This is a genomic window from Streptomyces sp. NPDC002888 (genome assembly GCF_042888465.1).
Lineage (GTDB): Bacteria > Actinomycetota > Actinomycetes > Streptomycetales > Streptomycetaceae > Streptomyces.
This window is the reverse complement of sequence record NZ_JBIAPU010000006.1, coordinates 335,360-376,723: the sequence shown is the minus strand read 5'-3', so window position 1 is coordinate 376,723 and position 41,364 is coordinate 335,360. Positions and strand designations below refer to the sequence as shown.

At 70.2% G+C, this 41,364-nt stretch carries 41 protein-coding genes and 2 pseudogenes (1 of these 43 running past the window's edge); 18 read left to right on the top strand and 25 right to left on the bottom strand.

The features are described 5' to 3' along the window. On the top strand, positions 1 to 417 hold a 417-nt coding region (locus tag ACFYWX_RS13260), incomplete at its 5' end, for an IS5 family transposase (RefSeq protein ID WP_389424072.1). A 143-nt stretch (positions 418 to 560) separates the two neighbouring features. Here the strand turns inward: ACFYWX_RS13260 and ACFYWX_RS13255 are convergent. From ACFYWX_RS13255 to ACFYWX_RS13225, 7 genes are all read right to left on the bottom strand, one after another. Continuing rightward, positions 561 to 1,739 (bottom strand): alpha/beta hydrolase family protein, encoded by a 1,179-nt coding sequence (locus ACFYWX_RS13255; RefSeq protein WP_389424071.1) that lies wholly within the window; start codon positions 1,737 to 1,739, stop codon positions 561 to 563. Positions 1,740 to 1,749: 10 nt separating this feature from the next. Further along, positions 1,750 to 2,085 (bottom strand): hypothetical protein, encoded by a 336-nt coding sequence (locus ACFYWX_RS13250; RefSeq protein WP_389424070.1) that lies wholly within the window; start codon positions 2,083 to 2,085, stop codon positions 1,750 to 1,752. A 2-nt stretch (positions 2,086 to 2,087) separates the two neighbouring features. Continuing rightward, entirely contained in the window at positions 2,088 to 2,558 is a 471-nt protein-coding gene (locus tag ACFYWX_RS13245; protein ID WP_389424069.1) for a DUF6192 family protein, read from the bottom strand. Then, positions 2,509 to 2,976, bottom strand: coding sequence for a DUF6192 family protein (locus ACFYWX_RS13240; RefSeq protein WP_389424068.1), 468 nt, complete (start codon positions 2,974 to 2,976; stop codon positions 2,509 to 2,511). Before ACFYWX_RS13240 ends, ACFYWX_RS13245 begins: the two co-directional genes overlap by 50 nt. A 281-nt stretch (positions 2,977 to 3,257) precedes the next feature. Beyond that, positions 3,258 to 4,712 carry an NF041680 family putative transposase gene (locus ACFYWX_RS13235; RefSeq protein WP_389424067.1) on the bottom strand — a complete coding sequence of 485 codons (1,455 nt, stop codon included), beginning with the start codon at positions 4,710 to 4,712 and terminating at the stop codon, positions 3,258 to 3,260. A gap of 135 nt (positions 4,713 to 4,847) precedes the next feature. After that, positions 4,848 to 5,336, bottom strand: a complete 489-nt coding sequence (locus ACFYWX_RS13230; protein WP_389424066.1) for a DUF4265 domain-containing protein — start codon at positions 5,334 to 5,336, stop codon at positions 4,848 to 4,850. Between the two features lie 89 nt (positions 5,337 to 5,425). Continuing rightward, positions 5,426 to 6,613: an MFS transporter gene (locus tag ACFYWX_RS13225; protein WP_389424065.1), complete on the bottom strand. Its 1,188-nt coding sequence runs from the start codon at positions 6,611 to 6,613 to the stop codon at positions 5,426 to 5,428. A 93-nt stretch (positions 6,614 to 6,706) separates the two neighbouring features. On the opposite strand from ACFYWX_RS13225, the gene ACFYWX_RS13220 reads away from it, so the two are divergent. The 3 genes from ACFYWX_RS13220 to ACFYWX_RS13210 are packed head-to-tail and all read left to right on the top strand — an operon-like array spanning position 6,707 to position 9,166. Continuing rightward, a complete protein-coding gene (locus ACFYWX_RS13220) occupies positions 6,707 to 7,711 on the top strand; it encodes an ArsR family transcriptional regulator (protein WP_389424064.1) in 1,005 nt (334 codons plus the stop codon). Then, positions 7,708 to 8,241, top strand: a complete 534-nt coding sequence (locus ACFYWX_RS13215; RefSeq protein WP_389424063.1) for a glutathione peroxidase — start codon at positions 7,708 to 7,710, stop codon at positions 8,239 to 8,241. The genes ACFYWX_RS13220 and ACFYWX_RS13215 overlap by 4 nt, the downstream gene beginning before the upstream one ends. Positions 8,242 to 8,296: 55 nt before the next feature. After that, on the top strand, positions 8,297 to 9,166 hold the full coding sequence (locus tag ACFYWX_RS13210) for a MerR family transcriptional regulator (protein WP_389424062.1): 870 nt from the start codon (positions 8,297 to 8,299) through the stop codon (positions 9,164 to 9,166). Between the two features lie 74 nt (positions 9,167 to 9,240). Here the strand turns inward: ACFYWX_RS13210 and ACFYWX_RS13205 are convergent, their stop codons facing one another. The 3 genes from ACFYWX_RS13205 to ACFYWX_RS13195 all read right to left on the bottom strand — a co-directional run bounded on the left by ACFYWX_RS13205 (position 9,241) and on the right by ACFYWX_RS13195 (position 11,581). Continuing rightward, positions 9,241 to 9,432 (bottom strand): DUF397 domain-containing protein, encoded by a 192-nt coding sequence (locus tag ACFYWX_RS13205; protein ID WP_389424061.1) that lies wholly within the window; start codon positions 9,430 to 9,432, stop codon positions 9,241 to 9,243. A 230-nt stretch (positions 9,433 to 9,662) separates the two neighbouring features. Beyond that, positions 9,663 to 10,520, bottom strand: coding sequence for a helix-turn-helix domain-containing protein (locus ACFYWX_RS13200; protein WP_389424060.1), 858 nt, complete (start codon positions 10,518 to 10,520; stop codon positions 9,663 to 9,665). 308 nt (positions 10,521 to 10,828) lie between these two features. Then, positions 10,829 to 11,581 (bottom strand): GPP34 family phosphoprotein, encoded by a 753-nt coding sequence (locus ACFYWX_RS13195; RefSeq protein ID WP_389424059.1) that lies wholly within the window; start codon positions 11,579 to 11,581, stop codon positions 10,829 to 10,831. A 222-nt stretch (positions 11,582 to 11,803) separates the two neighbouring features. Here ACFYWX_RS13195 and ACFYWX_RS13190 point away from each other — a divergent pair, with 222 nt between their 5' ends. Beyond that, entirely contained in the window at positions 11,804 to 14,824 is a 3,021-nt protein-coding gene (locus tag ACFYWX_RS13190) for a D-alanyl-D-alanine carboxypeptidase (RefSeq protein ID WP_389424058.1), read from the top strand. 195 nt (positions 14,825 to 15,019) lie between these two features. Further along, a complete protein-coding gene (locus ACFYWX_RS13185) occupies positions 15,020 to 16,855 on the top strand; it encodes an MFS transporter (protein WP_389424057.1) in 1,836 nt (611 codons plus the stop codon). Here ACFYWX_RS13185 and ACFYWX_RS13180 read toward each other — a convergent pair. Then, positions 16,810 to 17,703 carry a hypothetical protein gene (locus ACFYWX_RS13180; RefSeq protein ID WP_389424056.1) on the bottom strand — a complete coding sequence of 298 codons (894 nt, stop codon included), beginning with the start codon at positions 17,701 to 17,703 and terminating at the stop codon, positions 16,810 to 16,812. The two genes, ACFYWX_RS13185 and ACFYWX_RS13180, sit on opposite strands and share 46 nt — an antisense overlap. Positions 17,704 to 17,780: 77 nt before the next feature. On the opposite strand from ACFYWX_RS13180, the gene ACFYWX_RS13175 reads away from it, so the two are divergent. Together ACFYWX_RS13175 and ACFYWX_RS13170 are read left to right on the top strand one after the other, a co-directional pair. After that, positions 17,781 to 18,569: an SDR family oxidoreductase gene (locus ACFYWX_RS13175; RefSeq protein WP_389424055.1), complete on the top strand. Its 789-nt coding sequence runs from the start codon at positions 17,781 to 17,783 to the stop codon at positions 18,567 to 18,569. Positions 18,570 to 18,800: 231 nt separating this feature from the next. Further along, complete coding sequence (locus ACFYWX_RS13170; protein WP_389424054.1) at positions 18,801 to 20,393, top strand: sodium:solute symporter family protein; 1,593 nt, start codon at positions 18,801 to 18,803, stop codon at positions 20,391 to 20,393. A 6-nt stretch (positions 20,394 to 20,399) separates the two neighbouring features. On the opposite strand, the gene ACFYWX_RS13165 is transcribed toward ACFYWX_RS13170, so the two are convergent. Together ACFYWX_RS13165 and ACFYWX_RS13160 are read right to left on the bottom strand one after the other, a co-directional pair. After that, on the bottom strand, positions 20,400 to 21,515 hold the full coding sequence (locus tag ACFYWX_RS13165; RefSeq protein ID WP_389424053.1) for an ADP-ribosylglycohydrolase family protein: 1,116 nt from the start codon (positions 21,513 to 21,515) through the stop codon (positions 20,400 to 20,402). Between the two features lie 294 nt (positions 21,516 to 21,809). Beyond that, positions 21,810 to 22,007, bottom strand: coding sequence for a hypothetical protein (locus ACFYWX_RS13160; RefSeq protein ID WP_389424052.1), 198 nt, complete (start codon positions 22,005 to 22,007; stop codon positions 21,810 to 21,812). Between ACFYWX_RS13160 and ACFYWX_RS13155 the strand changes: the two genes are divergently transcribed. Next, positions 22,006 to 22,176: a DUF397 domain-containing protein gene (locus tag ACFYWX_RS13155; RefSeq protein WP_389424051.1), complete on the top strand. Its 171-nt coding sequence runs from the start codon at positions 22,006 to 22,008 to the stop codon at positions 22,174 to 22,176. The genes ACFYWX_RS13160 and ACFYWX_RS13155 overlap by 2 nt on opposite strands. Here ACFYWX_RS13155 and ACFYWX_RS13150 read toward each other — a convergent pair. Further along, entirely contained in the window at positions 22,157 to 23,170 is a 1,014-nt protein-coding gene (locus ACFYWX_RS13150) for a helix-turn-helix transcriptional regulator (RefSeq protein ID WP_389424050.1), read from the bottom strand. The genes ACFYWX_RS13155 and ACFYWX_RS13150 overlap by 20 nt on opposite strands. Before the next feature lie 91 nt (positions 23,171 to 23,261). Here ACFYWX_RS13150 and ACFYWX_RS13145 point away from each other — a divergent pair, with 91 nt between their 5' ends. The 3 genes from ACFYWX_RS13145 to ACFYWX_RS13135 all read left to right on the top strand — a co-directional run bounded on the left by ACFYWX_RS13145 (position 23,262) and on the right by ACFYWX_RS13135 (position 25,237). Then, a complete protein-coding gene (locus ACFYWX_RS13145; protein ID WP_389424049.1) occupies positions 23,262 to 23,660 on the top strand; it encodes a VOC family protein in 399 nt (132 codons plus the stop codon). 483 nt (positions 23,661 to 24,143) lie between these two features. Then, positions 24,144 to 24,686 (top strand): serine hydrolase domain-containing protein, encoded by a 543-nt coding sequence (locus ACFYWX_RS13140; RefSeq protein ID WP_389424092.1) that lies wholly within the window; start codon positions 24,144 to 24,146, stop codon positions 24,684 to 24,686. Positions 24,687 to 24,721: 35 nt separating this feature from the next. Next, positions 24,722 to 25,237, top strand: a complete 516-nt coding sequence (locus ACFYWX_RS13135; protein ID WP_389424048.1) for a DUF2165 domain-containing protein — start codon at positions 24,722 to 24,724, stop codon at positions 25,235 to 25,237. Here ACFYWX_RS13135 and ACFYWX_RS13130 read toward each other — a convergent pair. From ACFYWX_RS13130 to ACFYWX_RS13120, 3 genes are all read right to left on the bottom strand, one after another. Further along, a complete protein-coding gene (locus tag ACFYWX_RS13130; RefSeq protein ID WP_389424047.1) occupies positions 25,221 to 25,790 on the bottom strand; it encodes a hypothetical protein in 570 nt (189 codons plus the stop codon). The two genes, ACFYWX_RS13135 and ACFYWX_RS13130, sit on opposite strands and share 17 nt — an antisense overlap. 139 nt (positions 25,791 to 25,929) lie before the next feature. Continuing rightward, entirely contained in the window at positions 25,930 to 28,515 is a 2,586-nt protein-coding gene (locus ACFYWX_RS13125; RefSeq protein ID WP_389424046.1) for a bifunctional FO biosynthesis protein CofGH, read from the bottom strand. Positions 28,516 to 28,584: 69 nt separating this feature from the next. Beyond that, a complete protein-coding gene (locus tag ACFYWX_RS13120; protein WP_389424045.1) occupies positions 28,585 to 29,451 on the bottom strand; it encodes an LLM class F420-dependent oxidoreductase in 867 nt (288 codons plus the stop codon). Between the two features lie 257 nt (positions 29,452 to 29,708). On the opposite strand from ACFYWX_RS13120, the pseudogene ACFYWX_RS13115 reads away from it, so the two are divergent. Then, positions 29,709 to 30,760 (top strand): annotated as a pseudogene (locus ACFYWX_RS13115) (RNA-guided endonuclease InsQ/TnpB family protein). 18 nt (positions 30,761 to 30,778) lie between these two features. Beyond that, positions 30,779 to 32,239 (top strand): annotated as a pseudogene (locus ACFYWX_RS13110) (CehA/McbA family metallohydrolase); the annotation flags it as partial. Here ACFYWX_RS13110 and ACFYWX_RS13105 read toward each other — a convergent pair. Next, complete coding sequence (locus ACFYWX_RS13105) at positions 32,233 to 33,777, bottom strand: helix-turn-helix domain-containing protein (protein ID WP_389424044.1); 1,545 nt, start codon at positions 33,775 to 33,777, stop codon at positions 32,233 to 32,235. The pseudogene ACFYWX_RS13110 and the gene ACFYWX_RS13105 sit on opposite strands and share 7 nt — an antisense overlap. 130 nt (positions 33,778 to 33,907) lie before the next feature. On the opposite strand from ACFYWX_RS13105, the gene ACFYWX_RS13100 reads away from it, so the two are divergent. Continuing rightward, positions 33,908 to 34,108 carry a hypothetical protein gene (locus ACFYWX_RS13100; RefSeq protein WP_389424043.1) on the top strand — a complete coding sequence of 67 codons (201 nt, stop codon included), beginning with the start codon at positions 33,908 to 33,910 and terminating at the stop codon, positions 34,106 to 34,108. Between the two features lie 27 nt (positions 34,109 to 34,135). Here ACFYWX_RS13100 and ACFYWX_RS13095 read toward each other — a convergent pair whose 3' ends face one another. The 3 genes from ACFYWX_RS13095 to ACFYWX_RS13085 all read right to left on the bottom strand — a co-directional run bounded on the left by ACFYWX_RS13095 (position 34,136) and on the right by ACFYWX_RS13085 (position 34,994). Beyond that, the gene (locus ACFYWX_RS13095) at positions 34,136 to 34,417 is read right to left on the bottom strand and encodes a hypothetical protein (protein WP_389424042.1); all 282 of its coding nucleotides are present in this window, start codon (positions 34,415 to 34,417) and stop codon (positions 34,136 to 34,138) included. Then, positions 34,414 to 34,713 carry a hypothetical protein gene (locus ACFYWX_RS13090; RefSeq protein WP_389424041.1) on the bottom strand — a complete coding sequence of 100 codons (300 nt, stop codon included), beginning with the start codon at positions 34,711 to 34,713 and terminating at the stop codon, positions 34,414 to 34,416. Before ACFYWX_RS13090 ends, ACFYWX_RS13095 begins: the two co-directional genes overlap by 4 nt. Before the next feature lie 77 nt (positions 34,714 to 34,790). Further along, a complete protein-coding gene (locus tag ACFYWX_RS13085; protein ID WP_389424040.1) occupies positions 34,791 to 34,994 on the bottom strand; it encodes an ATP-binding protein in 204 nt (67 codons plus the stop codon). 428 nt (positions 34,995 to 35,422) lie between these two features. On the opposite strand from ACFYWX_RS13085, the gene ACFYWX_RS13080 reads away from it, so the two are divergent. Both ACFYWX_RS13080 and ACFYWX_RS13075 read left to right on the top strand, forming a co-directional pair. Beyond that, on the top strand, positions 35,423 to 36,274 hold the full coding sequence (locus ACFYWX_RS13080) for a helix-turn-helix domain-containing protein (protein ID WP_389424039.1): 852 nt from the start codon (positions 35,423 to 35,425) through the stop codon (positions 36,272 to 36,274). A gap of 10 nt (positions 36,275 to 36,284) precedes the next feature. After that, positions 36,285 to 36,536, top strand: coding sequence for a DUF397 domain-containing protein (locus ACFYWX_RS13075; protein WP_389424038.1), 252 nt, complete (start codon positions 36,285 to 36,287; stop codon positions 36,534 to 36,536). Here ACFYWX_RS13075 and ACFYWX_RS13070 read toward each other — a convergent pair. Together ACFYWX_RS13070 and ACFYWX_RS13065 are read right to left on the bottom strand one after the other, a co-directional pair. Continuing rightward, positions 36,515 to 37,063: a protease inhibitor I42 family protein gene (locus ACFYWX_RS13070; RefSeq protein ID WP_389424037.1), complete on the bottom strand. Its 549-nt coding sequence runs from the start codon at positions 37,061 to 37,063 to the stop codon at positions 36,515 to 36,517. The genes ACFYWX_RS13075 and ACFYWX_RS13070 overlap by 22 nt on opposite strands. Positions 37,064 to 37,090: 27 nt before the next feature. Beyond that, positions 37,091 to 37,912 carry an endonuclease/exonuclease/phosphatase family protein gene (locus ACFYWX_RS13065; RefSeq protein ID WP_389424036.1) on the bottom strand — a complete coding sequence of 274 codons (822 nt, stop codon included), beginning with the start codon at positions 37,910 to 37,912 and terminating at the stop codon, positions 37,091 to 37,093. Positions 37,913 to 37,997: 85 nt separating this feature from the next. On the opposite strand from ACFYWX_RS13065, the gene ACFYWX_RS13060 reads away from it, so the two are divergent. Further along, a complete protein-coding gene (locus ACFYWX_RS13060) occupies positions 37,998 to 38,390 on the top strand; it encodes a nitroreductase/quinone reductase family protein (RefSeq protein WP_389424035.1) in 393 nt (130 codons plus the stop codon). Between the two features lie 10 nt (positions 38,391 to 38,400). On the opposite strand, the gene ACFYWX_RS13055 is transcribed toward ACFYWX_RS13060, so the two are convergent. Further along, a complete protein-coding gene (locus tag ACFYWX_RS13055; RefSeq protein ID WP_389424034.1) occupies positions 38,401 to 39,852 on the bottom strand; it encodes an aldehyde dehydrogenase family protein in 1,452 nt (483 codons plus the stop codon). Then, positions 39,849 to 41,364, bottom strand: partial view of an amidohydrolase family protein gene (locus ACFYWX_RS13050; RefSeq protein WP_389424033.1) — the 3' portion only. 215 nt of this gene lie beyond the right edge of the window; 1,516 of the gene's 1,731 nt are visible here — the last part of the coding sequence; its start codon lies beyond the right edge, outside the window; the stop codon is at positions 39,849 to 39,851. Before ACFYWX_RS13050 ends, ACFYWX_RS13055 begins: the two co-directional genes overlap by 4 nt.

Below are 41,364 nucleotides of genomic sequence, written 5' to 3'. Positions count from 1 at the left end.
GGGTCGAAGATCCACTTGATCACCGAGCGGACCGGTCTGCCCCTCTCCATCGGCATCTCCGGTGCGAACCTGCACGACAGCCAGGCCCTCGAGCCTCTCGTCCGCGGCATCCCGCCGATCCGTTCCCGCCGTGGGTCACGCCGACGCCGACCCGCCAACCTGCACGCCGACAAGGGCTACGACTACGACCACCTTCGGCGATGGCTCCGCCTGCGCGGGATCACCCACCGGATCGCCCGCAAAGGCATCGAGTCGTCCCAGCGACTCGGCCGACACCGTTGGACGATCGAACGCACCATGGCCTGGCTTGCCGGCTGCCGCCGCCTGCACCGCCGCTACGAACGCAAGGCCGAGCACTTTCTGGCCTTCACGAGCATCGCCTGCACCCTCATCTGCTACCGCAGGCTCACCAAATGAGATGTCCTCTAAGAGCCTGTTTTTCAAATTCCGGGCTGCACTCTCGCGACGTTGACGGCCGCTCGTGGTGTGACGAGAGTGCAGCGTTCACACTTGGCGTCCTGATGAGGGGCTGTTCCAGGTGTTCGTTCTGGGTTGCCAGACTATGGCTGTCGGAATGCGATCTCGGGATGAGAGGTTGTGGGGCCATCAAGGATCGGCTGGGGGATGCCCCGAAGGTGAAGGTCGAAGAAGGCTGCCACGTAGTCGCGGGTTATGTGCCACCCCCGCTCTCCTGAGAGCGGGACTGCTGGATCCGACAGCCCCAACTGGCCTGCCAGATAAGGAAGGTCGGTGAAAGAGAAGTGCTCGGCTCCCGTTGCGGTGAGCCAGCGTTTCCAGCCGTTCAGGTGGCTCCAAGCATCGGGCCAGTCGGTGTCAACGCTTTTGGGGCTGTGCGTGGACTCGGCACCGAGCATCATGAACGGACGCTGGCCGAGCCCTGCCCCAGCAGGGCAAGCGTAGAAGTCACCGTCGAGATCGGCTCCTGCCCGCACGCGATCGTCGATGGCCATGGTGGTCGCGGCGGTCGCCCCTCCGATCGAGTGCCCAGCGATCCCGATGCGGCGCGGATCGATCACGCGAGACAGCTCAGTTCCCTGGCGGTTCGTCAGTTCGTCGATCACGAAAGACATGTCCTTCGCACGGCCGCGGACGACGGCCGCCTTTTCCGGACGAGTTCCGACCTGCTCACATGCCGCACAGGTCAACAACCGACCTCCCGGAAATTCCGTGCCGACGGATTCGTAGGCGTGGTCAACAGAGGCCACGACATAGCCGCGACTGGCGAGATCATCGGCGAGGGAGGTGAGGGTGCTGCGCGGCATCGAGAACCCGGGAGAGAGCAGCACCAAGGGGAAGCGGCCCGGCGCCGGGGGCGCGGAAATCTGCCCATACGTGCGCGTTCCGGCGACTGTTGAGGCTGGCACGATCCCGCTGAGTCCTCTGGCCTCCACAAGGTGTCGTGCCTCGTCGGCAGTCATGTATGCCGCTGGTGACCCGTTGGCTGAGCGGGCCGGATAGGACACGGACACCATCAGTTCCCGGTTCCCTGCGGTTGGCACCCACGGGTCTGTGCGGTGGCGGTCGACCAGGTGCAGGGTGCGGCGGCCCACTGGGTGGGAGCCGGTGGGTCGGGGTAACTCCAATACGCTGGTGTTCGGAACCCGAGCCGGATTCTGCACATCGTGAGAAGGGGAGGCTGGTGCGGCACCCAGGAGCGGAGCAGACAAGGCGAGGGTGAGCAAAGCGGCCGCAGCGGCTCTGCGTGATCTGGTGGGCATGGAGCCGAAACTAGACCTCGGTTCTTCCCAAAGCGTCGGCCCTCAGGGGTACTTGAACATACGTCCGGAGAGTGATCTTGGCGGGCGGGATATCACCGAGGTATGAGAGTGGACGGCCCGCCGCATCGTAGACGACCTGGTCACGCCGGCGTCTGAAGATGACCGGTGGCCAGCTGCGTTCGGCGCACAGGTCACGCAGCGTGGACAGTCCCCGTCTGGTCTGCCGGCGGCTGAGCTCGCACGAGGCCATCAGACGGGTCATTGTCATGCCGGCCGGCGCGACTTCGAACAGGGCGGTGCGGATCAGGTCGGCGTGGCGCTCCGCGGTCGGGGAGCGCTTGGCCACGGCTACTCCCCCCGCAGGAGACGGGCGAGCTCTTCGTCCATGTCGACCTTGCCGGTCTCGGCGGCGGTCTCGATCCAGTCCAGGGTGGCCCGGCAGCGTGCGACATTCTGCGCCAGGACCGCTTGTTCGTCATCCGACAGGTGCCGGTCGCGGAGTCTGGGCACCGCCTTGCCGCAGGCCGCCACGAAGCGGTGGCACGCGCCGACCAGGTCCAGGAACTCCTGTGTCCGCTCGATCTTCCTCACTGCTCGGCCGGCGGGGGTTTCCCTGCGGAAGGCGTCCGCCTGCTGCCGGGAACGGTCGGTCTGGGCCCGGTTGACCGCATGCCGGGCGGTGTCGTCGGCGACCACCCTGGCCGCGACCTCCGGACGGCGCAGCACATCGGAGGCAACCTTGGCCGCCACCGTGTCGTCCTCGATGAGGTCATGGACGACCTCGGTCCTGTGCTGCGTGGTCTGAGCCTTGTTGACCATGTGCCGGGGCGGTGTCGTCCGCGACCACTTTGGCCGCGACCTCCGGACGGCGCAGCACATCCGTGGCGACCCGCGCCGCGACCTCGTCGTCGTCGGCCAGGCGGTGAATAGCCGCCACCTTCTGCGCAGGCGTTTCGGGACGATCCGGGCGTTGCCCGACCCGCTTCTTGGCCAGGCCCGTCGTCCAGCGCCGCACCCTGGCACGCTCGTCCAGCGGAGGGGCGTCGATCGTCTTGAAGCGTTCGGCGTCCTCCGGGATGGACGCGAGGATGTAGTGAACCTTGTGAGACACGCCCTGACGACGCTGGCCGGCGGGCCAGCGGTGGGCGGCGAACCGGTAGCTGCGGACCCTGCGGCGGCTCCAGGCCCTCTTCCGGCAACGCGGCGAGCAGTACACCGCGTTCCTGCGATGATCCACCCCGGCCACCCAGACAGCCCCGCACTCCGGGCAGACCCGGCGGCCCTCGCCCCGCTCAAGCGCCGCCACCCGCAACCGCAGCCGCCGTATCCGCCGCCACTGCCTGCAACGACACACCCCCGAGCAGTACACCGCCCGGGGCGCGGCCCCCGGCCCCAGTCATGAACCGCACCCGGGACAACGCCGATCGAGACCAGGTCCGTTGGCCACAGACACGTCGCCAGCCTAGACCCGCCCGAAGATCCAAAGGGATGTTCAGACACAGGTTCTAAGCTTGTTTTTTATGGTTTGTGGGCTTTAGGTCGATTGCGTTCAGTGATGCTCTCGGGGCGTCTGGTCGTTTTGCCCACGTCGTAACGGGTGGCGGGCCGCCGGTTCTTCGAGCCAAGCGGCCTCCCGGGGCCGGGAGTTGAGGGTTTGGGTGCACGGGCCGGGCAGTGCAGGTGCGGACGGATGTTCCTGAACCCGCGGCGGACACGGGCCGGGGTGAGCCGGGCGGGCTCGGCGGGCTTCTCCCAGGGGCGGCGGAAATCGGCGGCAGCTGCGCGGGTGAGGCGGAGCTGGGTGTGGGCGGCGATCACGAGCCATGTCCATCGGTCTGCGGCTTCGAGGCTGCGGAGCTTGGGGCGGGTCCAGCCGAGCGTCTGCTTTCCGAACCGGAAGGTGTGCTCAAGATCGAAGCGCCTCAAAAACGCTTGCCAGCGCAGATCGACGTCCTCGCTGGTCATGCCGGTCTTGGAGGACCACAGCCAGACGGGCAGCGGGTCCTGGCCGCCGGGCAGGTGGTCGACCTGGAGGCGGATGAGGGTGCCCTCGATGATGGGGAGTTCGCCCTCGTGGTCGATCCAGGCCGAGCGAGTGGTCAGCCGGGGATGGATGCGGTCCCAGGCCATCGCTTGAGCGGTCCCGTAGCGGTCGGTGACCTGTACCGTCTCGGCGTCCGGCTCGCCCCAGGTGTCGGGCTTGGCGAAGCGGAACTCCTTGCCGTGTTTCGGGGGCCGGCCGCCCTCGGGCGGCGAGATCCACGGGCGCGGGACGGGCTTGCGCATCACTCGGTCCGAACGCATGCGCCCGAGCACCTCCACCGGCAGGCCGCCGAGGAGATAAGCCATCCGCGGAGCGTCGTAGCCGGCGTCGAAGACGACCAGGATGTCGGCGTCACCCTCTTCCCACTGTCCCTGGCCGATCAGGTCGGTGACAACGCGGCGAACCTGGGCGGCGGTGAGTTCGGCGACATCGTCGTCGGGGCCGAGCCGGACGGCGTCGAGCAACTGGCACCACGACGTGCGGCCCGTTTCCAGTGCGGCGACGAACGAGTACGGCCAGCCGGGAATGAACTGGTCACTGGGCCGTCCCGAGCGTCCATAGACGTGGCAGAACAGCCGGTCCGGGCTGGTCGGCGCATCCGGACGCAGCCATGGGGAGACGTCGACCGCCAGGACCAGGCGCCCGTCGGCAGCCTTCGGCTGCGGCAACATGGCCAGCGCCTTCCGTAGCCTGTCCACGTCGATACGGCCGCAGTTCAACGCGTCGTACAACGCGCCGTGCCCACGCCGGTGTTCAGCCAGCAGCGTCAGATCGACCGGCGAGGTCACCGGACCGTCCTCGCAGAGCATCGCGTCCGTGAGCTCGAACAAGGTGTCACCGCGCCGGGTCAGGCACGCGTAGAAGTCCTCCCGAAAGTGGGACGTGAAGTCGAAAGCGTCCTGCCGGGCATCGTGATGCAGCACACTCACCTCTGCGGCCTTCGTATGAACATGATTCCGTGGCGGAACGCATGCTCGTGCGGGGGTCGTCCGCCTGTCCGGCGAATGCCCAGGTGAGTGAACCTGTGCGACTCGATGTTCGAGATCAGAGGTCGAGAGACGAGCTCAGGCGTTCCACCACTCGTCGGTGCAACACCCGACTTCGTAGTGCCACCACCCCTCCTCCTGGCCTTGCGTCAGTAGGGCTTTGATCCCGGCGAAGTCCGCGCCGGCCGGCGCGGTGAAGGCCACCATGGGGAAGTCCTCACTGAAGACCTCGCCTCCGAGGTTGAATGCCGAAAGGCGCTGATGCACCGCCTGCGGACTGCGTCCCAGGGGGCCGGTGGGCACGGGCACCACACGGATCGTGCAGTTACCGGAGGAACTGACCCGCCCGGAGGCCCAGTGGAGCCCGTCGGAGTCGGTCCGGTACCGCACCACATCGCCTTCGGCCACTCCGTCCTGAAGGAAGGGGACGTTCTGCACACTGGCCGTGTCATCACTGAGCCTCGTCGCCCACAGGCCCTCGGTGTCCTGCGGGAACCACCCCTCACGAGGGACAAACCGGAACCAGACCTTGATCTTCTCGACCGCGCTCTCCATGCCGGTCATCATGCGCCGACCGGCAACACTGCCCCGGCACCGGGTCTGAGTCAGGCGATCAACCGTAGCTGTCACGCGAATGGCCGAGGTTAAAAGACAAGCTAAGGCCTGGGCGACATCACTGGCGCCGCCACGCCCTCCTTCCGTTGCGCCGCCAGCATCAGCGTCACCGCCACCGATGTCAGAGCCATCACCGTCATCGCGGTCGCCGGCGAGGTGAGTTGGGCGACCGAGCCCGCGAGTGCCGCGCTCACGCCCTGCATCGTCAGCCTCCCGGCGGAGTCCAGCCCGAGGGAGTGGCCCCTCAGCTCCGAGGGCGTGAGGGCCACCAGGCGCTCCTGCTGGACCAGGCTCGCCCCGAAGCCCACCGAGGCCAGCGCGGCGCACGCCGCGGCCACCGGCGTATCCGGGCGCAGCGCGAAGAAGGCGTACGGGGTGGCCAGCAGGAGGAGCAGCGGCGTGGCGAGGCGGGCGCGCACCGCGGGCGGGACCAGGCGGCCGACGATCACGTCACCCACCAGCATGCCCAGCGCCGCGCAGGCGAAGAGCGTGCCCGCGGCACCGGGGTCGTACGACACGAAGAGAGATTCGCAGCCGACGACCAGGCCGTTGGGGAGCCACAGGCCGAGGTAGACCAGGCGGCGCGGGCGGGAGGACCACAGGAGGGCGTTGGCGTGCCGGGTCGCGGCGACGGAGGGGCGGCCGGTGGCCCGGGGCGGGCGGGTGGTCAGGCCGAGGCGCAGGCCCGCGGCGGCCGTCGCGTACAGCAGGGCGGCCAGTAGCAGTACCGTGCGCGGGGAGAGGACGGCGACCAGGGCACCACCGACCGCGTAACCGGTGATCTGCAGCAGTCCGTTCATCATGTTGAACAGCGAACGCCCCGTCAGATAACCGTCCGGGGGCAGGATCTCGGTCAGCAGGCCCCAACGGACCCCGCCGCCCAGCGCCGCGACCAGGCCCTGGGCGAGGATGACCGCGAACATCGCCCAGAGCGGCAGCCCGGGCAGCGCCAGGACGGCCGTACCTGCCGCGAAGGACCACGCGACGCCCGCCAGCGTCGCCCGTGGGGGCAGTCGGTCGGCCCCCGACAGCAGGAACGTCGCGCCCAGCACCTGGGCGAGCGACGGGCCGAACATGCTCACCGCCGACAGCAGCGGCGAGTCCGTCGCCCGGTACACCAGCGTGCCGAGCGCCAGACCGCTCATCGTCTGGGCCGCGGTGTGGGCGGCGGAGGTGAGGAAGAGGGGTGTGAACTCCGGGGTGCGGAAGAGGCCGCGGTAGCTGGGCATGCGGGGAGTCTCGGGCGGGCCCGTGAGCGGTCGTTATTGTTTCGCGGAGACGCGAAACATCGTCTGCGTGGACACTTCGTACGAGGAGGGGCTGTGGGCTGGTGGCAGGTCAACGCCGACACGCTCGCCCGGAGTCGGTTCGTGCTCTCCCCGCTCGCCGAGACCTTCGCGAGCCTGAAGCTGTTGCACGCGGGCGTGGCCGCCCACCCGGGTGAGCGGGAGTGGCTGCGGGCGCATCTGCCCGGGTATCGCGCGCATCTGGCGGGCGATCCGGTCACCGCGCTGCTCGTCCGCGCCGGGCTCGGCAGGGACTGGATCGCCGACTTCCTCACGCCGGCGCCCCGGGACGGGGAGGGCTTCGCGGAGGGTGTCGCCCGGGTGCGGGCGGCCCGCCCCGACGCGGCGCGGGCGCACCTGCGGGTCTCCCTCGCCGGTCCGCTGCCCGCCGCGCTGGACCGCGACGACCTGCCCGAGCGGGCGGCGGCGCTCCTGGAGTACGTGTGGGGCGAGACCGTACGGCCGTACTGGGAGCGGCGGCGGGGCGTCCTGGAGGCCGATGTCGTCGCGCGGACCGCGCAGGTGAGCCGGGGCGGCTGGGCGGCCGCGCTGGACTCGCTGCGGCCGGGGACGCGCTGGCTGGGCGAGAACCGCTTTCAGGTCAATCTGCACGAGTATCCGCCGCGCGAGATCTCCGGCGCCGAGCTGGTGTTCGTGCCGGTCACCCCGAAGGCCGGCTGGGTGTCCTGGGAGGAGGGGGACCGGTACGCCGTCGTCTACCCCTGCGCGGGCGCCCTCGCCGAGGACCCCGCCCACCGCCCCGTCCCGGCGAGTCTGGGCGCCCTCCTGGGCCCGGCCCGGGCCGGGGTGCTCGTCCTGCTCGGCACCCCGATGAGCACGACCCAGCTGGTCGCCGTCACCGGCCAGGGCCTCGGCTCCGTCGGACGGCATCTGCGGGTCCTGCTGGACGCCGGGTTGGTGACCCGGCGCCGCGCGGGCCGGTCGATGCTGTACTCCCGGACGGCGGCGGGCGAGGTCCTGGTGGAGGCGGCCGGGGCGGCCCCCGTCACGTCATCCGGCGGCGTTAGCATCCGCTCATGACTACTGATTCCAGTGCCACCCCGTCCGCTTCCCCCTCTTCCTCCTCTCCCCTCGGCGTCGAGATGGGCGCCCTCACGGGCGGTTCCGCCGAGCTTTCGCAGTACGCGGGCAAGGCCGTGCTCATCGTGAACGTGGCTTCCAAGTGCGGGCTGACCCCGCAGTACTCCGGCCTGGAGCGGCTCCAGGAGCGGTACGCCGCCCAGGGCTTCACCGTGCTCGGCGTGCCGTGCAACCAGTTCCTCGGGCAGGAGCCGGGAACGGCCGAGGAGATCGCCGAGTTCTGCTCGGCGACGTACGGCGTCTCCTTCCCGCTGACCGAGAAGGTCGAGGTGAACGGCGAGGACCGGCACGCGCTGTACGAGCGGCTCGTGGGCTTCGCCGATGCCGAGGGGCACACCGGGGACATCCGGTGGAACTTCGAGAAGTTCCTCGTCGGGCGGGACGGCGGCGTCGTAGCCCGTTTCTCCCCGCAGACCGAGCCGGAGTCCGCGGAGCTGGTTTCCGCTCTCGAGGCCCAGCTGGCCGGTTGACCCTGCCCCTGGGGCAAGGTGGAGCGTCCTTCTCACCGGGCGAAAGGACCGCCCGGTGACGGAGGATTCCACGGTGGACGAAGATCTGCTCACCATCGGCGCGTTCGCCGCGCGGGCCCGGCTCTCGGCCAAGGCCCTGCGGCTGTACGACCGCCTCGGACTGCTGACCCCGGCGCACGTCGACGAGGCCAGCGGCTACCGCTACTACCGCGCGGGCCAGGTGGAACGCGCCCGCATGGTGGCGCTCCTGCGCCAGCTCGACATGCCCCTGGCGAGGATCGCCGAGGTGGTCGAGGCGGCCGACGGGACCGAGGCGGCGGACCGGCTCACCGCTTACTGGGCGGACGTCGAGACGCGGGTGGCGGGGCAGCGGACGCTCGCCGAGTACCTCCGTGGACGGTTGTCAGGGAGGAGCTCCGAGATGTACGGAAAGTTCGTGGTCGAGACGGTCGACGTACCCGCACGGGTGGTGATCACCGAGACCCGGCACACGCTGGCGGACGAACTGCCGGCGTGGATCGGGGCGTCGCTGGACCGGCTGGAGGAGGCGGCGCGCGAGTGCGGCGGGACCAGCGCCCCGCCGTTCGTCGTCTACCACTCCGAGGTGTCCATGGAGAGCGACGGCCCCGCCGAGGCGTGCGTGCCGGTCGCCGACGAGGCGGCGGCACGGGCCTGGGTGGAGCGGCGGGGCCGGGGCCGGGAGACGAAGGTGCGGGTGGAGCCGGCGCGACGGCTGGCGTACACCCGGATCACCAAGGCGCAGGTCGCCCACCCGCAGATCCTGGCGGCCTTCGAGGCGGTGGAGGAGTGGATGAAGGCGGAGGGACTCACGGGCGACGGTCCCTGCCGCGAGGTCTACTTCGCGGACTGGGACGCGGCGGGGTCCGAGGACCCGGTGTGCGATGTGGCGTTCCCCGTGAAATGAGCCGAGCCCCCTCGGCAAGGACGGCGGGCTAGTCGAGAGGGCTCTGTCGGTGTTGCCTGTGTGGTTGGTCCGGCCTACGGCTTGACCGATGCCACGAACGCGCTCCACGCGTCGGCCGGGAAGGCCAGCACGGGACCCTTCGGGTCCTTGGAGTCCCGGACGGCGAGCGCCGAGAGGGTGGGCGACTTGACTTCGACGCATTCGCCGTTCCCGACGGAGTACGAGGATTTGGTCCACTCTTGCGTGGCACCGCGAAGAATTGCCATTTCTGCTCCGATGACTTGCCCGTTGTTGAGGTGCGTCACCGGGCCGTGGTCCCAAACGGGTCCACGGCTCGGTTTGCGCCAGCGTCGTCGTCTTGCTGGCTTGATCGACGCTACTGGTCAACTCCCTCAGGCGGAGCAGTGATTCACTCGACCGGATGGCATTTTCCAAAGGGGTCTTCCCTTAGAACTTGCCCAAGGTGTACTGTCCGGCGCCTTCCGTCGCGATGAGGTCAGCGGGCGTACTCTTTCGCCAGGTCTGCAATGAATTGCCGGGTTTGGTCCGCATTCATGGCCTGTGCCCGCAGATGCTCGTACATGACACTGTAGTTCTGCACATCGGGCGCTTTCTCCAGATACAGGTCGCTGGTGACGCCCTCGATGTAGACGACGCTGGAGTCCGCCGCGTCCGGGAACTCGAGGATCGCGTACTGGCCGTTGAGGCCGGGATGGGCGCCCACGTCGAACGGCAGCACCTGCACGGTGACATGGGGCAGCTGGGAGACCTCGGCGAGGTGTTCCAGCTGCTCGCGCATCAACTGCCGGTTCCCGACGACCCGGCGCAGCGCGGCCTCGTCGAGCACCGCCCACAGCCGCAGCGGGTTCTCCGCGGCGGAGACACGTTCCTGCCGGCGCATGCGCACCTGGACCCGTTTCTCGATCTCGCTCGTCGCCGTCTCCGGCAGCGCCCCGGTGATGACGGCCTCGGCGTACGCGCGGGTCTGCAGCAGCCCCGGCACGACCTGCGGGGCGAACACGCGCAGGCTCGCCGCGTCCGTCTCCAGGCCGATGTAGACGCTGTAGGGGATGTCCCCGAAGGTGTGCCACCAGCCCTGCTGGCGCGAGTCCTTGGCCATCTGCATCAGGGAATCGATGATGCGGTGGTCCTCCACCTCGTAGACCCCGCACAGATCGCGCACGTCGCGCTGGCTGATGCTGCGGCGGCCGTTCTCGAGTCGGCTGATCTTCGACTGGGACACCAGCAGTCGCTCGGCGACCTCTTCGGCGGTCATGCCCTTGAGCTCACGGAGCCGACGCAGCTCCTGGCCCAGCCGGCGTCGCCTGACGGTGGGATTGACATTGGACGCCACGGGACGTGCACCTCCGGCTGCGTGCTCCACTTTGCGTATCTGCTGTTGAGCAGACTGCCACCAAGGTGCTTTGTACCGCTGGAAAACGGACGATATGCGGCCGGTACACGCCAGTTCGGAGGGCGTCGGCCGGATGCGCACGCCGAGCGTACGGCAGGCGGTCCTCCGCCTGGACATGCGTCCGCGCGGGGTGGTGGGACCGTGTCCTGCAAACGGACGGTCCCACCACCCCGCGCGGGCCGCGGCGGCTCCCGAACGGGTCTTGCTGTTGCCGGCGCTGCCTGCCGGCCCTGTCGTTGAAGTGCGGTTCAGTGGGCCACGACACGCACCATGGATCCGTGGTGTGGCTGCACCGGAACGCCACGCGCGGGTTCCGCAGCCGGCCTGGCGCCGGGGGCGGCCTGGCGGCCTGCCGGTGCCGGGCGGCGTGGCTGAGCCGCCGCACCGTTCTGGACGTCCATCACGGCGTGCGCGACGAGCCCGCCCATGGGGTCGTGCCGGATCAGGTCCCGCAACCGGGATCGGGACGACCGTCCCTCGTTCCCCGGGTACAGGTGCTTGCCGAGTCCGACCGCGTGCGCCAGTGCGGCGAGCGCCGCGGTCCGCGGGTCCGGCGGTACGCCGGTGCGGATCGCGGAGTCCAGCCGGGCCTTGATCTCCCGGCTGATGTCGGTGTCCGTCGCCTGGTAGCGAGTCGTCGGCAGCACTCCGCACATCTGGCCCGCCACGGCATGCACCATGCCGCACCGCTCCAGATGCGAGAGGTAGGTCTGGCGTAGCCCGAGACGCGGCCCGCCGATCCAGTGGACGGCCCGCACCGGAGCGCCACGCCTTCGCAGCAACTCCAACGCGCAGTCCAGTGTTGGATCTCCAGTCGGCCGTGGGGACACCACGGCGATACGATCCCCGTCTGGGGCTATCCGTCCGGCCAGCGCCAGCTCCACTAGCTGTGCTCCGGCCAGACCAAGGTCGAGCGACTGCGGCTGTGCAGTGGTACCCGTGGTCGGGTCCAATGCCAGCAGCAGAAGCTCCTCCGGAATGGTTCTGCGGCTCCTGCCCATCCATGCCTCCCCGCGTGGATGAATGACAGGGTGACCCCTCTCACATTGGTCTGTCGAGGGTGCGTGACCTGTTTGTAAGGGAACCGGTAGGTATGTCGTTCTCGTCTAACGCAGGAACCATGCCCTCACACAGGACACTGGTACATGGTTCGGACAGCGCGCTGTGGTGCTGTTCCGAGCGGCGGTTCACGGTTCGGCAGGCGCACGGAGGCCGTGCGGCACATGGAGGAGGCATCGGTGGCGGGCGAGTCCCCCGACAGGTCGAAGCAGCGCGAGTCGTCGGCAGAACCGACGTCGGGGAGCGCGGGTCCGGTTCCCGAGGCCAGGTCCAAAACCCGAGACCCACGCCTCCCGGCGAGCCGGGAGGGCGGCACGGCGGACAGGTCGTCCTCCTCGTCGGAATCCGGCTCCCACGGCGGCGTGGACACGGCGACGCGGGTGTTCTCGGTACGGAGGTCGGAGACCGGGGACATCGAAAGCGCCGGGAGCGCCGAGGCCACCGATGACGCCGAGGCCACCGAGGGCACCGATGACGGCTCGGCGGACGGCGTTCGGGAGGCCGAGGACGCGGATGGCGCCGAGGGCGCGGTGAAGGACTCGGACTCGGCCGACGCCGCTTCCGGCACCGAGGACAGCGAGGACCGCGAGGGCGACGGCGACGACGCCACGGGGGACGCCCGTCTGCGCGCCGCCGTGGCCGCGTGGGTCCAGTCCGCCGAGGACGCCACGTCCAGCGAAACGGTTACGCAGGACGCCGCGGAGTCCGACGACGCGGAGAAGCCGGGACGCGCCTCCACGGCGGCCGCGGAGAGCGAGCAGGCCGCTGAGGGCGCCGGGAAGGCCGGGGACACCGCCGAGGACGCCCAGAAGGCCGAGCGAGCGACTGCTGAGGCCGACCCGGCCGAGCAGGACGAGCAGGCCGCTGACGACTCCGAGAGCGCCGGACACGCCTCCACGGGCTCCGAGGCGGGCGAGCGGGACGCCGAGGCGGCCGAGGAGGGCGAGCAGGCCGCTGAGGGCTCCGAGAAGGCCGGGGGCGCCTCTACGGGCGCCGGGAAGGCCGGGCGCGCCTCTGCGGGCGCACAGGAGGCCGAGAGCGCCGTTGGAGCCGCGGGCGACCGGGATGCCGAAGATGTCCAGGACACACCGGAAGCACCGGAAGCCGACGAGGCGGCCGGGGCGGGTGCCCGCGGCGGGGCCGACCGGGAGCCGCGTACCGAGGAAGACTCCGCCACCGACACCGACACCGACGAGCCCGGCTCGAAGGCGACCGGCGGCGCGGTGAAGGCGGGGGCGGAAGGCGACGCCCCGTCGAAGGCGGACCCCAGGAGCGACACGGACCAGCCCGCCGAGGCCGACTCCGACAGCCCCGCGAAGGCCGAGACCAAGCCCGCCGACAAGGAGACCCCCACAAAGGCGGACCCCCGGGTCGGCACGGACACGGCCGCGAAGGCCGACTCCAAGCCCAGCACCGACACTTCCGCGAAGGCCGACGCCAAGCCCGAAGCCGACGCGGAGCCGACCGCCGACGCCGACACCGAGTCCGGCCCCGACTCCGACGGCTCCGCCAAGCCCACCGCACCCCCCGTCGACCAGCCCACCGCCGTCTTCAAGGCGCCGCGGGTCGGCAAGCGGGAGGTTGATCAGCCGACGACCATGTTGAAGCTGGGGGACGCGGGCAAGGCTGCTCAGAAGGCCGGGCGGAAGCCCGAAGGCGAGGCTGACGACAAGGCCGAGGGCACGGCCGGCGACAAGGCCGAGGGCAAGGCCGGCGACAAGGCTGCCGAGGCCGAGGCCGAGCGGACCAGTAAGTTCGTCGCGCTGAAGCCGTTGGACGATCCGGCGACGCGGAAGCCGCCGCCCGCGGACGCGACGACCGCGTTGCCCAGGGTGAAGCCGGCCGAGGCCACGAGCCCCGTCCCGCAGGTCGGCCCGGAGCGGACGACGCAGCAGCCGTTGCCGCCGAAGCCGCCGTTGGACCTGCTGGCGGAGCTGACGAACACGCCGCCGCCCGCGGAGACGACCCTCAGGACGTCCGTCCGCCGGGTGAAGATCTGGACGCCGATCGTCCTCCTGCTCGCCGTCGTGTTTGCGATCGTGCAGGCCGTGCGGCCGCTCCCCACCCCGACCCTCGCCCTCACCGCCGAGGAGTCGTACACCTTCAAGGGTGACAAGGTCTCGCTGCCGTGGCCGAGCGAGGGCCAGGGCTGGATGGACGTCAACGGCATCGGCACGGTGGATGGCTTCGGCGATCAGAAGCCCGTCGCCATCGGCTCGGTCGCCAAGGCGATGACCGCGTACGTCGTCCTCAAGGACCACGCGCTGAAGCGGGGCACGGAGGGCCCGAGCATCCCCATCGACGCCCTCGCCGAGAAGGAGGGCGGCTACGACAAGTACGACGAGTCCACCGTCAACACCGTCAAGAAGGGTGACAAGTACACCCTGAGGCAGGCCCTCTCGGCGGTCATGATCCCCTCGGCGAACAACATCGCCCGGCTCCTCGCGCGCTGGGACGCGGGCAGCGAGGCGGCGTTCATCAAGAAGATGAACGACACCGCCAAGGAGCTCGGGATGACGAACACGAAGTACACCGACGCCTCGGGGCTGAAGGAGACCACCGTCTCCACCGCCCACGACCAGGTGAAGCTCGGCCATGAGCTGGTGAAGATCCCGGCCCTGATGGACATCACCAAGCTGCCGAACTGGGTTGACCCGACCGGCTTCAAGTGGCGCAACTACAACGACCTCGTCCCCTACAACGGCGCCATCGGCATCAAGACCGGCTCCACCACCAAGGCCGGCGGCAACCTGCTGTTCGCCGCCACCAAGGAGGTCGGCGGGGAGACCGTGACCCTGGTCGGCGCGGTCCTCGGCCAGCACAACGCCCCCTCGATCATCGACTTGGTCAACAAGGTGAGCAAGACGGCGATGCTCGCCACGCAGGACGCCCTGACCTCGGAGAAGATCCTTAAGGCGGGTGACGTCGTCGGGTACGTCGACGACAAGTTCGGCAACCGGACGCCCGTCGTCGTCACCAAGGATGTCAGTGCCGTCGGCTGGGCCGGGCTGAAGGTGAAGCTGTCCTTCGCCACCGACGACGTACCGCACACCGCGAAGGCCGGCACCAAGGTGGGCTCGCTCAGCGTCGGCGACGGCTCCGGGGACGCGGTGAACATCCCGGTCGCACTGCAGAAGGACCTGGCCGAACCGGGCTTCGCGGACAAGCTGACCCGCGTCGGCTGACGCACACGTCACGGCATGTCACGGCCGTACCGGCGCACCCGTCGGTGGAGCACCGTTAACCGGCGGCTCCCCGGCGGGGTGCGTGCTAGCGTCGCGAAACGGGACAGGGTCGCCGGACGCGGAAACGCGACCGTGAAGCGCGAGCGAACGAGGTGCGGCCTAGAACAGAAGACAGGACACGGGGAGCGCCTACAGGTGGCCACTGCGGAGCCGACACGCACCGACGACACCGGTCCGGGCCCGGGTACCGGCCCGCGAATACAGCTGCCCGCACCCGCGGAGCGTGACGGCGGATCGTCCGGATTCGCAGCCCGCACCGCCGCCCTGCGCGAGTGGATCGGGCGGCACCCCGTCCTCTTCATCACGGCTCTCGGCGGCGCCCTGCACATCGCCTGGTTCTTCACGTTCGCGAACAGCGGTGGTGACCTCGCGGCGCAGGACGCGTGGGCCGAGTTCGTCGGCCGCTACCCGGACTCCGCGTACAACCTCGCCTGGTACGGCGGCATGCACGCGGTGTCGTACAGCATGGTGTCGCCGTATCTGATGTCCGTGCTGGGCGTCCGTACGACGATGATCATCGCGGGGACGGTCTCCGCCGCCCTGCTGGCACTGATCCTGGTGCGCTGCCGGCCGGTGCGGAACCCGCTGGCGACCACGCTCGCCGGTGTCTTCGCCTTCGTGTGCAACGCGATATCGGGGCGGGTCACGTTCGGTCTCGGCACGGCGTTCGCGCTGGGCGCGGTCGCCGTCGTGTTCAACTGGCCGCACCGCTGGCGCTACAAGCGGTGGGCGAAGGCCCTGTGCGCGGCGCCGCTGGCCGCGCTGGCCACGATGTCGTCGCCGGTGGCGGGCCTGTTCGTGGGGCTGGTGGCGGCCGCGCTGTTCCTGCAGAAGCGACGCCCTGGCGCGTGGGCGCTGGGGCTGGGCCCGACGGCGGTCGTGGCGGTGTCGGCGCTCGCGTTCCCGTTCTCCGGCACTCAGCCGATGGGTTTCGGGTCGGCGATCCTGCCGCTGCTGTTCTCGGTGATCACCGTCTACGTCGTGCCTCGTGACTGGAAGACCGTGCGCATCACGGCCGCGGTCTACGGTCTCGCGGTGCTGCTGGTCTGGCTGATCAGCTCGCAGATCGGGTCGAACATCACGCGGCTGCCGATGCTGTTCGCCGGTGTGGTGCTGATGGCGGCGCTGCCGTTCGCGGTGCCGCGCACCCGCAAGTGGTACGTGATCGTGCTGGCGATGGCCACGTTCGTCGGCTGGATCGGCTTCAAGTCGGTCGACGACATAATCCACACGACCCCGGCGTCCAACTGGGCGCGCGAGCTCGCGCCGCTCGTGAACGAGCTGCAGGAGGTCGGCGCGGAGAAGGGCCGCGTCGAGGTGGTCCCGGCCCGCTCCCACCGCGAGGCCTCCGCCTTCGCGCCGTACGTCAACCTGGCCCGCGGCTGGAACCGCCAGGCCGACATGGAGCGCAACCCGCTCTTCTACGACAACACGCTCAACTCGGCGAACTACCACGACTGGCTGAAGCGGTGGGCCGTGCACTTCGTGGTGCTGCCCAAGGACGAACCGGACGGAACCGGCGGGGAGCGCGAGCGTCAGCTGGTCCAGCGGGGCATGCCGTATCTGAAGCAGATCTGGGGCGACGCGAACTGGCAGCTGTTCCGGGTGACCGACCCGACGTCCCTCGCGGAGCCGAACGCGGTCGTGGAGCGGGCCGGGCAGACCGAGATGACGATGAAGGTGACCAAGCCGGGCCGCATCCTCATCCGCATCCCGTACTCGCCGTGGCTGAGCGTCGTCGACGCCGAGGGCAAGAAGCTCGAGCCGCCGCAGGAGACGCAGGAGTCCAAGGACAGTCCCGAGGGCACGCCGAAGACGTACGACAACCCCAACGGCTGCCTGCTGGAGACCGAGGAGGACGCGAAGGGCGACGAGTGGACGATGCTGATCGCGCCGAAGGCGGGGACGTATCGGCTGGCGGCGCCCTACGGCCTGCCGCGGGGCACTCCCTGTCCCGACGAGTTGAAGTGACGTGGCTGGTGGCGTAGCTCGTCGACGTAGCGGTCCGTGCCCGGCACCGTCGGGATGAACGGCGCCACCAGCTCCACCCGCCCGAGCCCCGACTCCGCGACCGCCGTGTCCAGGCCCGTGAAGGTGTCCGCCCAGCACTCCCTGGGGTCGGCCTCCAGGAACCACAGCAGGGTCAGGCGGGTGTCGACGCCCTCGACCTGTTTGACGTAGGTCATGCGGTCGCCGGGGAGCGGGGTCGGCCGGAAGACCGTGACCAGGGCGGCCGAGGACGCGGCGAGGCACTTGGGAAGGTGGCGGGAGCGCAGCCACTCCAGGAGTTCCGCCCGCTGCTCCGGCGACTCCGCGTCGATCACCTCGACGACCAGCCCGGCGTACGGGTGGTCGAGGGCGTGGAAGTCTCGGGGGCCCGCCGCGCCGTCGCGGTACACCGTCGCCTCGTGGTCCTGGAACGCCGTGAAGACGTGGGTGCGGTCCTGGTGGACGCGGGCGTCCCGGTTGAGGCGCTTGTTGATGGCGACCGTCCACCTCATGTGGTCGTCGTAGCGGCCTGAGGTGATCCAGTAGGTGGAGATGTAGCAGCCGGCGGTGACGGGCTGGGCGATCGCCGACTTCTCCGGGTAGCGGAGCAGTTGCAGCTCCCGGGTGGCCACCCAGCGGCGGCCGGCGTACATCCAGGGCATGGCCATCGCACCGGCGTAGTAGTGGTCGTCCTCGTACCAGCGGTTGTAGGCGTACTCGTGGCCAGGGTGCGGTTCGACCATGGTGATCAGGGCGTGGCCGGGGTGGACTCCGTAGGGGCCCACGGCGGCCAGTTCGGCGTACGTCTCGCTGCGGGTCTCCTCGCTCATGGCCTTCCCCTTCCTAGGCGGCTCGCTCATACTCTGACGCTCCGTCAGATAATGCGCCAGAGCCAGGGAGGCCTCCGATGTCACTGCTCTTGGGGAAGACCGTCGTCGTCTCGGGAGTGGGCGCCGGGCTCGGGCACCAGGTCGCGGCGGCGGTCGTACGGGACGGAGGCAACGCGGTCCTCGGCGCGCGCACCGAGGCCAACCTCGCCAAGAGCGCCGCCGAGATCGACCCGGACGGCGCGCACACGGCGTACCGGTCGACCGACATCACCGACGAGGGGCAGTGCGAGGCGCTGGCGTCGCTGGCGCGGGAGCGGTTCGGGGGGATCGACGCGGTGGTGCAGGTGGCCGCGTGGGACAGCTACTTCGGCGGGGTGCAGGACGCGGACTTCGCGACCTGGCAGTCGGTGATCGACGTGAACCTGCTGGGGGCGCTGCGGATGACGCGGGCGTGCCTCCCGGCCCTGAAGGCGGGCGGCGGCGGTTCGGTGGTCTTCATCGGCACGCAGTCGGCCGTCGCCGCCCCGTCCCAGGTGCGGCAGGCGGCGTACGCGGCCTCGAAGGGGGCGCTGACGAGCGCGATGTACTCGCTGGCGCGGGAGCTGGGGCCGCACCGGATCCGGGTCAACACGGTGCTGCCGGGCTGGATGTGGGGTCCGCCGGTTCGGGCGTACGTGCAGTTCACGGCGCTGTCGGAGGAGGTCCCGGAGGCCGAGGTGCTGGGGCGGCTGACGGAGCGGATGGCGCTGCCGGACCTGGCGACCGACGGGGACGTGGCGGACGCGGCGGTGTTCCTGGCGTCGGACCGGGCGCGGGCGATCACCGGGCAGTCGCTGCTCGTCAACGCGGGGGAGCTGATGCGCTGAGACGGTCCCCTTTCGGCCACCCTTCACCGTCCACACTTGTTCATGTAGGTGAACTCAGGTCAGTAAGGCGAACATTTTTACTTGCCTTTGACCTTCCGCCAGCTTGTCGTGCCCACGTAACCCCACCCAGGATGAGCGGGCACTTCGCCGCCTCCCTCGCCCCTACCCCGCTCGCGCGAAGTGCCAACCAGCTGAGCGGAGTTCACAAGGCGGACCCTGGAAGGGGGCACCATGAACGGTCTCGACTGGACCGTGCTGATCTGCTACTTCGGCGTGATGGTCGCGATCGGTGTCTGGTCGCACAAGCGCGTCGACAACGTCAGCGACTTCTTCACGGCCGGCGGCAAGATGCCATGGTGGCTCTCCGGCATCTCGCACCACATGTCGGGCTACAGCGCGGTGATGTTCACCGGCTACGCGGGCATCGCCTACACCTACGGCATCACCTCCTTCATCACCTGGTCCTTCCCCATCGCCCTCGGCATCGCCATCGGCTCCAAGCTGTTCGCGCCCCGCATCAACCGGCTGCGCTCCCGGCTGCACGTGGCCTCGCCGCTGGAGTACCTGAAGAACCGGTACGACCTGAAGACACAGCAGGCGCTGGCCTGGTCCGGGATGCTGCTGAAGATCGTCGACGTGGGCGCGAAATGGGCGGCGATCGCGACACTGCTGTCGGTCTTCACCGGGATCTCGCTCAACCAGGGCATCCTCATCACGGGCGCGATCACCGCCGTCTACTGCACGATCGGCGGCCTGTGGGCGGACGCGCTGACCGAACTCGGCCAGTTCGTCATCCAGTTGCTGGCCGGCATCGCGATGTTCATCGCGGTGCTGCTGAAGCTCGACGACAAGGGCATCGGCATCGCCAGTGCCTGGGACGAGCCGGCACTCCAGGGCCACGACAAGCCGCTGGTGGCCCAGTACGGCACGGTGTTCCTCCTGGCCTTCCTCTTCATCAAGCTCTTCGAATACAACGGCGGCATGCTCAACCAGGCCCAGCGGTACATGGCCACGGCCGGCCCGAAGGAGGCCGAGCGCTCGGCGCGGCTGTCGGCGGTGCTGTGGCTGGTCTGGCCGCTGGTGCTGTTCTTCCCGATGTGGATGTCGCCGCTGCTGGTGGAGTCGAAGAAGCCGGACGGCTCGGACTCGTACGCCCTGATGACCGAACAGCTCCTCCCCCACGGCCTGTTGGGCCTGGTCATCGTCGGCTTCTTCTCCCACACCATGGCGATGTGCTCCTCCGACGCCAACGCCATCGCGGCCGTGTTCACCCGGGACTGCGCGCCCGTGGTGTGGCGCAGGGCGCGGGCGTGGAGCGAGGGGCAGGGGCTGCGCGTCGCCCGGATCACGACCGTCGTCTTCCTCGGGCTGTCGATGGCGGCGGCCACTCAGGTCAACTCGCCGGCGTTCAAGGACATCATCACGGTCGTCATCAAGTGGGTCGCGGGTCTCATGGGCCCGATGGCCATCCCGATGATGCTGGGCCTGCTCCGCCCGTTCCGCCGCTCCGGCCCGACGGCCGCGCTGGTGAGCTGGTCGATGGGCCTGCTCGCCTTCTGGCTGGTCAACTACCCCATCAACTGGAACGTCGACGGCGGCGTCCCGCTCCAGTACCAGGTGTCGATCCCGCTCGCCGTGTCGCTGGTCCTGTACATCCTCGTCGGCTTCCTCAAGCCGGAGGACACACCGGAGCGGCTCGCGATCATCGACCAGATCAACGGGGACGGGGACGGGAGCGGGGGCGGCCTTGGTTCGGCGGCCGCCGCGGTTCCCACGCCGGCGGGGCCGGTGGACGACGTGGTGAGGGCGCGGGCGAAGGACTGAAGGAACTCACGCGCGCGGATAGCGGGCGAGCCACCCCGGGGCCGAACCCGCCGGGCCGTGCAGCGCGGGCCCCTGGGTCATCTCCATGGCGAAGTCGTCGGCCAGTTCCAGGATGGTCGGACGGCCCTCCAGCTCGGCCAGCCAGGCCGGCGGGAGGGCCGTTTCGCCGTGGAGGGCGCCGAGGAGGCCGCCGGTCAGGGCGGCGGTCGCGGCCGAGGGGCCGGCGTGGTTCACGGCGAGGCGCAGGCCGTGGCGGACCTCCTCCGCGACGAGCGAGCAGTACACGGCGGCGCCGAGCACGGTCTCCGCCGTACCGGCCCCGGCCAGCTCGGCGACCCGGTCCGGGGTGGGGATCCCCTGCCGTACCGCACCGAGCGCGTGTTGCAGCGCGTCCGACACGGGCTGGTGGCCGGGCCGCGCGCCGAGCAGCGCGAGCGCCCGCTGAACGGCGCCGTCGAGGCTGTCGCCGCGGGCGAGGGCGTGCACGATCACGGCGTACGCACCGGCCGACAGGTAGGCGGCGGGGTGCCCGTGGGTCTGCGCGGCGCACTCCACGGCGAGCTGCACCACCAGTTGCGGCTCCCAGCCGACGAGCAGCCCGAAGGGAGCGGAACGGGCGACCACCTCGGGGCCCGCCTCGCCGGGGTTCTTGGGCGCCTCCAGCGTGCCCATCATCTCGTCGCCGAGCCCGAGCAGCAGCGCGTGGGCCGGGCCCCGGCGGGCGTAGAGCCACTCCTCGCGGGCCAGCCAGCCGTCGTCCTTACGGCGCTCGTCGGGTCCCCAGTCGCGCTGGGTGGCGGCCCACCGCAGATACGCCCGGTGCAGATCGGTCGGCGGATGCCAGGCACCGGTGTCCCGGCGCACCTGGGCGCGGATCAGCCCGTCCACGGAGAAGAGGGTGAGCTGCGTGAGGTGGGTGACGGCCCCGCGTCTCCCGTACGCGGGCGCCAGATCGACGACGCCCTCGGCCCCGTGCGCCTCCCGGATCGCGTCGACCCCCAGCCCGTCCACGGGCGCGCCCAGCGCGTCGCCGACGGCAGCCCCGAGCAGGGTGCCTCGCACCCGGCTCCGAAAGTCCTGCTGCTCGGTACGGCCCCAGACAGCGCCGTCGGTCGCACCCACCAAGACCTCCCAGGCACCGTCCGTACGTACGACGGTCAGCACTGTAATCGAATGGGAACGCCTGGTTCAGGGGGAGGATTAGCGGGCTGGATATGCCTTAAGCGGATCAAACGCCCATATGTCAGCCGTATCAGCCGCACCAGGTGACGTACGCCGCGCTCGGGTTGCAGTCCCAGACCCAGTCCGTCACAGCCCCGCCTCCGCCTCGGCCGCCTCCCGGATCGCGCGGATCCCGGCGATGGCCTCGACGGGGTCCTGCTCCCCCGCGTCCACGATGCGCTCCAGTTCACGGAGTCAGGCCGCGCGCTCAGGATGCCGTTCGATCGCCACGAACACGGCCCAGGAGTTCACGAAGGCCCTCAGGGGCGCGAGGCTCTGCGTCTGCTGGGCGCTCGTCGTGGCTTCGAAGAGGTGCTGGGTGAGGGCAGGGATCCGGCTCGGTGCGATACGCGCGACCGCCGCCCGCAGCGCGTCCGGCGTGAGCTCGGGCATGGGGATCACTTTCGGGATTCCTAGCAACGACGGGCCCGACTGCGTCGAGGTCGCCATAGCCCCCGCCGACGCCACTGTCCACGTACGCGACTCCAAGGACAAGCGAGGCGCAGGGCTCGCCCTCTCCCCCGCCGCCTGGACGGATTTCGTCACGCACGTGACGAGGTGACGGTGGAAGCTTGGCGGGCGTAGGACGCGAGGCGATCGGCGAGCGCGGTGACGAGGTCGCGCAGTTCATCGGGGCGCTCGATGACGAACGGCCGGTCGAGCGAGGCGAGTACCGGAGGCAACCAGTCGAGCCGCTCCGCCCGCAGCTCGACGCGCAGCCAGCGCTCGGTCGCCCGGTCCTCGCCTGCCACGGGCTGGTGCTCCTCCAGGCTCGCGACGCTGGCGGGAAGGCGGGCGCGGATCTGCTCGACTGTCCCGTGGATCCGCAAGGTCACCTCATGCCGGTACTCAGCCGTGGCCATTGCTGACAACACGCGCTGTGTCGGACCGGGGCCCACTGGCGCTTCGAATGAGCCGGGCAGGGTCCGCGCGTCCGCGATGCGATCGAGCCGGAAGGTTCGGTCCTCGCCGATCCGGGCGTCCTTGCCCGTGACGTACCACCGGCCCGAATGGGCGACGATCCCGTACGCGTGCAGCGTGCGTTCGCTGCGCTGTCCGTCGCGGTCGGTGTAGCGCAGCGAGACCGGTCGGCGGTGGCGCACCGCATCGGCGATGGTGAGCAGGACCCCGGTGTCCGGGGTGTCGAATGCGCCGGGCTGATCCGTGAAGGCGAGAGCCTCCAGGAGGGTGTCGAGCCGACGGGCGATGTGCTTGGGCAGCACCCGCCGGATCTTCGCCGATGCCGTCTCGCTCGCCGTGTACTCCGTCGTCGTCAGCCCTGCTCGGCGGCCGGCGACCAGGCCGAGCAGCACGGCCAGCGCCTCGTCGTCGCTGAACATGAGCGGAGGCAAGCGGTACCCGGGGGCGAGCCGGTACCCGCCGTAGCGGCCCCGCACCGATTCCACGGGCACGTCCAGGTCGATCAGCTGGTGCACATACCGCCGCACGGTGCGCCCTTCGACGCCGAGCCGGTCGGCGAGTTCGGCCACCGTCCGGGTGCCGCCCGACTGCAGCAGCTCCAGGAGTGTCAGCACGCGGCCGGTGGGTCGAGGCATGTTCGCAGCCTAACGCGAATACAGGACCGATTCTGTCCACTATTTCTTCTAGCCTGCGGTGCACGCCTCCAGCACAGCCAAGGAGATTCCCATGGACTTCGTCTCGATCCGCATCATCACCAGCGACGTGGCGCGCCTCGTCGAGTTCTACGAGCGAGCCACCGGGGTGCCGGCGACGTGGGCCACCGAGGACTTCGCCGAACTCAGGACCGCGGGCGCCACCCTCGCGATCGCCAGCACCCGCACCGTCCCGCTGTTCGCCCCGGGCTCTGCCCGCCCGGCGGACAACCACAGCGTGATCACCGAGTTCCGCGTCGACGACGTGGACCGCGTTCACCAGAACCTGACCGGCTTCGTCACCGACTTCGTCACCGAGCCCACCACGATGCCCTGGGGCAACCGGTCGCTGCTGTTCCGCGACCCCGACGGCCACCTCGTCAACTTCTTCACCCCCGTCACCCCAGCAGCCATCGCAAAGTTCGCAAGCTGACGCCACGCACAGCCGCCCACGCGGGAGCCCCGAGACCCCAGGGCTCCCGGTGAACGCGGCCGCCGAGTCCAGGAGCGCCACCAGCAGGGCACATCGGAACGCACCGCTGACCCTCGAAGGACGTCTGGTGTGCCGTGAGTCGGCGACGGCTGTTCAATTGGCGGAGTTGGGCCAGACTTCGGCCCGAGCACCCTCTGGACGCGGCTCAAGCACTGGCGCGAATCCTCCAACGCTCCCCTGTGGTGAGTGCGCGGGCACCGCCTCTGGGTCCGGGGCTCTGGGGGGGAATCCCCCCTCCGATCCTGGGGTGCGCCGGATCGCACCCCGTTGGGGGCGGAAATAGCGTTCAGCGATGACTTCGACTCTGCGTAGGCACCTCGCCGTGGCACTCAGTGTCGCTACGCTGCTGGCCGCCGAGGTGAGCACCGCCGTCGCCCAGCCCGCCGGCCCCTCCCCCGTGGAGCAGTTGCGCCAGGACACCGAATCGAAGACCGCATCCTGCGCCCGCTCGGCCTCCGCCAGACCCGCTGGATGGGCACCTCACCCACCCTGCCCCGGCCGCACGCCCAGGCCTGCCAGCTCTTCGGCCCCGGTTCCCGGGTGGACGTCACCGACCAGATACCTGTGGACCACGAGAACCTTTCGTTCGTCACGACCACGCGGGACGAGAACCGCTTCCTCCGCGCGCTGCTCGACGGCCGACTGCTACCGGCACGGCAGTTGGCCAAGATGAAGCAGACCGTCCGTGTGAGCGCGGAGGTCCAAAAGCTGTGGCCCGACGGCCGGTACGGGCTCGGCCTGGTCGAACGCCCCCTGAGGAGCTGCGGAGGAACCTACTGGAGCCACGAGGGCGGGGACGGCGGCTACACCACCCTCAACGGCGTCACCGGCGACGGCAGGCGAAGCGCCGTGGTCTCCATGTCCGAGGCACGCGGCGACACCCCGGAGCACATCCTGGACCAGGAGAACGCGGCCAGCGCCCTGATCGACCACGCACTGTGCGCCGGGGGCCCCAGCACCCCGTGAGCATCACGTGGGTCCGCGCGGGGAACGGGATGGGCATGGTCACTTCAAGAAACTCGCGGGGAATGCCCCTCGCCGCCACCCTCCTCACCGCCACCGTCGCCCTGTACATCGCCCTCGTCGCCTTCGGGAACATCACCGACTTCGGGACGAATCAGCAGTTCGTTCAGCATGTGTTGGCCATGGATACGACGTTCAAGGACGAGGATCTGATGTGGCGGGCCGTTACCAGCGAGGGGTTACAGGACACCGCGTACGTCGCGATCATCGTGTGGGAGACCGTCGCCGCGCTCGTCCTCGGGTACGGGACCTGGTTGTGGGGTCGGCGGGACGACGTACGGGCGCGGCGCGTGTCGACGTACGGGCTGCTGATGCTCATGCTGCTCTTCGGCGCCGGGTTCATCGCGATCGGTGGGGAGTGGTTCGCGATGTGGCAGTCGGAGGACTGGAACGGGCTGGACGCGGCGATGCGGGTGTTCCTGCTCAGTGGGGTCACGCTCATCGTCGTCCAGCTGTCCCAAAGGGACGAGTCGGCCCCTACTTCACGACCCTGACCTGCGTACCTTCCGTTCCGAACGTCCACAGTGCCGCCCCGTCGGCCTTGGGCATGCGGATGCCGCCCGTCTGGGTGCCGGAGGCGGGCGGCGGGGAGGAGCCGTCGACGGCGTTGGAGAAGGCGATGTTGATGCCGGACTTGGCGGTGAAGTAGATGATGTGCTCGATCTTGACGCCGTCGGAGCCGGTGGTGGCGTCCTTGCGGGTGTAGACCGAGTACTTCCCGGGGTCGGGGCTGACCGTGCCCGCCCACACCGTGAAGGTACGGCGGGCGGCGTCGCTCGCGTCGACCAGCCAGACCCGGTGCTCGCCGAGGGAGTAGACGATACGGCGGCCCGTGCCCGAGTCGTCCGGTACCGCGGGCGGCGCCGAGTCCTTGGGCTTCGCGGACGCGGAAGCCGCCGGCTTCGACGCGCTGGGGCGGGCCGCCGTCGCCGTGGGGTGCGGGCCCCCGTCGGCCTTCACGGCCAGCACGGCGACCGAGACGACCGCACCCACGGTCAGACCGGTGACCCAGACCCACGAGGGCAGCCGTCGGGCAGGCACGGGCACGCAACTCCTCAGTCTCCAGCCCCCGACACCGGGGGTCGGATCATCGTACTGTGAGTGCGCTGTTCGGCGGCCGGGTCACCGGTCCCGTCGGACCGACCGGTCAGTCCGACCGGTCAGTCCAACCGGTCAGTCCAACCGGTCAGTCCAACACCGGTAGCAGTTCCGGCAGATGGCCGTCCGACACCGCTGCCGCCCGCTGCCGTTCCTCCGACACCGGGCCGTACAGGGTCGTGCGGGGCTTCGCCGGGCGGCCGGCCGTTTCCGCGACCGCGATCAAGTCCTTGATCGACTTGTACGAGCCGTAGGAAGAGCCCGCCATCCGGGAGATCGTCTCCTCCATGAGCGTGCCGCCCAGGTCGTTCGCCCCGGAGCGCAGCATCTCCGCCGCGCCCTCCGTGCCCAGCTTCACCCAGCTGGTCTGGATGTTGGGGATGTGCGGGTGGAGCAGGAGCCTGGCCATCGCGGTCACGGCGCGGTTGTCGCGGATCGACGGGCCCGGGCGCGCGATCCCGGCCAGGTACACCGGCGCGTTCGTGTGGATGAACGGCAGCGTCACGAACTCCGTGAAGCCGCCCGTCTGCTGCTGGATCCGCGCCAGGGTGCGCAGGTGGCCGAGCCAGTGGCGGGGCTGGTCCACGTGGCCGTACATCATGGTGGAGGAGGAGCGGATGCCCAGTTCGTGGGCCGTCGTGACGACCTCGATCCAGGTCGCCGTCGGCAGCTTTCCCTTGGTGAGGATCCAGCGGACCTCGTCGTCGAGGATCTCGGCGGCGGTGCCGGGGATGGAGTCCAGGCCCGCCTCCTTCGCGGCCGACAGCCACTCGCGGATGGTCATGCCGGTGCGGGTCGCGCCGTTGACCACCTCCATCGGGGAGAAGGCGTGCACGTGCATGCCGGGGACGCGGGACTTCACCGCCCGGGCGATGTCGAAGTACGCCGTCCCGGGCAGGTCCGGGTGGATGCCGCCCTGCATGCAGACCTCCACCGCACCCACGTCCCACGCCTGCTGGGCGCGGTCGGCGACCTGGTCGAGGGAGAGGGTGTAGGCGTCGGCGTCCGTGCGGCGCTGGGCGAAGGCGCAGAAGCGGCAGCCCGTGTAGCAGACGTTGGTGAAGTTGATGTTGCGGGTGACGATGTAGGTGACGTCGTCGCCCACCGCCGACCTGCGGACGTCGTCCGCGATGCGCGTGAGGGCGTCGAGTGCCGCGCCGTCCGCGTGGAAGAGGGCGAGGGCCTCGTCGTCGGTCAGCTTCGTGGGGTCGTCGGCCGCCGTGCGCAGGGCCTGGCGTACGTCCGTGTCGATGCGCTGCGGTGCCATGCCGGGGGCCGCCGCCTCGCGCAGGGCGCCCCAGTCGCCGTACACCTCGTCGAAGTCGTCGCGGCGGTCGGACGTACGGCCCTCGGTGTCGATGGCGGAGTGGAGGTCCGTACGGCCGGAGGAGACGAAGGCCTCCTCGGGTTCCTGCCAGGGGTGGCCCTCGACGGTCGCGTCCTCGCGGGCCAGGCCGGTCTCCGGGTCGGCGAGGGCCCTGACGTGCGGCAGCAGCCGTGGGTCCAGCCAGGGTTCGCCGCGCCGGACGAACTCCGGGTACGCGCAGAGACGTTCCCGCAAAGCGAAACCGGCCTCCGCCGAGCGCTCCGCGAGCTCCTCGATCTGCGGCCAGGGGCGCTCGGGGTTGACGTGGTCGATGGTGAGCGGGGAGACGCCGCCCCAGTCGTCGATGCCGGCGTGGATGAGTCGCTCGTACTCGGAGTCCACGAGGTTGGGCGGGGCCTGGAGGCAGGCGCTCGGGCCCATGATGTGGCGGGCGACGGCCACCGTGGCGACCAGTTCGTCGAGTTCCGCGTCCGGCATGCCGCGCATCGCGGTGTCCGGCTTGGCGCGGAAGTTCTGGATGATCAGTTCCTGGATGCCGTGGTAGGCGCGGGAGACCTTCCGGAGCGCGAAGAGGGACTCGGCGCGCTCCTCGTACGTCTCACCGATGCCGATGAGGATCCCGGAGGTGAAGGGGACGGAGGAGCGGCCGGCGTCCTCCAGGACGCGGAGGCGTACGGCGGGCTCCTTGTCCGGGGAGCCGTGATGCGGGCCGCCGGGCTCGGACCAGAGCCGGGTCGCGGTCGTCTCCAGCATCATTCCCATGCTGGGCGCCACCGGCTTCAGGCGCTGGAAGTCGGTCCAGCTCATCACGCCCGGGTTGAGGTGGGGCAGCAGGCCCGTCTCCTCCAGGATCCGGATGGAGATGGCCCGGACGTAGGCGATGGTGTCGTCGTAGCCGTGCGCGTCGAGCCACTCGCGCGCTTCCGGCCAGCGGTCCTCCGGCTTGTCGCCGAGGGTGATGAGGGCTTCCTTGCAGCCGAGGGCCGCGCCCTTGCGGGCGATGTCCAGCACCTCGTCGGGGGACATGAACATCCCGTGCCCCTCGCGCCGCAGCTTTCCGGGCACGGTGACGAAGGTGCAGTAGTGACATTTGTCCCGGCACAACCGGGTCAGGGGGATGAAGACACTCTTCGAGTACGTGATGACGCCGGGTCGGCCGGCCGCCTCCAGGCCCGCGTCCCGCACCCGGGAGGCGGACGCGACGAGGTCGTCGAGGGCCTCGCCCCGCGCCTGGAGCAGCACCGCCGCCTCGCCGACATCGAGGGCGACGCCGTCCCGGGCGCGTTTGAGGGCGCGACGCATGGAGTTCTCGGTGGGTCCGGTTCCGGAGGTCGCGGAAGTCGTCATCCTTCGAGCATACGTATGCGTTGATCAGGGGCTGGAGGGGCTGCCCGGTCCGTCCCGGGCAGCCGCTCCTCACACGGTGACACTGGTGCCGGGGAGGTACGGCGCACAGGCGTCGAGCACCTTCAGCACCTCTGCCTCCCCCGCAGGCGGCAGCTGCACGACGGCCTCCTCGATGCCCAGCTCGGCGTAGTACGCGAGCTTGCCCGGGCTCGGGTGGACGGCGTACGGCACGACCTGGAGCGCGGACGGGTCGCGGCCCGCGTCGACCCAGGCGGCGCGCAGCAGCGGCAGCGACTCCGACAGGCCCCGCCCGCCGATGGGCAGCCACCCGTCGGCGTACTCGCTGATGTGCGCGAACAGCTTGGGCCCGGCGGCCCCGCCGATGAGGGTGCGCGGTCCGACGACGGGCCCCCGCGGCTTCTGTACGGGCTTGGGGTACGCGGAGCTGGCCCGCACGCTCCCGAACTCCCCGTCGTAGGCGGTGGGTTCGTCACTCCACAGGGCCCGCATCAAGGCCATCCGGTCCCGGACCAGCTCGCGCCGCGTACGCCACTCCACCCCGTGGTCGGCGGCCTCCTCGACGTTCCAGCCGAAGCCGAGGCCGAGGGTGAGGCGGCCGCCGGAGAGGTGGTCGACCGTCGCGATCTGCTTGGCGAGGTCGATCGGGTCGTGCTGGGCGACGAGCGTGATGCCGGTGCCGAGGCCGAGCCGCTCGGTCACCGCGGCCGCCTGGCCGAGCGCCACGAAGGGGTCGAGCGTACGGCCGTACTCGCGGGGCAGCTCGCCGCCCGCCGGGTACGGGGTGGTCCGCTCGACCGGGATGTGCGTGTGCTCGGGCAGGTACAGCCCGGCGAACCCCCGCTGCTCCAGCTCACGGGCGAGCCGGGTCGGGGTGATCGTCTCGTCGGTGAGGAAGATCGTCACGGAGATACGCATGACTCATCTGTACCGGGCGCGGGACCATCTGTCCATACCGACCAGTCGGCATCTATCTGACATGCCCGGGACACCTTTGCCGCCGCACCCCCGAAAGCCGCCGATTCCCTTCCCGTGCACGGCGGTTCAATCTCGCTGTCGAACACCCGCGCCTGCGCGGGTGTCGGATCGAACACACTTGCTCACATTGTGCTCAATTCCAATTGAATGCGAGCTTTCGTCGTAGACTGCCCCGAAGTATCAATACGGTGATCTCCATGCAGCTCCGCTACAACTACCGGGCATACCCGGACGCCTTGCAGCGCCGTGCGCTGGCGAGCGCGTTCGGGTGCGCCCGCGTGGTGTGGAACGACTGCCTGCGCGACCGTAAGGAAGCACACGCAGCAGGACTGCCGTACGTGAAGTCGGCCGAGCTGTCCCGGCTTCGCATCACCCAGGCCAAGCGCACCGAGGAACGCGCCTGGCTCGCCGACGTGTCAGCGGTCGTCCTGCAACAGTCCCTGCGGGACCTGGATGCCGCCTACAAGAACTTCTTCGGCAGCCTCACGGGCAGGCGGCGGGGCCGCAGGGTTGGCCCTCCCCACGTCCCTGACCGTCATCAAGGACAGCTGCGGCCGGTACTTTCTCAGCTTCGTCGTTTGGCCTGTCCGCCTTCGCCGTCCTGTCCGACGGCAGGAAGATCGACAGCCCTCGCTTCCTGCGCCGGGCAGAGAAGAAGCTCAAGCGCCTTCAGCGGGAGCTGTCGCGCAAGGTCAAGGGATCGAAGAACCGGGCCAAGGCCCGCATCAAGGTCGCACGCCAGCACGCCAGGGTGGCGGACCGGCGCCGGGACTTCCATCACAAGGCTTCCACACAGATCATTCGCGACAACCAAGCGGTGTATGTGGAAGACCTCGCGGTGTCCAGCCTCGGGCGCACCCGGCTCGCCAAGTCGGTGCACGACGCGGGATGGTCCGCGTTCGTACGCATACTGGAGTACAAAGCGGTCAAGCACGGCCGTACCTTCGCCAAGGTGGACCGTGCCTTCCCGTCCTCCCAGATCTGCTCGGCCTGCGGATTCAGGGACGGCCCCAAGCCCCTTCGTGTCCGGGAATGGACGTGCGGCGGATGCGGCACCGTGCACGACCGCGATCACAACGCAGCCCGCAACGTCCTCCTCGAGGGACGTCGAATCGTCGCCGCCGGACGGGCGGAGACGCCAAACGCCTGTGGAGCGCCGGTAAGACGGGCACGCGTGCCCGCACAGCGCGTTGAAGCAGGAAGCCCCCGGAAGGGCCAGACGACCCAGGCCGGAATCCCTCGACTTTAGGCCAGGGAGCACGTCAAGTTGGGAAGCGTGAGCTTCGCTAAAGGCGCCGACAACACCGGGGACACCGAGACCCGGACGGTGCGGGGCACCCTGCCCACCGGCTCACCCGACTTCGTGTACCTGCCGGTGGAAGTCCCCGCCGGCGTCCGTGAACTCAGGGTCGCGTACGTCTACGACCGCCCGTCCGTCCCCGCCGGCACACCCGGCAACGCCCTCGACATCGGCGTCTTCGACGAACGCGGCACCGAGCTGGGCGGGAAGGGCTTCCGGGGCTGGTCCGGCGGCGCCCGCACGGAGTTCTTCATCCGCGCGGACGAGGCGACGCCGGGATACATCCCCGGCCCGGTACGCGAAGGCACGTGGCACATCGCGCTCGGCCCGTACACGGTCGCCCCGCAGGGCCTGCCGTACGAGATCACGATCACCCTGACGTACGGCGAGCCGGGCGAGGTCGTCGCGCCGGTGTACCCGCCGGAGCGTGCGAAGGGACGGGGCCGGGCCTGGTACCGGGGTGACTGCCACCTCCACTCCTGGCACTCCGACGGCCGCCGCACCCCCGCGGAGATCGCTGCGCTGGCGCGGGCGGCGGGGCTGGACTTCATCAACAGCTCGGAGCACAACACGCACTCGGCGCACGCGCACTGGGCGGACGTGGCCGGTGACGACCTGCTGGTGATGCTGGGCGAGGAGGTCACGACGAGGAACGGCCACGTGGTGGCGCTGGGCACCGACCCGGGGACCTTCGTGGACTGGCGTTACCGCGCCCGCGACAACCGCTTCGGCCGTTTCGCCCGCCGGATCCGCAGGGCGGGGGGTTTGGTGGTCCCCGCCCATCCGCATGCCACCTGCGTCGGCTGCAACTGGAAGTTCGGCTTCGGCGAGGCGGACGCGGTCGAGGTGTGGAACGGGCCCTACACGCCGGATGACGAGGTGACGCTGGCCGACTGGGACGGGATGCTGGTGGCGTCTGTGCGGGAAGGTCGTGACGGGCGTGACGGGCATGGCTGGATCCCGGCGATGGGCAACAGCGACGCGCACCGGGATCCGGACACGGTGGGCTCCCCGCAGACGGTGGTCCTGGCGGACGACCTGACCCGGGAGGCGATCCAGGAGGGCATCCGCGCGGGCCGGTCGTATGTCGCCGAGTCCAGCAGGGTGTCGTTGTCCTTCACGGCGAGTGGGGGGCGCGGGGAGCACGCGGGCATCGGGGAGCGGTTGCGGGTGGATCGGGATGTGCCGGTGACCGTGCGGTTGGAGGTCACGGGTGCGCCTCGGTGCGTGGTGCGGTTCGTGACGGACCAGGGGGTGCTGTTCAGCAGCGGGCCGTTGGCGGTGGAGGGTTCGGGGGTGGTGGAGTGGCGTACGACGGCTTCGTATGCGGCGTACGTGCGGGCGGAGTTGCGGCACGAGGCTGCGGCGGGGCCGTTGCCGGGGGCGTTGGCTGCGTTTACCAACCCGATTTTTCTGGGGCGTCAGTGAGGGTTGGCGTGGCGTTGGGTGACGTACTCGTAGAGCCGACCGGAGACACCGGTCCGGTTGTCGGCGACGAACTGCTCGAATTCCGGGCCGAGGGTGTCCAGTAGCTGGTCCGACAGTGCCAGGTCACCGATCTCCATGGCTGCCCGGTGGATGAGGGCCGCGAACTCTGCGGCCGTCCTCTCCCCGGGCCTGGTGGCGACCAGGGAGAACAGCTTGTGGAGGGTCTGTTCGTCCAGGCGGCCGACGCCCTGGGGGAACTTGCGGCTTTCTCTGGCCGAGGTCCTCCCTCGAAGGAAGCGGTCGGACAGTTTTCCGATGATGTCGACCGCGATGTCGAGCGCGCCCGCCTCGTGCAGTGCCACCGCGACGATGAAAGGGAAGCCTGCGTCGACCCGCCTGCGTGCCACCACGGCGGTCGAGGCGTGGAAATGCCGGGCAGATCCCACACGCTCGGTCACCCGCGTGATCAGCTCGATCGCGTCGTCGGGGGTGGAGACATTGCGTAGTGCGGCGGCAAGAACCTCGTCACCCAGCGATTGACCGAAGCGCAGGACACCGACCAGCTCGCAGTAGTAGAAGGCGACGTTGCGTGGGGCGACGCGAGAGGCGAGGCCCTCCGCCAGCGCGTCGAAGACCAACCCGAAGTTCCAGGCCATGGAGTGCCGGGCGAAACGCACCACGTCTTCGGCCGGCCGCAGGCGAGCGACATCGGTCACGAAGTTGATGATCTTCCGTTCGTCCCCTCGCTCCACCAACCACGCCGCCAGCTGCCTAACGTCCTCCAACGACCGCGCCCACGCCGCCTCCGTCAGTTCCCTGGACGCCTGCGACGAGTCCTCCTCCTCCCAGGTCCGCTCCAACTGCCCCTTGAACGCCTCCAGCGGGACCTCCGGCGAAGCACCCCGCTCCGCCAGTTCCCCCTCCAAGCGCAGCACCCGCTCCCGCAACTCCCGCCCGTGTTCCTCCGCCTCGCGGTGCAGCCGTCGAGCCGCCAGCAGGTCCTGCCTCAGCTCCTCGACCTCGCGGCCCAGGGCATCCTGCGAGGTGGAGAGAGCCTTGCGCTCGGCCGACCAGTCCATCCGCAGCCGTACGAGGTCGTCGGCGGTGTCACGGACCTGGGCCTCCTTCTGTTCCAGCAGGAGCTGCAAGGCCTCCACGTTGCGGTTGGCGCGCTCGGCTTCGCGTCGGGACCGCGCCAACTCGTCCCGGAGCACCTCCAGTCGGTACTCGTCCGGATCACACGCCTTCAGGGCGGCCAGCCACGCCCCCCGGACCGCCTCCCGCGCCTCCGGCGTGACAGCGCTCCCCCGTTCCTCCTCCACCGCCGCGATCAGCTGCTCCACGAACTGCTGACCGGGCCGCCGTTGGCCGCTGAGGTAGCGGGAGACCGCCGAGGGGTCGAGGTGGATGCGGTGGGCGTACTGGCGTTGGCTGATGCCCAATGTGTTGAACAGCTCGCGCAACACGTTGCCGAGGGCGGCAAGTTCGGGCACCTCGCCGCGTTCGATCTCCGACGACTTCCCGGAATCACGGGCCACGACGGTCACGGAGTTCCCCCGAACTGTTGACTCTGCGTTGGCAACATGGTGCGCCTTTCGCAACGTACCGGACGGGCCGGAGGGTTCCGGCAGCAATCGTCCAACGGCTGTCCGGAAGGAACCCTCCACCATGCTCGCCACCGCCCGCTGGGCTCAACGCGCCCTCATCGTCCTGCTCGCCCTCGTCCCCCTGCTGCTCGTCACCCTGTCCCTCACCCCAGCCCTGCTCGTCCTGCCGTTCGCCCGGTCCCGCACCTCCCAGGTCCTCACCCTCATCCGCCAGCTGACCACCTGGACGGGTTCGCTGCTGGTGTCGAGCAGGGAGAGGTGACCGGGACACGGGCGTGAGGGGCGCGACTCAGTCCACAACCTGTGGATCACGGAAGTAATAGACAACCGTGACACCCATGCCCGGCGTGTGCGTGTACACGACCGTGATCGCTTCGGCCGAGTCCCGGGCAAGGGGCGTCGTGATCGTGTATTCCACAGACGGCGGCCGCCAGCCGGGGATCTCGCGGCCCGCCGCCGGGTCGCGGCGGATCGCATCGAGCGCGTCCCGGACGACTTCCCGCTCCCCCTCCGTCAGGTCGCCGAACGCCTTCCTCGCAGGCTCGGCCTCCTCCAACGGGACTTCGTTCACGTGCCGCCGCCTCCGGTGCGAGCGTCCTCCAGGGCCGTCATGATCTCGGGCGAGTTCCTGATCAGGACCCGGTGCCGATAGGCCCGGACCACAGCGGAGGCCACCTCGAAGTCGTTCACGGAGGAGGCTCCTATGGCGGTCGCCAGTTCCTCCTCGAACCGCTCCAAGTCACCCGGGAAGCCGTAGCGGCTGAGCGCACCGCGCAGGTCGTTCACGGTCCGGATCTCCGGGAGAGGCATCGCTCCCCAGCCGTGCTCGGGCTGTGCGCTCATGGTCTGCTCCTGATGAACGGGCATGGCTCCACCTCCCAGTATGGCGCCGCCCGGCCGAGACGGACATCGCGCTCCGTTGCCTACGGCCCGTACCACCCCGCTCACCCCGCCTCCCCTCCGCACTCCGCCCACATCAGCTTTCCGGCCTTCGTGCCGCCCGCCTCGCTCAGGACCGACGCGCCCCATGCGTCGGCGCAGGCCCGGATGAGATGCAGGCCGCGGCCGTGTTCGGCGTCCTGTGGGGGTGGGGCACCGGGGTGGGAGAAGGCCGGCGGGACCTCCGGGTCCGTGTCCCATACGGTCACGCGGAGCCGGCCGGGTTCCGGGGAGCGGAGGCGGAGGGCGTAGGGGCCTTTGGTGTGGCAGTGCGAGTTGCTCGCAGTTCCGCGGCGAGGAGCTCGGCGGTGGGGGCAAGGTCCGGCATCTCGTGGGCGGCCAGAATCAGCCTCAGGGTGGCTCGTGCGATGCCCGGTGCGCGTGGATCGTGCGGAAGATGCAGGGTGTAGTTCCACGACGGGGATACGGTGGCCATCGGAAATCTCCGATCACTGAGGGGAGTTGGACGGGTGCCTGGTGTCTCCGCCGCAGCGTCCCGCGGTGCGCTTCCAGGAGTGGCGCCTGACTCAGTAAGCTACCGGCCCATCACTTAATACATTTCCCATTTTGGCAATCGCATGAGGTTTTCCCTCGTGTGGGTGACATCAACGCGCGGCTTTCCAAGGAGAGTTGACCCATGGCTCCCAAGACCGCTACGAGCGCCCGCCGCATCCGTCTCGGCACGGAGCTACGCAGGCTTCGAGAGCGGGCGGGGCTGTCCGTCACCGAGGGGGCCCGTCAGCTCGGTGTCAGCCAGGCCCAGCTCAGCAACATCGAAGCCAGCCGATTCGGCGTGAGCGCGGACCGGCTGCGCGCCTTGGCCCGCATCTACCGTTGCTCCGACAGCGCCTACCTCGACGGTCTGACCGAACTCGCCGGCGAACGGAAGAGTGGCTGGTGGGAGACCTTTCGGGAGGTACTGCCCGCCCCGCTGCTCGACCTGGCGGAGATCGAACACCACGCGGTCCGGCTCCAGGCGGCCAACACGGCGCACATCCCCGGCCTGCTTCAGCTCGCCGACCACTCCCGCGCCATCTTCGAGCAGGCCGTGCCCGAGTTCAGCCGCCGCGACCTCGAGCTCCGGGTGAACTTCCGGCTCCAGCGCCAGGCGCTACTGGACCAGGACGACCCGGTGCCGTACCAGGCGATCATTCACGATGCCGCTCTCCGCGTACCCGTGGGCGGGACGGCGGTCGCCAAGCGCCAGTTGGAGCACCTGCTGACCCAGAGCGAGCGCGACGGCATCACGATCCGGGTGATCCCCTTCACCATCGGGGCCTACCCGGGTTCCGGCCAGACGTTCCTCCACCTCCACGGCCCGGTCCCCCGACTCGACACGGTTTCCCTGGACCAGTCGCACGGCCCCGCGCTGGTCGAGGCCGAGGCCGAACTGGACACGTACCGGAGTCTGCTGCAACGCATGGAATCCGTTGCACTTCCCCCGGAGAAGACCCGGGACTTCATCCATAGCCTGGTCACCGCACTGTGAGAGGACCCGCATGACCGCCTACGCCTGGCAGAAGTCGTCCTACTGCGCTCAGGGCGAATCCTGCGTCCACGTCGCCGCCACCCCGCAAAAGTCGTCCTACTGCCAGGAAGGCGAAGCCTGCGTCCACATATCCGCCGGCCCCGCAGCCATCCGCCTCACCGAATCCGCCGACCCCACCCAAGCCATCCTCACCACCACCCCCGCCACCTTCAGCGCCCTCCTACACGCGCTGAAGTCCCCTCAGCGAACCGTGATCTCGTAGAGGAAGTACTCCGGGTTCTCGGCCGGCTTGTCCGTCGTCGACGCCGTCGGGACGGGCACCGCCGTCGTCTCGGCGTCGGCGGCGCTGCCGCAGCGGGCGAGGGGGCAGTGGAGGAGTTTGACGGTCGCCTTGCCGGAGGCGAGCGCTGTGAAGTCGAAGTACTGGGTGCCGTCGCCGCTGCCGACGAGGTCCTTGTCGCCGGGCTCGATGTCCTCGCGCTTGCCGTCGTAGCGCAGGACGTCCGCGTCGGGGCGGGGGTCTGCGATGAACCACCGCTGGCCGAGGGCGGGGTTTGCGGGGACGGAGAGGGTGAACTCCTCGCCCGCGTCGACGGTGATGGTGCGGTGGTCGGTCTCGTACTCGTCGGCGTCGACGGTGCTGGGGCGGTGGTCGGTCTCGTACTCGTCGAGGCCGGAGGGGTCGGAGGGGCCGCAGCCGCTCAGGGGGAGGAGGGCGAGGAGGATGAGGGCGGCAACCGTCCGTCGCAGGGCCGCCGTTGATGTCGTCCGTACACCGTCCGTGATCATGTCAGGCCGAAGCTAGCACGCCCCCGGTCAGCCGACCTCCGCCAACTCCGCCACCACCGCCGCATGGTCCGAAGGCCACACCCCGTCCACCGGGCCGTCCCCCGCCCGCCGGACCGTACGCACGCGACCCAGGCCGCCGGGGCCCGGGCGCCCCACGTGGATGTAATCGATGCGCGCGCTCGGCTCGCCCCCCACCGCGACGTACGGGTTGGCCGCGTCCCACGTGGCGGAGGGTGCCGTCGGGTCGGCGTACTCCCAGGCGTCGATGAGGACCTGGCGGGGCACGGCCGGGGCGGTCTTGTAGCCGCCGAAGAGGCGGATCTCGTCGGAGTCCGGCCAGGCGTTGAAGTCACCGGTGACGACGGGCGGGAACGGGGTGTCTCCCCGGTGCCGCGCGACGAACTCCGCGAGCGCGGTGACCTGGCCGCAGCGCACGGCCGAGGCGTACGGGGCCGAGGTGAGGTGGGTGGTGAAGAAGGGGACCTCGTGGGCGGGGGTGGCGAGGCGGGCGTAGAGGGCCAGCCGGCCGTCGTCGAGGTCGGCGGGCGCGGGCAGCCGCAGCATGTCCTGCTCCACCACGGGCCACCGGCTCAGCACCGCGTTCCCGATGCCGACCGTGGCGTCCCCGATCCGCCGCTGCCAGCGCTCCGGCGCGGGGGACGGCGCCCACGCCCAGTGCAGGCCCAGCTCACCGGCCAGCCACTGTGCGAGGTTCTCCTCACCGGCGGCCCACACCTCCTGCATGCCGACCACGTCGGGGTCCAGTTCCCGCAAGGACTCCAGGATCGCCTTCTGGCGTGCCTCCCAGGGGCCGAAGCGCCACCACAGGTTCCAGGTCACCACACGCATCCGCAGCCACCCGCTCTCGTTCCGCAGCGTGGGGGACCATTGAAGCAACAGTTCGAGAGTCTTGTGTGAAGGAGTCGTACGGACGATGTCCCGCCTCGCCGACCTCAGGTTCCGCGCCGCCACTACCTTCCAGCGCCGGATCAACCCCCTGCTGCGCCGCCTCCCCCTCCAGACGGTCGTGGAGACCACGGGCCGTGTCTCCGGGCTGCCCCGTCAGACGCCGGTGGGAGGCCGCCGCGTCGGCGACTCCTTCTGGCTGGTCTCGGAGTTCGGCGACCGGTCCCAGTACGTGCGCAACATCCGGGCGAACCCGAAGGTCCGGGTGCGGATCGGGGGCCGCTGGCACACCGGCACGGCCCACCTCCTCCCCGACGACGACCCGGTCGCTCGCCTGCGCGCCCTGCCCCGCTTCAACAGCACGGCGGTCAGAGCGCTCGGGACGAATCTGCTGACGGTGCGGGTGGATCTGGAGGGGTGAACAGGTCACCTCACCCCGGCCATACGATCGCCTGCACCTCGCTGTAGGCGTGCAGCGCGTACGAGCCCACGTCGCGGCCGACGCCGCTCCTCTTGAAGCCCCCGAACGGCGCCTCCATGTTGCGGCCGACGGTGTTGATGCCGACGCCGCCGGCCCGCAGCAGGCGTGCGACGCGGAAGGCGCGGGCCACGTCGGCGGTCCAGACGTAGTCGATGAGGCCGTAGTCGGAGTCGTTGGCGAGGGCGACGCCCTCCTCCTCGTCGTCGAAGGGCAGCACCACGACTACGGGGCCGAAGATCTCCTCGCGGACCACCCGCATCTCGGGGGAGCAGTCGGCGAGGAGGGTCGGTGAGACGTAGAAACCCCGGGCGTGCGACGGCCGTTCGCCTCCCGTCACCACCGCCGCGCCCTCCTTGCGGCCCGTCTCCACGTACGACTCGATCCGCTCCCGGTGCGCCGCCGAGATCACCGGACCGACCACCGTGTCCCGCTTTCTCGGGTCGCCGACCTTCAACCGGCGGGCGTACGCGGCCAGCAGTTCCACCAGCCGGCCGTACACACCCCGCTGGGCCAGCACCCGGGTCGGTGCCGTGCAGATCTGGCCGCTGTAGAAGGAGAAGGTCGTGCCGATCCCGGCGACCGCCGAGGCGAGGTCCGCGTCGTCGAAGACGAGCGCCGCGCCCTTCCCGCCGAGCTCCATCAGCTGGCGTTTCATCCCGCGCCCGCACACCTCGGCGATGCGCTGACCCACCGCCGTGGAGCCGGTGAAGCTCACCATGTCGACGTCCGGTGAGTCCACGGCCGCCTCACCGACCTCGACCGAGCGGCCCGACACCACGTTCACCACGCCCGCCGGAGCGCCCGCCGCCTCCAGCGCCTCCGCCATCCGGTACACCGACAGCGGATCCTGCGGGGCCGGCTTCACCACCACCGTGTTGCCCATCGCCAGCGCCGGCGCGATCTTGCCCGCGGGGTTCGCCCACGGGTTGTTGTACGAGGTGATGCAGGTGACCACGCCGACGGGCTGCCGTACCGCCAGCGCGCCCATCACACCGGCCTTCCCCATGGGCCCGGCCTCGTTGATCTGCGGGGGGATCGCCCACTCGGCGGGCTCCACGCGCGCGTACCGCCCGAAACGGGCGGCCCCGACACCCACCTGCAGTCCCCGGGCCGTCCCGGTCGTCGCCCCCGTCTCGGCCTGGGCCAGCTCGGCGTACGGCACCAGCCGCTCACGCACGAGGTCCGCCGCCCGCGCCAGCACCGCCGCCCGCTCCTCGGCGGGCGTGCGCGACCATGGCCCGAAGGCCTCGCGGGCCGCGGCACAGGCCGCGTGCACCTGATCCCGCGAGGCCTCCGGCGCCCACCCGACGGTCTCCTCCGTCGCCGGGTCGAGCACGGCGTAGTGCCCGCCGTCCGGCTCGACCCACGCGCCGCCGACGAACAGCCGCTGCCCGTCGCTCACTTGGTGCCCACCGTCTCGGTGTCCCGCCCGGACCGCAGCACCCGCCCCGGTACGGCACCGGTCACCACGTCGTCCCGGATCGCCGCGACCCCGTTGACCCACACGGCCCGCACTCCGATCGCCTTGGAGTCCAGCCGCGGACTGTCACCCGGCAGGTCGTGCACCAGGGTGGCCTTGCCCGCGTCGATCCGCTCCGGGTCGAAGAGGACCAGGTCCGCATGCCAGCCCTCCCGTACCTGCCCCCGCTCCCGCAGCCCGAACAGCCGCGCCGGGTCGTCCGTCAGCATCCTCACCGCCTGCTCAAGACCGACCAGCTTCCGGCCCCGTAGACAGTCCCCGAGGAAACGCGTGGTGTACGGGGCTCCGCACATGCGGTCCAGGTGTGCGCCCGCGTCGGACCCGCCGAGCAGGACGTCCTCGTGCTGCCAGGTCTCCGCGCGCAGCGCCCAGGACGCCGGGTCGTTGTCGGTGGGCATGGGCCACAGCACGGTACGCAGCTCGTCGTTGGCGCAGATCTCCACCAGGCAGGCGAACGGTTCCTGCCCGCGTTCCGCCGCGATGTCCCGCACCACCCGCCCGGTCAGACCCCGGTTCTCCTCGCTGTACGTGTCCCCGATGACGTACCGCCCGAAGTCGGCCAGCCGGCGGAACACGCCCGCCTCCCTGGAGTCGGCGCGCTTCAGCATCTCGGCCCGTACGGCCGGATCACGCAGCCTGGCGATCCGCTCCGGTACCGGCAGCCCCAGGATCGGCCCCCACCCCGGAATCAGGTTCAGCGCGCAGAAGGTGCCCAGCGACATGTTCATCGGCGTGAGGATCGGCATGGTCAGGGCCACCACCCGACCGCCCGCCTTCCGCGCCCGCTCACTCGCCACCAGCTGCCTCGGCACCCGCTCCGGCACAGCCGCGTCGACGGTCAAAACGTTCCAGTTCAGGGGCCGTCCCGCCGTGGCGCTCAGCTCCACGAACAGATCGATCTCCGCGTCGCTGAACTGATCCAGACAGCCCGCGACGATCGCCTCGATCTGCGTCCCCTCGTGCTCGCCCACGGCCCGGGCGAGCGCCAGCAGCTCATCGGGCCGCGCATGCCGGGACGCGACCGGCTGCCCGTCACCGTCGGAGTGCGTCGACGACTGCGTGGTGGAAAAACCCCAGGCCCCGGCGTCCATGGCCGCATGCAGCAGCCGCACCATCTCCGCGAGCTGCCCCTCGGTCGGCTGGCCCCCGACCGCCTCCGGCCCCATCACATACCGCCGCAGCGCGCAGTGCCCCACCATGAACCCCGCGTTGACCGCGATCCGCCCTTCGAGTGCGTCCAGATACTCCCCGAAGCCGTGCCAACTCCAGGGCGCCCCCTCCTCCAACGCCACCAGCGACATCCCCTCCACCTTGGACATCATCCGGCGGGTGTAGCCGGCGTCCTCGGGACGAGCAGGGTTCAACGGCGCGAGCGTGAACCCACAGTTCCCGCCCGCGACCGTCGTCACCCCGTGGTTGAGGGAGGGGGTGGCG

Bases quoted from the DNA above. Each gene is read 5' to 3' on its own strand.
- ACFYWX_RS13255 (WP_389424071.1), bottom strand. From the start codon at position 1,739: ATGCCCACCAGATCACGCAGAGCCGCTGCGGCCGCTTTGCTCACCCTC.
- ACFYWX_RS13245 (WP_389424069.1), bottom strand. From the start codon at position 2,558: ATGGTCAACAAGGCTCAGACCACGCAGCACAGGACCGAGGTCGTCCAT.
- ACFYWX_RS13230 (WP_389424066.1), bottom strand. From the start codon at position 5,336: ATGATGACCGGCATGGAGAGCGCGGTCGAGAAGATCAAGGTCTGGTTC.
- ACFYWX_RS13225 (WP_389424065.1), bottom strand. From the start codon at position 6,613: ATGCCCAGCTACCGCGGCCTCTTCCGCACCCCGGAGTTCACACCCCTC.
- ACFYWX_RS13215 (WP_389424063.1), top strand. From the start codon at position 7,708: ATGACTACTGATTCCAGTGCCACCCCGTCCGCTTCCCCCTCTTCCTCC.
- ACFYWX_RS13205 (WP_389424061.1), bottom strand. From the start codon at position 9,432: ATGGCAATTCTTCGCGGTGCCACGCAAGAGTGGACCAAATCCTCGTAC.
- ACFYWX_RS13195 (WP_389424059.1), bottom strand. From the start codon at position 11,581: ATGGGCAGGAGCCGCAGAACCATTCCGGAGGAGCTTCTGCTGCTGGCA.
- ACFYWX_RS13190 (WP_389424058.1), top strand. From the start codon at position 11,804: ATGGAGGAGGCATCGGTGGCGGGCGAGTCCCCCGACAGGTCGAAGCAG.
- ACFYWX_RS13180 (WP_389424056.1), bottom strand. From the start codon at position 17,703: ATGAGCGAGGAGACCCGCAGCGAGACGTACGCCGAACTGGCCGCCGTG.
- ACFYWX_RS13175 (WP_389424055.1), top strand. From the start codon at position 17,781: ATGTCACTGCTCTTGGGGAAGACCGTCGTCGTCTCGGGAGTGGGCGCC.
- ACFYWX_RS13170 (WP_389424054.1), top strand. From the start codon at position 18,801: ATGAACGGTCTCGACTGGACCGTGCTGATCTGCTACTTCGGCGTGATG.
- ACFYWX_RS13155 (WP_389424051.1), top strand. From the start codon at position 22,006: ATGGGGATCACTTTCGGGATTCCTAGCAACGACGGGCCCGACTGCGTC.
- ACFYWX_RS13160 (WP_389424052.1), bottom strand. From the start codon at position 22,007: ATGCCCGAGCTCACGCCGGACGCGCTGCGGGCGGCGGTCGCGCGTATC.
- ACFYWX_RS13150 (WP_389424050.1), bottom strand. From the start codon at position 23,170: ATGCCTCGACCCACCGGCCGCGTGCTGACACTCCTGGAGCTGCTGCAG.
- ACFYWX_RS13145 (WP_389424049.1), top strand. From the start codon at position 23,262: ATGGACTTCGTCTCGATCCGCATCATCACCAGCGACGTGGCGCGCCTC.
- ACFYWX_RS13135 (WP_389424048.1), top strand. From the start codon at position 24,722: ATGGTCACTTCAAGAAACTCGCGGGGAATGCCCCTCGCCGCCACCCTC.
- ACFYWX_RS13125 (WP_389424046.1), bottom strand. From the start codon at position 28,515: ATGACGACTTCCGCGACCTCCGGAACCGGACCCACCGAGAACTCCATG.
- ACFYWX_RS13120 (WP_389424045.1), bottom strand. From the start codon at position 29,451: ATGCGTATCTCCGTGACGATCTTCCTCACCGACGAGACGATCACCCCG.
- ACFYWX_RS13100 (WP_389424043.1), top strand. From the start codon at position 33,908: ATGCTCGCCACCGCCCGCTGGGCTCAACGCGCCCTCATCGTCCTGCTC.
- ACFYWX_RS13090 (WP_389424041.1), bottom strand. From the start codon at position 34,713: ATGCCCGTTCATCAGGAGCAGACCATGAGCGCACAGCCCGAGCACGGC.
- ACFYWX_RS13080 (WP_389424039.1), top strand. From the start codon at position 35,423: ATGGCTCCCAAGACCGCTACGAGCGCCCGCCGCATCCGTCTCGGCACG.
- ACFYWX_RS13075 (WP_389424038.1), top strand. From the start codon at position 36,285: ATGACCGCCTACGCCTGGCAGAAGTCGTCCTACTGCGCTCAGGGCGAA.
- ACFYWX_RS13070 (WP_389424037.1), bottom strand. From the start codon at position 37,063: ATGATCACGGACGGTGTACGGACGACATCAACGGCGGCCCTGCGACGG.
- ACFYWX_RS13065 (WP_389424036.1), bottom strand. From the start codon at position 37,912: ATGCGTGTGGTGACCTGGAACCTGTGGTGGCGCTTCGGCCCCTGGGAG.
- ACFYWX_RS13060 (WP_389424035.1), top strand. From the start codon at position 37,998: ATGTCCCGCCTCGCCGACCTCAGGTTCCGCGCCGCCACTACCTTCCAG.